The sequence below is a fragment of the Gammaproteobacteria bacterium genome (assembly GCA_016200485.1).
In the GTDB taxonomy this organism is placed as follows: Bacteria; Pseudomonadota; Gammaproteobacteria; order Tenderiales; family Tenderiaceae; genus JACQEP01.
This window is the reverse complement of the sequence record JACQEP010000006.1, coordinates 57672-114137: the sequence shown is the minus strand read 5'-3', so window position 1 is coordinate 114137 and position 56466 is coordinate 57672. Positions and strand designations below refer to the sequence as shown.

Genomic DNA, 56466 nt, shown 5'->3' with positions numbered 1-56466 from the left:
GTCCTTGCTACAGTCACTGACAACGGTATTGAAGTTAAGGGTGATCCAGCCCACCCCGCCAACCTCGGACGCCTCTGTTCCAAAGGCTCAGCATTGGGACAAACACTCAGTCTCGACGAACGTTTATTATCGCCGATGATCAATGGCGTAGTGAGCAGTTGGGATGATGCTCTGAACGTGGTTGCTGCTGGTTTTAGAAAAATCGTCAAGGAGCACGGGCCCGACGCAGTGGCGATGTATGTCTCCGGTCAGTTACTCACCGAGGATTACTACGTTGCCAACAAACTGATGAAGGGCTACATCGGTACCGCCAACATCGATACCAATTCACGACTCTGCATGTCGTCGTCGGTAGCGGGTCACAAGCGCGCCTTTGGTTCCGACACGGTGCCGTGCAGTTATGAGGATCTGGAGCGTGCAAAACTCATCGTGCTGGTAGGTTCCAATACGGCGTGGTGTCATCCGGTCCTCTTTCAGCGCATTGTCCAGGCGAAGAAACAAAACAGTGATTTGCAGATCATCGTCATCGATCCACGCAAGACAGCTACCTGCGATATCGCCGACCTACATCTACCGCTCAAACCAGGCAGTGATGCAATTCTCTTCAACGGCCTGCTCACATACCTCGATAAAGTCGGCGAGGTTAATGAACTTTATGTCAACAACTACACGGAAGGTCATCAAGCAGCGTTGGCAGTAGCGCAGTCCACAGCACCGACGATTGAAGTTGTAGCACAACAATGTGGCCTGCCAGTTGAAGATGTGGCGGAATTCTATCGTCTCTTCGCCCGCACTGAGCGAGCGATCACGGTTTACTCGCAAGGCATCAATCAATCGAGCAGTGGCACCGACAAAGTCAACGCTATCATTAACTGTCATCTGCTCACCGGACGTATTGGTCGCGTCGGCATGGGACCGTTTTCATTTACCGGTCAGCCCAATGCCATGGGTGGTCGCGAGGTGGGTGGTTTGGCCAACATGCTGGCTGCACATATGGAGATTGATAATCCCGCGCATCGTCAGATTGTGCAAGAATTTTGGCAATCGCCGGTCATCGTCGATCATCAGGGCTTGAAGGCGGTCGAAATGTTCAATGCGATCGATGAAGGGCGCATCAAGGCAGTATGGGTTATTGCCACCAATCCAGTAGTGAGCCTGCCCGATGCTGATCGTGTTCGTGCGGCATTACAGAAGTGCGAATTGGTAGTGGTTTCTGATGTGATGCGCCATACCGATACGACTGAACATGCCCATGTGTTGTTGCCGGCACTAGCATGGGGCGAGAAAGATGGCACCGTGACCAACAGCGAGCGGCGTATCTCACGACAGCGTTCATTTTTGTCCGCTCCCGGTGAGGCGAAGGCTGATTGGTGGATTATCAGTGAAGTGGCCAAACGCATGGGTTTTGGTGCGGCTTTTGATTATGCATCAGCGGCGCAGATATTCCGTGAATATGCAGCGCTCTCTGGGTATCACAATGACGGCAAACGCGATTTTGATATTGCGGAACTGGCTGACCTCAATGAGCGTGAATACACTGGCCTCAAGCCGATCCAATGGCCAATCAAAAATGGTAAAGGCACTGCGCGCATGTTTACCAATGGCAAGTTCTTTACACCTTCAGGCAAGGCGCGTTTTATCGCCGTCGAGCCACGACCGCCGCAGAACGGCACCAGCGAAGATTTCCCACTTATCCTGAATACCGGTCGGGTGCGCGATCACTGGCACACCATGACGCGCACCGGCAAGGCGCCACGACTAAGTGAACATACTGCCGAGCCTTATGTCGAGATGCATCCGCTCGACGGTAACGAGTCGGCCGTAAAGGACGGCGCTCTGGCCAAAGTTTTTAGCCGTTGGGGTGAGGTGATCGTTCGTGTGCGTCTCGATGATGCTCAGCAGCGCGGCAGTGTCTTTGTGCCAATGCACTGGAACGATCAGTTCGCCAGTCAGGCGCGTGTCGATGCGGTAGTCAATCCGGTCGTTGATCCGATTTCAGGACAGCCGGAGCTGAAGCAAACACCGGTGCGGGTACAACCCTATCAGGCAGCATGGCACGGTTTTCTATTGTCGCGGCGCAGGCTCGACATCAAGGGAGCCAGCTATTGGGCACGCGCCACGGGTGATGGCTTCTATCGTTATGAATTTGCCGGGGATCAGGCCACCGAGCACTGGCCAAGCTGGGCACGCAGTATCCTCTGCGCCTCCGATCATGATGTGAACTGGGTCGAATACCACGATGCAAAGCGTCACCAATATCGCGGTGTACGTATGGTCGGTAACCGCGTCGAAAGTTGTATTTTCATCGCACCGAGCTATGAACTGCCATCACGTAGCTGGCTCGCCGGACTCTTCGCCAAAGAGACGCTGGTCGAAGATGAGCGTAAAGGACTGCTATTGGGCAAACCACCCACTGGACAGGTCGATACTGGTCGCATCGTCTGCGCCTGCTTCTCCGTTGGCATCAACACCATTACCTCTGCTATTCGCGATCAGCGTCTCACCAGTGTCGAAGCGATCGGCAAGGCGCTCAAGGCGGGTACCAACTGTGGCTCCTGTGTGCCGGAGTTGAAAACCCTGTTGGCCAGTTAGTCACTGAGCTCCAAAAATCAATGTCTTGAGTGCGGCCATTCGCATTCTGCGGTAAACTTCTTCCCTTTGAGAGTTAAGCCATTACTCGCCCGCAAGGGCGGAACTCGTCCTGTCTGATTGGGTCAAACGGCACGGGGATCATAGGGATTTCATATGGAAAGTTCGTTGTCGCCACAGCTTCGTCAGCGTTTGTATCTGATAATGGCGGTGCTGGCTTTATTGCGCGTAATCGCGATGACATGGTTTCCGCTGACCGATGCCACTGAGGCCCGTTATGCCGAGATCGCCCGCAAGATGCTGGAGACCGGCAATTGGGTGACACCGCAATATGATTATGGTGTTCCCTTTTGGGCCAAGCCGCCTTTGTCAACCTGGTTGTCTGCCGGCAGTATGGCCATTTTTGGCGTCAATGAATTTGCCGCCCGCCTGCCGGCCTTGGTTCTAAGTATCGGTGTGATAGCGTTGATCTATGGCTGGATTAAACAGCATAGAGGCGCAGATCAAGCCTTGATAACAGCGATTATCTTAGCCACCTGTGCCATGTTTTTTGCGGGCAGTGGTACCGTCATGACGGATACGTCGTTGGCATTCGCCACTACCTTGTCGATGATCGCCTTTTGGCAGGCGTATCAAACGAAATCGCACGTTTGGGGTTACCTCTTTTTCATAGGTCAGGGCATTGGTCTGCTGGCCAAAGGGCCGCTGGTTTTGGTGTTGAGTTTGATGCCGATTGGTTTATGGTTGATCTGGAAGCGCGATCTGCTGCTGTTTTTCCGAGTGCTGCCATGGATTAGCGGTACCTTGTTGATGCTGGTGATCGCGGCTCCCTGGTACTGGCTGGCGGAAACGCGCACGCCGGGGTTTCTCAATTATTTTCTTGTCGGAGAACATTTCTATCGTTTTGTGGATAGCGGTTGGCAGGGGGACCTCTATGGCCACGCCCATGCCCAACCCCATGGCACGATCTTGATCTATTGGTTGCTTGGCGCAATGCCGTGGTCATTGGCGGCGCTCTATTGGTTAATTCGGCGCTATAAATCCGTGCTGCAGGAGTGGCGGCAGTCCGAGTGGCTGGTGTATCTGGGACTGTGGGCGGTTGCCGCGTTGGTCTTTTTTAGCTTGGCCAGTAATGTCATTCCACCCTATATTTTACCAATGTTGCCGGCATTTGCAGTGTTACTGGTAGAGTTGGCGTGGGGATATTATATGAGCCGAGGGTCAATTGCCTGGAAACGATGGGGGGTAGTTGGATTAATATTTCCGATGATTCTTGTCATCGCGAGTGTGGCGGCAGGGCAGAACCCTACATATTCTTATGTTGATACGCAAAAGCCGGTTGTCGAAGCCTATTTGCGCGATCGCCCGAATACTGACAGTCGCTTAATTTATGTTGGTGATCGTTATTACTCGGCGGAGTTTTATACGGGTGGCAAGGCCCAGCACTGGCCCTGGCCAAGCGACTGGAATGATTTGCGGCAGCAGACAATAAATGATGTGCTGGTGATTAATGCCGATGCATTTACGGGTGTCAGGATGCAGTTTCCGGCGGAGAGTTATCGTACTATTGTCATCAAGGATGTAGTAGTTGTCGAAAAGCTTCCGGCCAAGATATAGGGTGACGAAAAGAAAATGAGTATCAACGTGGAATCAACAACCAGCCCCTCTGCTGCGGTTAGACCTGAACAGCCGCTGATCACTTGTGTCATTCCAGGATATAACGAAAGCGCCAACCTCGCCATTCTGTTGCCGCAGGTAGTGGCGGCGCTATCGAAATTATCTCCCCGCTTTTCTGTATTAGTGGTGGATGATGGGAGCTCCGATGATACCGTAGCCACGGTGACGGCCTGCGCCAAACAATACCCCGTGCAATTGTTGTCACTGTCGCGAAATTTTGGCAAAGAATATGCGATTGCTGCCGGCCTGGATCATGCCGCAGGTGATGTCGTGTTTCTGATGGATGCCGATCTACAGCACCCAGTCGCACTGTTAAGCGAATTTTTTGCCCTCTGGCGTAATGGTTATGACATGGTGTACGGCATCATGAGTAATCGATCGCACGAGTCGTCGTTGAAGCGGTTCCTGACGCGAAGATTTTATGGTTTGTTGTCGCGAGCGGCTTCAATAGATATTCCGCTAGACGCCGGCGATTTCCGGTTATTTGACCGATGTGTCGTTGATGCCCTGACATCCTTGCCTGAACGCACCCGATATATGAAAGGTTTGTATGCCTGGGTTGGATTCAAGGCCGTTGGTGTCCCTTTTGTTCCGGCTGAGCGCATGCAAGGTCATTCCAGCTTCAATCTGCGGCGACTGAGTGGCCTGGCGCTGACCGGGATCACTTCATTTTCTGAACTGCCATTGCGGGTCGTGGGGTTGAGCGGGGCAGTGATTTCGTTGCTGGCGATTGGCTATGGTGTTGTTGAATTTATACGCGCGTTTTTCTTTGGTGTGGATGTCCCCGGTTGGGCGACACTTGTCGTCGGCATGGCGTTTCTTGGCGGTATTCAGTTGTTTTCGTTAGGGGTTGTTGGCGAATATATTGGTCGGATTTTCAACGAAGTAAAATCCAGGCCCAGATACATCGTCGCACGCCGTTATGGCTTTGACAGTAAGGAGCATAACGGTCCGTGATTGGCCAGTTGTTTCGTTTTGGTGCGGTCGGATTTGCAGCGTTGCTTGTCCATTGGTGTCTGGCCACATTTCTCATTTGGCGCGGTATGCAACCGTTGCTCGGTAATTTTCTCGGTTTTATTGTTGCCTTCGGCGTGAGTTATCTTGGGCATCGTCATCTTACCTTTGCAACGAGCGAGGCCCGTCATTCCAAAGCCTTGCCCCGTTTCGTTATCGTTGCAGTTACAGGTTTTTGTGTTAATCAGGCTATGTTCTATTTGTTGCTGCGCTATACCTCAATTCACTATGCTGTTTCCCTGTTATTGGTATTGGGTGCTGTCGCAGCAATGACATTTGTGCTAAGCAAAGCCTGGGCGTTTCGATGAGTCAAAAACAGCTGGTAGTCTGCGCCGATGATTATGGGCAGTCCCCTACCATCAGTGCTGCGATTCTGGAGTTGATCGCCGCAGGCCGGTTGACGGCGGTGAGCTGTATGGCCGAATCGCCCACGTGGCCGGAAGCCGCCGCCGCGCTTTTGCCTTATGCCAATCGAGTGGATATCGGATTGCATTTTAATTTGACCCATCCATTTTCAGATCGGATGATCCCATTGTCATCGCTGATGAGCGGTGCATGGCTGCGTCTGGTCGACCAGGCATGGGTGCGACGCATGTTGCATCATCAGTTAGGGGCTTATGAAAGCGCCATGGGTATGGCGCCAGTGTTTGTCGATGGACATCAACATGTCCATGTCTTTCCTGTGATTCGCAAAGTGCTCATTGAAGTGTTGAAAGACCGTTATGGCGAGAAATTGCCGTATCTGCGCAGTGTTTGCCAGCCGTGGCGTAACACAGACGCCAAATTTAAAATTCTGGTGTTGCGCGCCATGGGCTTGGGTTTTGAGCGTAAGGCGTCGAAGGCTGGTTTTAGGGTTTCTCAGGGTTTATTGGGGGCCTATTCGCTAGCGGCTGACGCTGATTATCCTGCGCTTATGCAGCGTTGGCTGGAACAGGTTGAGAGCGGGATGGTTCTGATGTGTCATCCTGGCCATCCAAGTGATGATCTGTCCGACCCAATACGTGCGGCCCGTGTTCAGGAGTGGCGCTATTTGCAAGGGCCGGAATTTGAAGCCAGCTGTCAACACGCGGGTGTTGTTATCTCCCGCTTTTAGTTGCCAAAACGGCATGGCTATATAATTATCGATCTTAACTAACACTTGTTGTTCCGTGTTTCTTAGAAGCGATTATCTAAAGAAGGAATAGTGACAAGTCAATGAATCATTACGACGTTTTTAACGGTGATGCCGACGGCATCTGTGCCCTGCAACAATTTCGGCTCGCCTTCCCTGCGGCCAGTACCCTGATTACTGGTGTTAAGCGAGATATCTCGCTGTTGAAACGGGTCAAGGCCGTCCCCGGAGACGAGGTTAACGTCTTCGATATTTCGCTCGACAAGAATCGTGAACCGCTGGAGGCATTGTTAGAGCAGGGGATAACGGTGCGTTATTTCGATCACCACTATGCTGGCGAAGCAGTGCCACGCCATCAAAGTTTGGATCTGAACCTCAATCTGACGGCGGATACTTGCACCAGCCTGATTGTCGATCGTTATCTCAATGGCCGTTTTCGTGCTTGGGCGGTGGTGGGGGCGTTTGGGGATAATTTTGATGATAGCGCCCGCAAGGCCTCAACGCCTTTGCAATTGAAGAACGATCAACTTGATTTGTTGCGCGAGTTGGGTATTTGCATCAATTACAACGGTTACGGTCCCGCAGTCGAGGATTTGTTTTATCCGCCGGCTGAATTGTTCAAACGTATTCAACCCTTTGCCGATCCCTTGACCTTTATCGCAGAGGATGAAGAGGTGTTGCGCACCTTGCGCGCAGGATCGCAAGCCGATATTGCCAAGGCACGAGCGATCAAACCCGAAGTCGTTAATGCCAAGCATGCGGTGTTCATTTTTCCGGCGGAACCCTGGGCGCGCCGCGTTTCTGGCGTCTATAGCAATGATCTTGCGACAGCTAATCCGGATCGCGCCCATGCCTTGTTAACGCAGCTTCCGGGAGGTGGGTTTGTGGTCAGCGTGCGTGCGCCGCTTAATAACAAAACTGGCGCTGACGAGTTATGTCGAGAGTTTGCTACGGGTGGCGGGCGTAAGGCAGCTGCCGGGATCAATAATCTTCCGGATGATCAGCTGCAGTTATTTATAGATCGGTTCACTGCACGTTATTGCTAATTTGTCGCTTGCTTCGGTAACCGGGCACCGCTATTGTGTTTATATCTGTCGGGGAGGTGTGTCATGGTCAAGCAATATGCTCATATTTTGTTTGCTACTGATTTGTCGCCGGATAATCTTGTCGTTGCCGAGCGGGCTAAAGAATTGGCACAGCGTTATGGCGCCAAGCTTAGCTTATTGCATGTCGTAGAACCGATGCCGATTTATTTTGGCGACGAATTTGCCCTGCCGGCAACGCAGGAAGTGGAGCAACAATTCATGGCGCGGGCAAAAAAGAAAATGGAGGGGGAGCTTGCCCCGCGGCTGGGTGTTGCGACTGGGGATTGTCACGTGCATCTGGGGGTGACACGAATGGAAATCCTGCATTTCATTGAAAAACACGGCGTCGACCTGCTGGTGATCGGACGTCACAGCCGTCACGGCCTCGGCCGTCTGCTGGGGTCTACCGCCAGCGCAGTCCTTAATACGGCGACTTGTGATGTTTTGGCAGTTAGATTGGGTTAGCCCCGGTTTGATGGATAAAAAATATCCATAAAAACAATAAGTTGTTGTTTGTTAGTGGCGCAGGTCACAAAAATAGGGGCTAGTGTCTTAATTTTATTAAATAAATTGTCAGGCATGCCGATGTTATTAATGGCAATGGGGATGTTAAGTCCCTATTTTTGATAGGAATATAAGGTTTTTGTAGTTATCTCCTTGAATGCTAAGCATTTATAGGGTACTGTAGCGAATGTTAATTAATAGGGGCTGGGTAACAAAAAATGGCTAAGTTTTCTCAGGTTGGCATATTGGGGATGTTGTTGGGGCTGGGATGCGCACTTTCTGCGTCGCAAGTGCTGGCAGTCGATTCACAGGCCCAAAAATTAGCAGTGGTGAATGTTAAACCCACGCCGATACTGGATCAGGATGAGTTGTTCCGTAAGATCCTCGAATCACAGAAATTATCACTCAAGTCGCGTTCCGCCGTAGTGTTTGATCTGCGTGACGGGGAGGTTTTGTTTGAGCGCGACGCCGAGCATGTCAGACCGATTGCCTCACTCACCAAGCTAATGACGGCCATGGTGACCCTGGACGCGAATCTGCCCATGGATGAAGTGATTGAGGTGGCAGACGAAGATCGCGATACGCTGCGCCATTCCCGTTCCAAGTTGCGGGTGGGTGCGAAGCTGACACGTGAAGACATGTTATTGATTGCGTTGGCGGCCAGTGAAAATCGCGCGGCCGCTGCGTTGGCAAGGTCTTATCCAGGCGGCACCAAGGCCTTCGTCAAGGCAATGAATTACAAGGCGGTGGAACTGGGTATGCTCAATACTCGTTATGTCGACCCCACTGGGTTGCATGATCAAAACGTATCCACGGCATCGGATTTGGTGAAGCTCGTAATGACTGCCAATGAATATCCACTGATTCGTGAGATGTCGACCAACGGTACCGATGCGGTGACTGATCTGCGTCGTGGTTCGCTGGTGAAGTTCCGCAACACCAATATCCTGGTCAGAGACAAGCAGTGGGATGTGAACGTCAGCAAGACGGGATACATTTCATCCGCCGGTTATTGTTTGATTATGCATACCAACATTGCAGATCGTCCATTGGCGGTGGTGCTGCTCAATGCGCCGCACAAGAATTCCAAATTTGGCGATGCCAACAGGATCAAGAAGTGGTTGCTAAAGACTGAAAGTAAGCTTCAGAAGCTGGATCATCTGGCAAGTTCGTGAAGTTGCTGGAAGGTTAAAAAGCGAAGGGGCCGAATGGCCCCTTCGCTTTTTATGTCAGCTGAATTTCTAATCAGCGTTCCAGGTATTGCAGTTTGTCCGCAACGCCGTTCCATTCCTCGGCATCCGCAGGGGCATCTTCCTTTTCAGTGATGACCGGCCAAGCCTTCGCCAGTTCGGCGTTGAGGGCGATAAACTGTTGCTGATTATCCGGTACATCGTCCTCGGCAAAAATGGCATTTGCAGGGCATTCTGGTTCACACAGGGTGCAGTCGATGCATTCATCGGGGTCAATGACCAGGAAATTTGGGCCTACGTGGAAACAATCCACCGGGCAGACTTCAACGCAGTCAGTGAATTTGCAGCGGATACAGTTTTCGGTAACAACGAAGGTCATTGGGCCTCCAGCTTATTGATGTTATTTGAGAGCGGGGATTATAGCTTTCAATGTTCCTGATTGCTAATTCGAATTGATTATACCCATATTCCAGCGGCCCTATTTGGCCAGTCCCTTGAGGCGATAGAGCGTGTCCAGCGCTTGGCGGGGGCTGAGGTTGTCCGGATCCAGCGCGGCCAGCATCTCTACGGCCGGGTGTGGCGCGGGCGGCGCGAACAGGCCAAGCTGGGGTTCGCTACCAGGCAGGGCCGCTGTTTGTTGCACGGTCTGGTTTTCCAGTTCCAGCAAGCGTTTTTTCGCGGCATCGATCACGACGCGCGGCACACCGGCCAGGGCGGCGACCTGCAGGCCGTAGCTCTGATTGGCCGGGCCTTCCTTGACGGCGTGGAGAAAGACGATGCCGTCACCGTGTTCCACCGCATCGAGATGGACATTGACCACGCCACGATGCTGTTCCGGCAGCGTCGTCAGCTCAAAGTAATGGGTTGCAAAGAGGGTGAAGGCGCGTACCTGGCTGGCAAGGTGTTCGGCGCAGGCCCAGGCCAGTGACAGGCCGTCGAAGGTGCTGGTGCCACGGCCGATCTCGTCCATCAACACTAGACTCTGATGGGTCGCGTTATGGAGGATGTTGGCCGTCTCCGTCATTTCGACCATGAAGGTCGAGCGGCCGCCGGCCAGGTCGTCGGAGGCGCCGATGCGGGTGAAGATGCGATCAATGGGGCCGATTACCGCGCGTCGTGCTGGAACGAAGCTGCCGATGTGGGCGAGCAGAGTGATGAGCGCGGTCTGGCGCATGTAGGTGGATTTGCCGCCCATATTGGGGCCGGTGATGATCAACATACGTCGCTCATTGTCGAGCGCCAGTGAGTTTGGCACGAAGGGGCCGTCGAGATTTTGCTCCACCACCGGATGGCGACCATCGTCGATTTGCAGTTGTGGCGTATCTATCAGCTCGGGCGGGCAGAAATTCAAGGTCTCGGCGCGTTCGGCAAGATTATGCAGGACATCAAGTTCAGCCATCGCGCTGGCAGTTTCCTGCAAGGCGCCTATGTGCGGCAAGAGCTGCTCCAGCAATTGATCGTAGAGCCCTTTTTCCCGTGCCAGGGCGCGCTCACGGGCGCTGAGCGCCTTGTCTTCAAAGGCCTTGAGTTCCGGCGTGATGTAACGTTCCGCGCCTTTCAGTGTCTGGCGGCGCATGTAATCGGCAGGCACTTTATCGCTTTGGGCGTTGGTGATCTCGATGTAGTAACCGTGGACGCGGTTATAACTGACTTTTAGATTCGGGATACCACTGCGGATACGTTCACGTTGCTCAAGATCAATCAGGAATTGACCTGCGTTTTCGCTCATATTGCGCAGGTCATCAAGCTCGCTGTCGTAATCCGGAGCGATGACACCACCGTCGCGAATCACCACCGGTGGATTTTCGATAATGGCGCGCTGCAGTAGCTGGTGTAATTCCGGGTATAAACCAAGACGGGCGCGGATGTCGTCAAGCAAAGGTGAATCGATAGCGGCAATGCTGCGCTGAAGCGATGGCAACAGCGCCAACGTATCGCGCAGTTGCGCCAGATCGCGCGGTCGTGCTGATTTGAGTGCGATGCGCGACAGGATGCGTTCAATGTCGGCTACACCACGCAAGACTTCATGCACGGTAATATAGCGTTGATCGGCAATCAGGCTTTCAATCGCATGCAGACGTTGGCGCAAAATCGTGCGATTACGCAGTGGTTGATTCAGCCAGCGGCGCAGTAAACGCCCGCCCATTGCTGTTGCGGTGCGGTCGATGACATCAATCAGCGTGTTGTCGCGGCCACCAAACAGATTACTTTCCAGCTCCAGATTACGGCGGCTGGCGGCATCAAGTACGACGCTGTCTTCTCGCCGTTCGACGCGTATTCCTTGGATGTGTGGCAATGCGGCACGTTGAGTCTCACGGGCGTAATGCAGCAGACAGCCGGCGGCGCCAATCGCAGCGTTTAAGCCGTCGCAACCAAAGCCAGATAGATCGCGGGTGCGCAGTTGCTCGCACAACAGGCGGGTCGCGGTAGCGATTTCAAAATGCCACGGTGCCTGGCGGCGCAGGGCATAACGTTGTTCCAGCGTCTGATTCAGGGCCAGCGATTCGTTGGCCAGCAGCTCGGCCGGTTTGAGGCGCTCCAGCTCGTCATCAACAGCCTCCGCCGTATCGACTTCCATAATGCTCAGACGGCCGCTGGTCAGATCCAGGGTGGCGATGCCGTAGCGCTGGTCTTGATGGTGAATGGCGGCGAGCAGGTTGTCGCGGCGTTCGTCGAGCAGGGCCTCGTCGGTGACGGTGCCGGGAGTGACGATGCGCATCACCTTGCGCTCTACCGGCCCCTTGGATTTGGCTGGGTCGCCGATCTGTTCGCAGATCGCGATGGACTGCCCCAGGCGCACCAGCTTGACCAGGTAACCCTCGGCGGAGTGGAAGGGTACCCCCGCCATCGGGATCGGCGCCCCGGCCGACTGGCCGCGGCTGGTCAGTGTAATGTCGAGCAGACGGGCGGCCGTGCGGGCGTCGTCGAAAAAGAGTTCGTAGAAATCGCCCATCCGGTAAAACAACAACAGGCTGGGGTGTTCGGATTTGATGCGCAGGTATTGCTGCATCATCGGCGTATGGTTGGCGATGTCTTGTCCGGCGACCGTCATGGCGAGGTTCTTTCACTGCTTGGCTATTGCACAAGCGTGCCATTCTAACCCAGTCGCGCGTGGGTTGCGGAGATCAAGTTCAAGGCAAGGGATCGGTAGGCGATTCACGAATCGCCCTTGCGTTCAGGCGCTCAGTTTGAGGCGCTTGCGTTCTTCGTAGGAGATAATTTCAGCCTGCGGTTGAGGTTTCTTGCGACTGCTGAGAACGATTTCTTCACGGATGGCAGCGTTTTCCTGATCCGTTGGGAAGATGGCGACGATTTCAAAGTCTCCCGGCCAGGGGTCGTAGGCGAGGATGGTGGCGATCTCTTCCAGACTGCTCATGACGTCGCGCATGATGATTTCCTGCTTACGATCGCCCTGAGCGGTGAATTCAACTACATTATCGAACATGACAACCTCGCCGCTTTCATTACGAGGTTTATCGGTTCTGAAGGCGGCAAACTTGAACCGGAAGTCCAGAGTCGAGCCCCGCCTTTGCTGACTTATCTGGCTGGAGTTAAAGAATAAAATTCAATAAAAAACAAGCAACTATATATCTTATTTAATGTATGTAAATTATTTTTACCCCTGCGGCATAACCCGGCCGGCATAGGGGCGCACGATCTTCAGCATATCCTTAAATACCTTTGGATTGGCAGCTACCACATGGCCGCTTTCCATGAAGGCATGGCCGCCCTCAAGATCGGAGACCAGACCGCCTGCTTCCTGGATCAGGACGATCCCGGCGGCCATGTCCCAGGGCTTGAGCCCCAGCTCCCAGAAACCGTCAAGACGCCCTGCGGCGACATAGGCCAGATCCAGCGCTGCAGAGCCCGCACGGCGGATACCGGCAGTCGGGATCACTATCTCCTTGAACATCTCCAGATAGACATCCAGATTACGCCGATCCTTGAACGGAAAGCCGGTGCCGATCAGGGCGCCGTCCAGGCTCTTGGCATCGCTCACCCGCAGGCGGTGGCCATTGAGCTGGGCACCCGCGCCACGACTGGCGGTAAAAAGTTCGTCCTTGAGCGGGTCATAGACCACACCATGTTCCAGCCGCTCGCGCACCCTGACGGCAATCGACACTGAATACTGCGGGAAACCGTGTAAATAATTGGTCGTGCCATCGAGCGGATCAATAATCCACTGGAAGTCGTCACCGTTATGGCTGCCACTTTCCTCGGCCAGGATCCCGTGATCCGGGTAGGCCTTGCGGATGATCTGAATAATCTCATGCTCAGCCAGGCGATCGACATCAGAGACGTAATCGTTGGCGCTTTTGGTAGTGATATTGAGGCTATCCATCTTGTTGATGGAGCGCTTGATGACCTCCCCGGCGCGACGCGCGGCACGGGTGGCGATATTTACGAGAGGATGGGTGGCCATGGCCTAAACCGTTTCAATTTTGTCAGAGCGATAGGGGCGCCAAGGATACCAGAATGTGAGGGGAAAGTGATGGATGGGTTACAATCCCGCCCCATGAAAAACAACATCCGTATTGTACTGGTCGATACCAGTCACCCCGGTAACATTGGCGCTACTGCCCGGGCGATGAAGAACATGTGCCTGAACCGGTTGTATCTGGTCAACCCGCAGCAATTTCCCTGTGCCGAGGCAACGTCGCGTGCCTCGGGGGCGGATGATGTGCTGGCCCAGGCGGTGGTGTGTGCCAGCCTGGATGAGGCATTGGCTGGTTGCCGTTACGTGGTCGCCACCACGGCCCGCAGCCGGCGTTTGCCCTGGCCGTCGGTAGCGCCGCGGGAGTTCGCCGTACGGGCGATCGCGGAAAGTGCCCAGGGTGAGGTGGCCGTGGTGTTCGGACGCGAGCACTCGGGGCTGACCAATACCGAATTGGCGCGGGCGCATTTGCTGGTACACATCCCCACCAATGACGATTATTCCTCGCTTAATCTGGCGGCGGCGGTACAGATCCTGGCCTATGAAATCATGTTGACCGATGGCGCCAAGCCCGTTGTCGTGGAAGAGGTACACGAGGTGGCGGGCGCCGAGGAGATGGAATCGTTTTATCGCCATCTTGAACAAATGTTGATCGATGTCCAGTTTCTCGATCCAGAACAACCCAAGCAGCTGATGCGCCGCTTGCGGCGTTTGTTTAATCGCGCACGTCCCGACCAGACTGAAGTAAACATTATGCGCGGTGTTTTGACGGCGGCGCAGACCATGGCAAAAAAACGGTAGGGGCGATTCACGAATCGCCTTTGCGCATCCCGCCATGTATGAACGTCTGGTTGCGGAAAGGCGAAGATACCTTTGCGCTGGGTTTTTGTTTATAGTGCTATTTTAATTTCTGCAAGACTAATTGCCCCATGTTTTCAAGGATTAGAGAAGATATTCAATGCGTGTTCGAGCGCGATCCCGCTGCGCGCAATGTATTCGAAGTGCTGACAACCTATCCTGGCGTTCATGCCGTGATAGCGCATCGCTTTAGTCACACCCTGTGGCACATGGGCCTGAAGTGGCTGGCGCGCTTCAATTCGACCTTCGCCCGTTGGTTGACCGGCGTCGAAATCCATCCCGCCGCGCGTATCGGTCGCCGTTTTTTTATCGATCACGGCATGGGTGTTGTGATCGGCGAGACGGCTGAGATTGGCGACGACTGCACGCTCTATCATGGCGTCACGCTTGGCGGTACCAGCTGGAATGCAGGCAAACGCCATCCCACCTTGCAGAATGATGTCGTGGTGGGGGCGGGGGCCAAGGTGCTGGGGCCGATCACGCTGGGCAGGGGCGCACGCGTGGGCTCCAATGCAGTGGTGGTCAAGGATGTGCCGGCGGGCGCGACTGTCGTCGGCGTGCCGGGGCGTATCGTTGCCAGTCCGGCGACCGAAAAAGACGCTCAACGGCAAGAGATCGCGCGCAAGATCGGGTTTGCCGCCTACGGCATGACCCAGGACACGTCTGACCCGGTGGTGCAGGCCATTAATTGCATGCTGGACCACATCCATGCCATGGATACCAAAATGGGGAGCATATGCCGGGCAATGGAACAGATGGGGGTCAAGGTCGAGGATGTGCCGATGCCCGATTTAGCGGCGCTGGAAATCAATGTTGGGGTTGACAAAAGTCGCGCGCAGGGCCAAAAACCCGATGGGGAGAAGGCGGGTCATTCTTGACCACCTGTAAAGGATAATATATCCTTATAAAACTTGCGGCATCGAGTACGGTGGCCGTGACCTAGGGAAAGTTTATTTGTTCAAATAAAATATGGGGGATTCGCCATGAGATTAACCACTAAAGGCCGTTACGCCGTTACCGCAATGCTGGATCTGGCATTGCATGCGATCGATTCACCTGTACCGCTAGCTGAAATTTCGCAGCGCCAAGGGATTTCGCTGTCCTATTTGGAGCAATTGTTTTCGCGCTTGCGTCGTCAGGGTTTGGTTGATAGCGCCCGTGGTCCAGGGGGTGGTTATCGCTTGGCTCGTCCTGCCAGTCTGATCAGCGTCGTTGACGTGATCAATGCCATCGACGAAAACGTCAATGTCACTCGTTGCGGTGGTAAAGGCGATTGCCAAGATGGTCAACCATGCCTGACTCACGAATTGTGGTGTGACCTGAGTACGCAGATTCATGAATTCCTTGCCGGTATCGATTTGGGTCAGCTGATCGATCGTCGTGGCGTGCAAGAAGTTGCAATTCGCCAAGATAAGCGAATTGAAGTTGCACCCAAGCGCGAACGGAATCTCGCTCCCGCCTGATGTTAGTCAGGCCCTTGCCGGTGGATGTATGAACCTGGGGGCTTATCTCGACCATAACGCGACTACCCCGCTGGATATGGGGGTAGTCGACGTGATGTTGCCCTATCTGCGGCAGCATCATGGCAATCCTTCCAGTCTTCATAGCCAAGGCCGCCTGGCGCGTCACGCAATCGAAACAGCACGCGAACAAGTGGCCTCCTGGCTTGGTGTACAGCCTGCGCAGGTCATTTTTACCAGCGGTGGCACTGAGGCTAATAATCTTGCCCTTTCCCAGATAATCAATAACGGCGCTCCTCAATCGTTGGCGGTAAGCGCCATCGAACATGCTTCAGTGTTGGAAATGGCCGAGCGGCTGCGTGCCTGGGGCGCGCATCTTGAAATTATTCCGGTTGATGCCCAAGGGCGGGTGACGGCAAGCGGCTTCGAGAGTATCCTAACGGCGGCGTGTCCGCGGCTCGTGTCGGTGATGTATGCTAACAATGAAACCGGGGTCATTCAGGACATCGCAACATTCGCTGCCAAAGCGCGTGAGCACGGTGTGATTTTTCATACCGATGCTGTGCAGGCGGCAGGTAAAGTGGCGTTAGATTTTGATGCACTGGGTGTGCAGTTGCTGACGGTATCGGCGCACAAGATTTACGGGCCGAAAGGGGTCGGTGCGCTGATTGTCGATCGCGGACTTGAAGTGCAGGCTTGGCAAGTCGGTGGCGGCCAGGAAGCGGGGCGGCGCAGTGGTACTGAGAGTGTCGCGGCGATCGTAGGTTTTGGCGCAGCGGCGGAACTGGCAGCGCGCGATTGGCGCACCCGTCATGACAAGGATTTAGAGTTGCGCCGTTATTTTGAACAACGTTTGGCGGCGCATACAGAAATTAAAGTGTTTGGCGCAGATGCAGAGCGCTTGCCGAACACGGTGTTTTTTGCGGTCCCCGGCATAGACGGCGAAACACTATTAATGGAGTTTGATCGAGCCGGGATTGCAGTTTCCAGCGGCTCTGCATGCGATAGCCGTAAAATTGGACCTAGCCATGTGTTATTGGCGATGGGCGTTAGCGCGGAAGTGGCGCGTTGTTCGGTGCGTGTGAGTCTTGGTAGGGACAACACTCGGACTGATATTGATGCTCTGATGGCAGTGCTTGAACAGCAGTTGCAGCGTTTGCGAACGATGTCGGCATTGAGTTGGGCATGAGAAGGATTTTTGATAATGACTGGCATCAATTTGCCTATTTATCTCGATTACGCGGCGACCACACCGGCCGATCCGCGCGTTGCGGAGAAGATGTCGCGTTGTCTCACTCGGGATGGCCTGTTTGGTAATCCCGCCTCGCGCTCACATGTCTTTGGCTGGCGCGCGGAAGAAGCGGTAGAAGAAGCCCGTCAACAGGTGGCAGCCCTGATCAACGCCGATCCTAAAGAAATCGTTTGGACTTCAGGCGCGACCGAATCCGATAATCTGGCACTCAAAGGCGCAGCGCATTTTTACCGTCAAAAAGGCCAACACATCGTCACCAGCAAGACCGAGCATAAGGCGGTGCTGGATACCTGCCGGCAGCTGGAGCGCGAAGGGTTTGAAGTCACATATCTTGATCCGGAGCCGAATGGTTTGCTTGACTTGGCGAAGCTGGAACAGGCTTTGCGCCAGGATACGATCCTGGTGTCAATCATGCATGTGAATAACGAGATCGGCGTGATTCAGGATCTCGACGCGATCGGCAGGCTAACGCGGGCGCGGGGTATTGTTTTCCATGTCGATGCCGCGCAGAGCGCGGGCAGGGTCGAAATTGACATGCAAAAATTGCCGGTCGATTTGATGTCGTTCTCGGCGCATAAAATATACGGCCCCAAAGGCATCGGCGTGCTGTATGTGCGACGTAAACCGCGAGTCCGCATCGAGGCGCAAATGCACGGTGGTGGACATGAGCGCGGCATGCGTTCCGGGACGTTGCCGGTGCATCAAATCGTTGGTATGGGCGAGGCGTTTCGCATTGCCAAGAAGGAAATGGCCGCCGAGGCAGCGCGTATTCAGTCATTGCGCGACCGGCTGTGGGATGGTCTCAAAGTGATGGACGAGGTTTATCTCAATGGCGCTGAAAATCAGCGTGTAGCGGGTAACCTCAACGTCAGTTTCAATTTTGTCGAAGGCGAGTCCTTGATCATGGCGCTTAAGGATCTCGCCGTATCGTCTGGTTCAGCCTGTACCTCGGCCAGTCTTGAGCCTTCCTATGTGTTGCGCGCCATCGGCCGCAGTGATGAGCTGGCCCACAGTTCGATCCGTTTCAGTATTGGCCGCTTTACCACACTGGAAGATATCGATTACACCGTAGCTTTGGTGACGGAAAAGGTCAAAAAGTTGCGGGAAATGTCGCCATTGTGGGAAATGTACCAGGATGGCATCGATCTTAGCAGCGTCAAGTGGGCAGCCCATTAGGCCGAAAATATTAGTATAAGGGTGTCTTTTACCTACTGATTTAGTCAGGTATAATTGTTTTATGGCATATAGCGATAAAGTCATGGATCACTACGAAAATCCGCGCAACGTCGGTTCCTTCGACAAGGCGGATCAGACTGTGGGTACCGGTATGGTCGGTGCGCCCGCCTGTGGTGATGTCATGAAACTGCAAATCAAGGTCAATGAACAGGGTGTGATCGAAGATGCGCGCTTCAAGACCTATGGCTGCGGCTCGGCGATCGCCTCCAGTTCGTTGCTGACCGAGTGGGTTAAGGGCAAAACCCTGGAAGAAGCGTCCAAGATCAAGAATTCCGAGATTGCGCAGGAATTGGCTTTGCCGCCAGTGAAGATACATTGCTCAGTTCTGGCTGAGGATGCCATCAAGGCAGCGATTGCCGATTACCAGGCCAAGCAGTCAGTGCCCGGCAGCGTGTCGAAAAAAACGTGAGGAAGTCGTTATGGCGGTCACAATTACAGATAGCGCGGCGACGCGAGTAAGAAATTTCTTGACCAAGCGCGGTAAGGGCGTTGGGTTGCGTCTGGGTGTACGTAGCAGTGGCTGCTCTGGCTTGGCATACGTCATTGAGTTTGTGGATGAAGTGAAGGCCGAGGATCAGGTATTTGAAGATCATGGCGTAAAAATCATTATCGATGGCAAAAGTCTGGTGTATCTCGACGGCACCGAGCTGGATTTCGTCAAGGAAGGCTTGAACGAAGGTTTCAAGTTCAATAATCCCAATGTGCAAGACAGTTGCGGCTGTGGTGAAAGTTTCACCGTCTAATCAATTGTGGATTTCCGTCAGAACTACTTTCAACTGTTCGATTTAAACGAGAGTTTTGAAATCGATCTCGACGTGCTGGCTGAGCATTATCGCCAACTACAACGTGTCTTGCATCCTGATCGTTTTGCCAGCGCACCCGATCAGGAACGCCGCCTTTCCTTGCAGCAGGCCGCGCATGTTAATGCGGCCTTTCAGACGCTCAAAGATCCGTTGCAGCGCGCGCAGTATCTGCTGCAATTGCGCGGGCTTGATCTGAGTCAGGGGCGTGGCACCATCAATGATCTGGAGTTTCTCGAAGCGCAAATCGAATTGCGCGAGGCGCTGGCGGAGATTCGCGCTGCTGCCGATCCGCATGGCAGCCTTGTGCGTTTTAATGCTGAAATCAGCGGTCGGGTTTCTGAGTGTCTTGCCGCGTTGGGCGAGGCATTCGCCGCGACAGATGCGGCCGCGCTGGAGCGAGCTGGTCACTGGGCGCAACGGTTGCAATTTTACCGGCGTCTGCAGCAAGAGGCCGAGATGCTCGCTGATGAACTGATGTAGTTTATAATACCGCTTTAGCTATCCGCTTGAATTTAAACCGCGTTGCCTCCAGATTAGGTGGCACGTAAAAACATAGAAGATCATCATGGCATTACTGCAAATCAGCGAGCCGGGACAATCAGCGGCGCCGCACCAGCATCGTCTCGCCGCCGGCATAGATTTGGGCACTACCAATTCCCTGGTGGCGACGGTGCGCAGTGGTGTGGCCGAAACCTTGCCTGATCATGCGGGTCATCACTTGTTGCCGTCGGTGGTGAGATATCTGGCGCCGGGGCAACTGGACGTCGGGTTAAGTGCGCAGGCAGCATCGGCAGAAGATCCAGGCAATACGATTATGTCGGTGAAGCGTCTCATGGGACGTGGTCTCGGCGACGTGCAAAAGCAAGGCGTCCATTTACCGTATGAGTTTGTAACCACGGATTCAGCCGTGCCACGATTGCGGACGATAGGCGGTGATGTCAGTCCGATCGAAGTGTCGGCGGAGATTTTGAAAGTGCTCAAGGCGCGCGCCGAAGAAAGTCTGGGTGGTGAGCTAGTCGGTGTGGTGATTACCGTGCCGGCCTATTTTGATGATGCCCAGCGGCAAGCGACCAAGGATGCAGCGCGATTGGCGGGATTGAATGTGTTGCGCCTGCTCAATGAACCCACGGCCGCTGCAGTGGCCTATGGTCTGGATCAAGGCTCTGAAGGCATCCATGTCATTTATGATTTGGGTGGTGGTACGTTTGACGTTTCGATCCTGCGTTTTAGTCGCGGTGTGTTCGAAGTATTAGCCACGGCAGGTGATTCGGCGTTGGGTGGCGATGACATGGATCGCGCGACTGCCGACTGGATGCTGGCGCAGGCGGGTGTTAGCGATGACGCTGCTCATCATCGTTTGAGTGCAGTCCTGCCACGAGCGCGTGCCGCGAAAGAGGCGCTGACGAATGCGGATGAAGTTGATGTTGAAGTCGATCGACCAGAAGGTGGTGTTTGGCTCGGTCGATTGTCGCGAATTCAGTTTGAGCAATTGATCGAACCATTGCTGCGCCGGACATTGGCACCTTGCCGCCGTGCTTTGCGCGATGCGGGTATCGAATTGTCCGAAATAAAAGATGTCGTAATGGTCGGCGGATCAACGCGCGTGCCACGGGTCCGGCAAATGGTCGGCGAGTTTTTTGGCATTACACCACGCGTCGATATCGATCCTGATAAAGTGGTGGCAATTGGTGCCGCGATTCAGGCCGATATCCTGGCCGGGAATAAACCGGAAGGTGAAATGTTGTTGCTCGATGTGATCCCGTTATCACTGGGATTGGAGACTATGGGTGGTCTGGTGGAGAAAGTAATTCCACGTAATACCACGATCCCTGTGGCGCGGGCGCAGGAATTTACCACCTTTAAAGATGGCCAGACCGCGATGAGCCTGCATGTAGTGCAGGGCGAGCGTGAATTGATCAGCGATTGCCGTTCGCTGGCGCGGTTTGAGTTGCACGGGATTCCGGCGATGGTGGCTGGCGCGGCACGAATTCGCGTCACCTTCCAGGTCGATGCCGATGGCTTGCTCAGTGTGATCGCAGAAGAAACGACCAGCGGTGTGCGCAGCAGCATCCAGGTCAAGCCTTCTTATGGGTTGACTGAAGGCGAGATTATGCAGATGTTGCGTGATTCGATTGATCATGCAGCGGATGATATGCAACTGCGTATGTTGCGCGAGCAACAAGTGGATGCAGAGCGGACGCTCGAAGCAGTCAGGGCTGCATTGCAAGTCGATGGCGATACACTGCTTTCAGCGGCAGAACGGCAACAGATTGATGCGGCGATAAGGCAGCTTGAGCAGGTGTGTCAGGATAGTGATATTCGCGCCATCAAGCAAGATATGGAACAGTTGGATAAGGTCACCACAGAGTTTGCCGCACGGCGGATGGATGCCAGCGTGCGCAAGGTCTTGACCGGGCATAAGCTAAGCGAGTTTTAAAAATGACCAAGATAGTTTTTTTACCGCACGAAGAATTGTGTCCGCAGGGCCATGTAGTGGAAGTGCCGCCGGGCACCACCATCCTTGATGCGGCCCTCGAAAATGGCATCGAGCTGGAACATGCCTGTGAGAAATCCTGCGCCTGTACCACCTGCCATGTCATTGTTCGCGAAGGGTTTCGTTCGCTGCGGCCCGCAGAAGACGATGAGGAAGACCTGCTCGATAAGGCCTGGGGGCTGGAGCCCGAGTCGCGGCTAGGCTGTCAGGCTGAGGTTGGGGCAGCGGATCTGGTTGTTGAGATTCCAAAATATACGATCAACATGGTGTCCGAGAGTCGTAAATAAGGGAGATAAGTCATGGGACTGAAATGGACCGATACCCTCGAAATCGCGATTGCCCTCGACGAGGCGCATCCGGAAACGGATCCCCTCTACGTCCGGTTTGTCGATTTGCGGGACTGGGTGCTGGGCCTTGAAGAGTTTGATGATGCCCCTGAGCATTGTGGTGAAAAAATTCTGGAAGCGATTCAGATGGCCTGGATCGGGGAAAGAGATTGATTTTAGGACTCTTTTTGCCCAGTAATAAATACGGATCAGATTGTCTCGCGGCCTGTAACCTGTTAAAATAAAAGCCCTTTTTTGATGTAGCCCGAACTGGCCGGAAACCGGCGGGTTCGGGCTATGTGGCATTTAACAGTTGGAGAGTTTGCAATGGCGATTGAACGTACCCTATCTATCATCAAACCCGATGCCGTGGCTAAGAATGTCATTGGTGAAATCTATAGCCGTTTCGAGAAGGCGGGACTGCGGATTGTGGCCGCGAAGATGATGCACTTGTCACAGCAGCAAGCGGAAGGTTTCTATGCGGTGCACAAAGAGCGCCCGTTTTTCAAGGATCTGGTTAAGTTCATGACCACGGGTCCGGTGATGGTGCAAGCGTTGGAAGGTGAAGGCGCAATTGCATTGAATCGCCAGCTGATGGGCGCTACCGATCCGAAGAAGGCTGAGAAGGGTACGATCCGCGCCGATTTCGCTGACTCCATTGACGCCAATGCTGTACATGGTTCTGATAGCGCCGAAAACGCGAAGATTGAAATTGCCTACTTCTTCAAAGCCGAAGAGCTTTGCCCGAGAGCACGGTAATTTACTTTGGAGCAAGCTAAAGTCAATCTGCTCGGTCTTGACCGAAAGGAAATGGAGGCCTTCTTCACCGCGATGGGGGAGAAGGCCTTTCGTGCGCCTCAATTGTTGAAATGGATTCATCAGTTGGGCGTCAGCGATTTCGAGCAGATGACCAATCTCAGCAAGGTGTTACGTGATCGTCTGGCTGAAACGGCCGAGATCCGGGCGCCGGAGCTGGTGCTGGATCAGGGCTCAGCCGACGGTACGCACAAATGGGTCTTGCGTCTCGATAGCGGCAATTGCATCGAAACGGTTTATATCCCCGATGGCGATCGCGGCACGCTTTGCGTTTCGTCACAGGTGGGTTGTGCGCTGGAATGTTCATTCTGTTCCACCGCCCAGCAAGGATTCAATCGTAACCTGACCACGGCTGAAATTATCGGCCAGTTACGTGTGGCCTATAACTATTTTGGCACCCAGCATCGCGATCAACGCATGATCACGAATGTGGTGTTGATGGGGATGGGTGAACCGCTGCTCAATTTTGAAAATGTTGTGTGGGCGATGAATGTCATGACCGATGACGACGCCTATGGTTTGTCGAAGCGGCGGGTGACACTCAGTACTTCAGGCGTGGTGCCGGCGATGGATCGTTTGGCCGAAGTGAGTGATGTCAGTCTGGCAGTATCGTTGCATGCGCCCAATGATGAATTGCGCAATGAGTTGGTGCCCATTAATCGCAAATATCCTATTGCCGAACTGATAGCGGCTTGTAAACGTTATGCCCACGCGGGGACCAGCAAGCGCAAGATCACTTTTGAATATGTGATGCTCGATGGGGTCAATGATACGCCGGCGCATGCTCGTGAATTGGTGCGTGTGTTGCGGGGCGTGCCGTCCAAGGTGAATTTGATTCCATTTAATCCGTTTCCACAGTCGAAATATCGCCGCTCATCACCCGCCGCGATTGAACAATTCTGGCGGATTTTGATGGACGCTGGATTGACGACAGTGACCCGCCGTACGCGTGGTGACGATATCGATGCCGCCTGCGGGCAGTTGGTGGGTAAGGTGATGGATCGTACCAAGCGCAAGTTAAGAAACGAATCGATAGTTCAACAGGGATTGTGATGATGAAGACATGGCGATGGCTGATGCCTGCCTTGTTGGCGGCAGTGATAGCGGGGTGTGTGGGCGGTCGTGGCGCAGGTGATGCTAAAGACCCAGAACGCGCCGCCGGCATTTACGCCGACTTGGGTCTGGGCTATCTGCAGCAGGAAAAGTTTGACCTGGCGCTGGACAAGCTCCAGCGGGCCTTGGAATTGCAATCCGATCACCCCGCGGCGAATCACTATATCGCCGAAGTCTATAACCGGATGGGTGAAACAGAGAAGGCGGATCGTTATTATAAAAAAGCGGTCGAGCTTAATGAACAAAATCCAATGGTGCTGAATAACTATGGTGCGTTCCTCTGTAATCAGCGCAAATTCGAGGCCGCGGAAAGTTATTTTTTGCGTTCCGCCAAAACTCCGCGCTATCGCACACCAGAATTGGTGTATGAGAATATTGGGTTGTGCGCTCGCCGGGTAAACAATAATGTGAAGGCTGAAGAATATTTCCGCAAGGCACTGCAAACGCGTGCTGACTTGCCAAAATCTTTGCTGCAAATGGCGGCGCTGAGTTATGAAGCTAAACAGAATTTGCAGGCGCGCGCTTTTTTGCAACGCTTTAATTCCCTGAATACACATACGCCCTATAGTTTGGCATTAGGAATTAAAATCGAGCAGGCATTGGGTGATACGCGTGCGGTTGCAGGTTACCGGGATACTTTACAGAAACAATATCCACAATTGACTGAAGAACAAGCATTACTCTCATCGGAGGAAAAATGAACGAGCAGTTACGGGCCGAGGGGACGGATATCAAAGAAGGTATGTCGGCAATGGAGTGGGGACGTCAATTACGCAAGATGCGCGAAGCCCAGGGCGCGAGCATTGTGGATGTCGCGATGGAGCTGCGGCTGGATCCAAAGTTGATTGAGGCAATTGAAGCGCAGAATGAGCAGGCATTGCCATCCATACCTTATGTGAAGGGGTATCTGCGTGCCTATGCACGCTTTCTCGGGATGGAGCCGGATGCGATTCTGGAGGCTTATTCTACAGGTCGAATTGATCATTCGCAGAATAACATCAGACGTGTGGTTACCATCAAGGACACTCCGGCGACCTCATCGTCGCGCCAAAAAACACCACGTGTCGTGACCTGGGGTGTAGGGAGTCTGCTGGTGATTTCGTTTGGGCTTTGGTGGTACGAACTGGCTGGTAATGGTGAGACGGTGGCATTGCCCGATGTGCCAGCGGTTCCGGCGACCGAGCCTGGTACAGTGGCGTTGGCGCTGCCTGCACCCGCGTTCGTATCGCAACCACCAGGTGCTGAGGTTGCAGCGGCTCCGGCGGCAGATGCCACACAAACACCGCCGGTGGTAGGTGCTGAAAACGCTGCTGTGGCAACCGTTGCCGGCGCTGCTGCGCCAGCGGTGAAGCCTGAGGAGCCAAAACTTTTTCCAGAGAAGGCTAGTATTTCGCTACGATTCAAATCTGATGCCTGGGTGGATATCACCGATAGTCACAATGTCAAATTGATCGCAGGAACTGCCAAGGCGGGGCAAAAGCGTACCGTGGAAGGTAATCCGCCATTTCAGGTGATCCTGGGTAACTCTTCGGCGGTGAGCGTTGAATATAACGGTGTGCCGTTTGATCACAAGCAATATGACAGCAAAGGAATTGCCCGTTTTGCATTGGGCAATGATGCTGACGAATAAGTATTAGGAAAGCCACGATGCAAGACATTAGCCCGATTCAACGCCGTAAATCACGCCAGATTTTTGTTGGCAAAGTACCGGTGGGTGGTGATGCTCCGATTTCAGTGCAGAGCATGACCAACACCGAAACTTGCGATGTGGCCGCGACGGTGGCGCAGATTCAGGCGCTTGAGCGCGCCGGTGCGGATATCGTCCGGGTGTCGGTGCCGAGTATGGACGCAGCGGAGGCCTTTGGTAAAATCAAGCAGCAGGTCAATGTGCCGCTGGTGGCGGATATCCATTTCGATTACCGCATCGCATTGCGTGTCGCTGAACTGGGCGTCGATTGCCTGCGCATCAATCCGGGCAATATTGGCAGTGATGATCGTGTGCGGGCAGTTGTCAGCGCGGCGCGCGATCACGGTATTCCCATCCGGATTGGTGTCAATGCCGGCTCCCTGGAAAAAGATTTACAAAAGAAATATGGTGAGCCGACGCCAGAGGCATTAGTGGAATCGGCATTGCGCCATATCGATATTCTCGATCGCCTCGATTTCCAGGATTTCAAAGTCAGTCTCAAGGCCTCCGAGATATTTATGACGGTGGCGGCATACCGGATTCTGGCAAAACAAATCGAACAGCCGTTGCATCTTGGGATTACCGAAGCCGGTGGCTTACGTTCCGGTACCGTGAAGTCGGCGATAGGTTTGGGAATGATGCTGGTGGAGGGTATTGGCGACACAGTGCGTGTGTCGTTGGCCGCCGATCCTGTCGAAGAAGTAAAAGTGGGCTTCGATATTTTGAGAAGCCTGCGTTTGCGCAGCAAAGGCATCAATCTGGTGGCATGTCCTTCATGCTCCCGGCAGAGATTCAATGTCATCTCGGTGGTCAATGAGCTGGAACAGCGTCTGGAGGATATCGTTGAGCCCTTGGATGTGGCCGTCATTGGCTGCGTGGTCAATGGTCCGGGTGAGGCGCGTGAAGCGCATGTCGGGTTGACTGGCGGTGAACCGAATCTGCTGTATATCGATGGTAAGCCGGATCATAAAGTTGAGAACGAACAACTGGTTGATGAACTGGAACGGGTTGTTCGCGCAAAGATTGCAGAACAAAAGGAACAGCAGGCGGTTGCAAAGGGAGCGTGTGGCGGCTGTGCAGGCGCGTGCCGCTGACACTATCTGATTTAATCCAGACTGCCCAATAGTTATGTCGAAAAACATCCAGGCTGTGCGTGGCATGAATGATATTTTGCCACAGCAAACCTCTTATTGGCGTTTGCTGGAGGCGCGTGCGCGTCATATTTTTGATGCCTATGGCTTTGAAGAAATTCGCCTGCCGATTGTGGAAAAAACCGAGCTGTTCAAACGCGCCGTTGGAGAAGTGACGGATATCGTCGAAAAAGAAATGTATACCTTCGAGGACCGCAATGGTGACAGCCTGAGCCTGCGGCCAGAGGGGACCGCGGGTTGTGTGCGCGGTGGGATAGAAAATGGTTTGTTACACAATCAGGTACAGCGCCTTTGGTATATGGGGCCGATGTTTCGTCATGAGCGTCCTCAAAAAGGCCGTTATCGCCAGTTTCATCAGATCGGTGTTGAATGTTTTGGCGTCGAAGGGCCGGATATTGATGCTGAATTGATCATGATGACGGCGCGCCTGTGGCGCGAGTTAGGGATTCAGGGGCTGGAATTGCAAATCAATACCCTGGGTTCGGTGGAGGCGCGAGCGGCATATCGTGAAATACTGGTCAATTATTTCAGCGCGCACCAGGATCAACTGGATGAAGATAGCCGCAAGCGGCTGCATACCAACCCGTTGCGGATTCTGGATAGCAAGCATCCTGAGATGCAAGCGCTGATCAATGGTGCACCGGCATTGACGGATCATCTCGATGCCGATTCCAAGCAGCACTTCGAGCAACTGTGCGCTATTCTTGATGCCGTCGGAATTGCTTATGAGGTGAATCCACGGCTAGTGCGTGGACTGGATTATTACAATAAAACGGTTTTTGAATGGACGACCCGGCGCCTCGGTGCGCAAGGCACGGTGTGTGCGGGCGGCCGATTTGATGGTTTGGTGGAACAGTTGGGTGGTCGCGCAACACCAGCGTTAGGTTTCGCTATGGGCGTGGAGCGCCTGGTTGAGTTGCTCGCTGCAGATATGACGACCAAACCCGATTTCGGTCCTCATGTCTATGTGGTGGCAGGCCAGGAGGCCAGTATCGCTGCGTTCACGTTGGCCGAATCTCTGCGCGATCAAATGCCGAAACTGCGGTTGCTGGTGAATAGTGGCGGTAGTTTTAAGTCGCAGTTCAAGCGTGCGGATAAGAGTGGTGCACGACTGGCCTTGATTCTGGGCGAAGAAGAATTGTCGGCTAACAGGGTTACCATTAAAAATTTACGGCAGGAACAGCCGCAACAATCCGTGTTGCAGACCGAGCTGGCAGGTGTTTTAACGAAATTACTGGATTTGAATTAGGGCGCGTACGTAATACGCATTAGAGGAGATCAGAGGCCGTGGAAGTTTACGAAACAGAACGCGAACAAATTGATGCCATCAAGAAATGGTGGAAAACCAATGGTAAGGCCGTGATGGCCGGATTGATTCTGGGTGCGGTGAGTCTGATTGGATGGCAGCAATGGCAGGCCTATAACAAAAGTCAGCGCGAAGGTGCTTCGATGGAATATGAAGTGCTGATTGGTGAGTTGCAGCAGGGTAATAATCAGGCGGTCACCGATCGCGGCAAGCGCATCATGGACGAATATGGCAAGACTTCATATGCGATGATGACGGCGCTGATTCTCGCCAAGAAAAGTGTTGAGAGTGGTGATATGCCAGCGGCACGCACTTATTTGCAGACGGTAGTGAATGATGCGGATCAGCCCGAAATTAAACAGATTGCCCAGTTGCGCCTGGCGCGCATCATGCTGGCACAGGGTGAGGGTGATGCGGCATTGAAGCTGATAAATGAAATATCAAGCACAGGTTTTGAAGCGCTGCATGGTGAGATCAAAGGCGACATATTGGTGTCGCTGGGCAAGAAGGATGAGGCGCGAGCGGCATATCAGGCGGCAATCAAGGCGCTGGAACCCGGGCAGGATAAGTCGGTTTTGGAGATGAAGCTGGATGATCTGGGCGGTGCTGCGGAGGCGCACGTTTAATGAAGCGCCTGTTATTGGCGGCCCTGATGATCGCGCTGGGGGCCTGTAGTTCTTCGGGCCCGGTGCATCCGCCGACAGAGCTGAAATCACTCAAATCGGAGTTGGCGATCAGCCAAGGCTGGTCTGTTTATACGCCACGAGGGGATCTGGATCTGGTGTATTCCGCGCTAGAGCCCGCCGTCGATGCCGATGTCATTTTCACCGTGAATAGTGATGGTGTGCTGGATGCGCTTGATCGTGGCACAGGCAAGCGTGTATGGCGACAGAAGCTGAAGACTGTGGTTTCTGGTGGTGTGGGTGAAAATCATGATCTGCTTTTTGTGGGCACTGCCGATGCCGAAGTCATTGCCCTTGATAAGCGTGACGGCGCCATCAAATGGCGGGTTAGTGTGGCCACAGAAGTTTTAACGCCACCGGTTGCCAATGCCAGTCATGTCATTGTGCGTTGTGGCGATGGCAAAGTTATTGCACTGAGTACTGAAAATGGCCAGCAATTATGGCGTTTGGACCGTTCCGTACCGGCGCTGACTTTACGCGGCATTGGGAAACCGGTGATCGCAGGGGAGACAGTGTTGCTGGGATTGGATGACGGCCATTTGCTGGCGCTGCGCCTGTACGATGGTTCTGTGTCTTGGGATGTGACCTTGAACATTCCCAAGGGGCGTACCGATTTGTAGCGCTTGGTGGATGTCGATGCGACACCAGTAGTTGTGGAAGATACGGTTTTTGCCGCTGCATACCAGGGTAAGGTTGTGGCGATGGCGCTGGATTCCGGGCGTACATTGTGGTCACGGGATTTCGGATCATCAGCGGGCCTAGTGGTAGATCAGAACAATGTCTATGTCGTGGATGATCAGGATCAGATGTGGGCCCTGGATCGTCGTAACGGCGGCACGTTCTGGAAACAGGATCAACTCAAGTATCGTGGTCTGAGTGCGCCAGCCTTGGTGGATGATGCAATTCTGGTAACAGATTTCGAAGGCTATTTACACTGGATCGCTCGTGAAGATGGTCGTATGTTGGCGCGCTATCAGACCAATGAGCGAGGATTGCGTGCTGGCACCCAAGCACAAGCGGGCAAAATCTATGTGCGCTCGCCCTTGGGCGTATTCTATGTACTCAAATTGCGACACACTGAACCAATGTCGAACGCTGGATTGTTTTGGTTCTCTGAATTTTGATCTGGCGGCTAGATAGGTAATCAATCATGAAACCCGTAATCGCCCTTGTCGGGCGGCCCAATGTCGGCAAATCGACGCTATTTAATCGCTTGACCAAGACGCGGGCGGCGATCGTTGCCGATCAGCCCGGGTTAACCCGTGACCGTAATTATGGTGTTGGCCGACTTGGCGATAAGCCCTATATTGTCGTCGATACCGGCGGCTTGAGCGGTGAAAGTGAAGACCTGGATCAAAAGATGGCCGGGCAGGTGTTTCAAGCGATCAATGAATCAGCAGCGGTGTTGTTTGTGGTGGATGGCCGTGATGGTTTGACGGCTGGCGACAGAACTATCTCCAAGCAACTGCGTGCCTGCAACAAACCCATTTATGTCGTCGTCAACAAGAGCGATACCGTCGATGCCGAGATGGCGCAGGCCGAATTCCAGGAACTTGGGTTCGCCAATGTGTTTGCGATTACCGCCACGCATGGTCGTGGCGTGAATACAATGATCGATGAGGTGCTGGCGTCATTTCCTGACACTGATGAAACCGATGCTGCTGATATGGCGGGCACCAAGGTAGCCATTATCGGTCGCCCGAACGTCGGCAAATCCACGCTGGTCAATCGGCTGCTGGGCGAAGAACGCGTGCTTGCGTTTGACCAGCCCGGCACCACGCGCGACAGTATTTTCATCCCATTCGAGCACGAAGGTAAGCGTTATACCCTGATTGACACCGCAGGTGTGCGACGGAAGAGCCGTGTTTCCGAAATGATTGAAAAATTCAGTATCATCAAAACCATGCAAGCCATCGAAGAAGCGAATGTCGTGGTGCTGGTGCTGGATGCGCACGAGGGGTTGTCCGATCAGGACGCGACCTTGTCAGGGTATGTGCTCGATAGCGGTCGTGCATTAGTCATCGCCGCCAATAAATGGGATGGCCTGAGCCACGATGTGAAGGAGCGCTTCAAGTCAGAACTGGAGCGGCGCCTGCCGTTTCTCGATTTTGCCGAGACGCACTTTATCTCCGCCCTGCACGGCAGTGGGGTGGGACATTTGCTGGAATCGGTGGACATCGCTTATGAGGCAGCCACTAAAGATTTGCCCACACCACAACTTACCCGTGTGCTGGAAGATGCCATCACCCAGCATCAACCACCATTGGTGAAAGGTCGCCGTATCAAGTTGCGCTATGCCCATCAAGGCGGAAAAAATCCGCCGACGATTATCATTCATGGTAATCAGACGGAAGACGTCCCGGATGCCTATCGTCGTTACTTGATGAATATCTACCGTAAGGTGTTCAAACTTTACGGTACACCGTTACGGATTGAGTTTAAGGGCGGCACCAATCCTTTTGCAGGTCGTAAGAACGTGCTCACTGATCGGCAAAAAGCCAAGAAAAGGCGTCTCAAGAAATTTATTAAGAAAAAGAATAAATAGTAGTGTTAGAGGGTTGCTGTGTGCAAGCCGGAGATCCTTTACGAAATCCTTCTCTGCCCTCAGGGAGAGGGCAGAGAAGGGGCAAAGTAGGGGCTGGTTTAAACCCGCCCTTATATGAATGTTCTCCTCATGTTCTCGGAGGGAGGAGGAACAATAAAGCATCTTTCAGTGGCATTTCTTAATGCATTGGCGCCTTCTCCGGCGCCATAAATTTATCATGCGGCATTTGTTTCCAGAGCGCATGCACGCGCTTTTCAGCGTTGTTGTATTCTTCGGCGCTGAGTTTTTGCATTAATACCTTCATATAATATTTCGAACCCCTGTCGCCGTATGAGGCAGCGAGCCAGAACCAGACAAAGCCTTCCTGAAGATTCTTCTCAACGCCATCGCCTTGTGAATACATGTGGCCGAGGTAATATTGCGCCTTCGGGTGTCCTTGCATGGCCGCACGTAACAACCATTCATGTGCCGCAGGAAAGTTTTGCGCGACACCATCGCCACGCGCGTAAAGCAAGCCGAGTTGGTATTGGGCCTCGGAGTTGTTTTGTAGGGCGGCATCTTCCAGTGGCGGCAACGCTTCAAGGTAATTTTTGTCGATCATGAAATCCAGGGCCTTTTGATAAGCTTCCGAGCCTGGCAAGTCCATGATTGGGGGATCATATTTGGATTCTTTCTGAGAATCGCAACCTGCTATTGGTAACAACGCCAATATTAAACACAGTGATTTTAGTTTCATAAATGCTTAGTAGGCCCAGTATTGGTTGAACGGTGTTGTGTTGCCCTGTGTATCGAATGAAAAGACGATGAAGGGATCTTTTTGATGGCCCATCTCCATGCCCGGCGCGCCCTTCGGCATCTGTGGTACGGCAAGTCCGCGCACATGTGGTTTTTGTTTCAGTAATCGTTTGATGTCGTCGGCGGGGACGTGGCCTTCAATTAAATAGCCGCTGATCATTGCCGTGTGGCAAGAGGCGACCTGAGAGGGAAGTTGATATTTTGTTTTCACGGCATCGACGTCATTGGTTTCAATGTCAGTGACCTTGAAACCGTGCTTTTTCAAGTGCGCAATCCAATCTTTGCAGCAACCACACGCTGGACTGCGATGGACTGTAATATCGAGCGGTCCATCGTAGTTCTCTTGCGCCTTGTCCCAGACGCTCGCGGCAGAGGCATGGCCGGTCAGTAGCAAAAGAGGAATCAGAGTGATGCCCAGAAACTTAAATAGCATAGTGGGTCCGTCATACTTTAAAAAAGTCAGAGTAAGTGTATTTTCGCATTTTTTATCTGCATTTTGGGAGGGATAATGCCCCGCTATTATCTAAATCGCGCCGGAGTGCTAAGCTAAGTCCATGACTGAGAACGACCTTACCCCGATCTCACGCTATATCTGGGAGACCAAATATCGCTTGGTGGATGGCGATATGCCCAGGGACCAGGATATCCAGGCCACATGGCAGCGGGTAGCCTCTGCGCTGGCGCGGCTGGAAAGTGGGCAACAAAGCCAGTATCAGGAGCGCTTTCGCCACTTGCTCGACGGGTTTCGCTTTCTGCCCGGGGGGCGGATTTTGGCTGGGGCAGGCTCCGGCCATCAGGTGACCTTGTTCAATTGTTTTGTGATGGGTGAAATCGACGATTCCATCGACGGGATTTTCGATGCCCTCAAGCAGGGTGCCATCACCATGCAGCAAGGTGGTGGTGTGGGCTACGATTTCTCCAGTCTCCGGCCGCAAGGTGTGCAGGCGCATCGTGTCGGTACCATCGCCTCGGGCCCGGTCTCATTCATGCGGATTTGGGACAGCATGTGCGCCACTATCCTTTCCACCGGCGCGCGCCGCGGGGCGATGATGGCGACATTGCGCTGCGATCATCCGGATATCGAAACCTTCATCACCGCTAAACACGATCCCCGTGAATTGCGGCATTTTAATTTGTCGGTATTGGTCAGCGATGACTTCATGGCTGCAGTGGAGCGTGATGCAGACTGGCCATTGATGTTTCCACTATTGGCGGATGACAAGGCAGAGGCTAATACTGAGATAGTGAAGCGTACTTGGCCCGGGCGGAAAGGTGAAGTGTCTTGTCGTGTCTATCGCCGTGTGCCGGCGCGAGTACTGTGGGACAAACTGATGCATGCCACCTATGATTATGCCGAGCCCGGCGTGTTATTTATCGATCGCATCAATCGTCTTAATACGCTCAGTTACCGCGAACGGATTGCGGCGACCAATCCTTGCGTCACTGTCGACACGTGGGTTCAGACTGTAGATGGGCCGCGTCAGGTACGTGAATTGATAGGCAAACCTTTTCATGCCCTGGTGGATGGTCAAGCATATGCATCGGCTCCACAAGGATTTTTCCAAACAGGGGATCGTCAAATATATGAGTTGAAAACACAAGAAGGGCATTTTTTGCATTTGACGTCGAATCACCCGGTTCGCCGAATTGGATACTTGACGCGCTGGACGATGGAGACTTCGTGGGTTCGGGTTGAGGAGCTTAAGCCAGGAGACAAGGTTTTACTACATGACCATCGTAATCATGGTCAATGGGCAGGTGCTTATGGTGAAGATGAAGGATATCTTCTCGGATTGCTACTGGGGGATGGCACTTTTTCTGAAGATGCAGCTGAGTTGCGAGTTTGGCCGGGAAAGATCGCAATAGGGGATGATTCAAAGCAGTCAGGTGTGCTTGCAGTCATGGGCCTAGTAGAAAATATTGTTTTTCGTATGCCGCATCGAAGTGATTTTATTGGGTGGCGTATTAGCACTAGTGGGTATCATTTTTTGAAATTAGCCCATTTAACGAAAATTGCCAAGGAGCTTGGAGTTGTACCTCGTAATAAACGAATAACGCCGGCTATAGAGCGGTGTTCTAGTGATTTTTATCGGGGGTTATTGCGAGGATTATTCGATACTGATGGCTCTATTCAAGGCACGCAACAAAAAGGCGTCAGTGTCCGGTTGGCTCAAAGTGATAGTCAGATGTTGGAGTCAGTTCAACGTATGTTGCTTAGGCTGGGAATTGTCAGCATCATTTATCGTGAGCGTCGACCATCCATGGATCGACTCATGCCTGATGGAAGGGGTGGTTCACGGCTATATCCGTGCAAGGCTAACCATGAAATCGTAATTGCCGGTGATAATTTGTTCCGTTTTCGCGATCTGATTGGTTTTGGAGATATCCAGAAGCATAGTCGGCTTGAATCATCATTGGCCGGATATAAGCGTAAGCCAAATCGGCCGAGATTTTATGCTGAAGTTATTTCTATTAATCCTGTTGGCATGGAATCAGTTTACGATGTGCAGATTCCAGGAATTAATGCTTTTGATGCTAATGGATTTTATGTCCACAATTGCGGCGAAATTCCGTTGCCACCCTATGGCGCCTGTGATCTGGGTGCGATCAATTTAACGCGTTTTGTAGATGCGCCATTTACTGCACAGGTCCGCATTGATCTGGATGCTGTTGCTGAGTGTGCCGCTCAGGCCGTGCGGTTCCTGGATAATGTCATTGATGTCTCGCAGTTTCCGCTGCCGGAACAGCGGGCTCAGGCGCAAGGCAGCCGCCGCATTGGCTTGGGCATTACCGGATTGGCCGATACGCTGATCATGCTCGGCTTGCATTATGACAGTGACAAGGCGCGTGCAATCGCAGGCAGTGTGATGAAAACCATTTGTCACAGCGCCTATCGTGCCTCGATTGCATTAGCAGGTGAAAAAGGACCGTTTCCATTTTTTGAGCGGGAAGCGTATTTACAAGGTGAATTTGTACGCACTTTGCCATTGGATTTGCGCGAGGCCATCGCCCGTCAGGGAATACGCAACAGTCATTTAACGGCGATTGCGCCGACGGGCACAATCAGTCTGCTGGCCAATAATGTCTCGTCGGGATTGGAGCCAGTGCATGCCTTTCATTATCAGCGCCGCATTTTGGTGGATAATGGGTGTTATCAGACATTCAGCATCGAAGACGATGCCCATCGTCGTTGGCGGGCGCTGTATCCCCAACAAGCATTACCCGATTATTTTGTCACCGCTGCGCAGCTGGCACCGCAGGCGCATCTGGCGATGCAGGCCGCTTTGCAGCCGTATGTCGATAATGCCATTTCAAAGACAATTACCGTACCTGAAACCTATGAGTTTTCCGCGTTCCGCGATTTATACCTTCAGGCCTTCAAGCTGGGTTTGAAGGGCTGTACCACCTTCCGTAGTAATCCGGTGACGGGTTCAGTGTTGCTGGAGGAGGGCAGTGGTGATCAAAGTAGTCATTGTTGCAATATGGAGCGAGAGGCAGACTAATTTTATTACCAACCATTCAAGGCACAAGTATCTCTGTCGATATTAATATCGTATAAGAAATACACAATTTGTGGCAAAAGAGCGTAATTACCCTGTGAAAATCATTAAATTTGGTTGCTAAACAATGACTGATCAATTGGCTATTCTGGTGGTAGATGATGACTCAGATTTGGTGGCAATGCATGCGGCGTATTTGCGGCATCAAGGATATGAAGTGTTAACGGCGACCAATGGGCAGGAAGGGCTGGCATTGGTAGCCAGAGAGCCTTCACGAATCGGTGTGATTGTGTCGGATGTCATGATGCCGGTAATGGGGGGCTATGATTTCTGCCGTGCTTTAAAAGAAGACGTTGATACCGGTGTTATCCCTCTGTTGTTTGTGTCACAGCTGACCGATTTGAATGAAAAGATAAAAGGCTATGGTGTAGGTGCGGACGATTACATCGGTAAGCCAGTAGCACCAGAAGAGCTTGGGCTCAAGGTGCATATGCTGCTGGAATTGCGTAATAAAAATATTGCATTGCGTCAAGAGATAAGCGAGTCGCGTCAAGTCGCAATGCAGGCGATGAGTTATTCCAGTGATTTAGGACAGGTTCTTGAATTTTACAAGAACACGCTTGTCGCAAAAGATTTTGAGCAGATATCGCAGCAACTTTTCGAGTTCACCTCTGGGCATGGGCTGCGTACGACGTTGCAAATTATTTCACGTGACGGGTTGATTAATTTCGGTGATCAAGGGGCGGTGTCGCCTCTTGAATCAAGTGTGATTGAGCTCTCTCGTGTGAAGGGAAGGTTTTTTGATTTTGGTGCGCGCACAATTATTAATTACCAGGATTTTTCCATTCTGATCAAAAATATGCCGCTTGAGGATCAAGTCCGTTACGGCATTTTGAAAGATACGATCGGGACGTTGTGTAATGCCATTGAGTCGCGGGTCAGGTTTCTGCTTTATGAGAATGCGGCAGAACAGAAGAAACGCATTGTTTCGGCGGTGGTCAATTTGATGGAAGATATTGATAAATCCTTTGCCGGCATCCAGCAGGCCAATCTTGAGGTAGTGAACCAGATGATGGATGAATTGGATGAAGCAATGATGGATTTGGGGCTTACTAATCAGCAAGAAGATTTGATTCGTACGATGGCAGGCAGGAGCCGTGATCGTATGAACGATGTCTTTAAGCGCAGTGCCGAAATGTACATTAAGTTTGATCATGTGCGTGAACAGTTGGATGAAATTTTAACTGGTGAGGGTTAGGCCGTAGGGGCACGGTGCGCCGTGCCCCTACTTCTCTTTGTCGGTAGATGTCGTTGCTTCAGAAATCCCCATGTCTCGCAAAAACAGGCTCGGATCAACCCGCGCATCGTTAAGGCTCACGCCCCAATGCAAATGTGGGCCGGTGGCACGGCCGGTCATGCCGACAGTGCCGATTTGCTCGCCACGTTTGACGGTTTGCCCGTCATGCACCGTGATGGTTGCCATGTGACCAAACATGGTCACCAAGCCCTGGCCGTGATCGATGAATATGCTGTTACCGTTAAAGAAATAATCCCCCGTACGAATAACTTTACCATCGGCAGGGGCGACTATGGGTGTGCCTTCCGGGGCCGAAATATCAAGGCCGCTATGGGGATTGCGCGCCTCGCCATTAAAGATGCGACGCATTCCAAAAGAACTGCTGAGTTTCCCTTGTGCGGGTAGCGAGAAGTTCAGGTTATCGGCAAGCAACTGTTCATTCCATAAAGCCAGCGCCTGACTGATCTCGATTTTTTCTTTATCGATGCGCACCATGTCCTCTTCGCTCGGAGTAACCTTGCGTTGATCCTTGATAGTCAGTCGTTGAGTGACATATTTTTTGTCGACGATGTCAAAATCTTTATGCAACGGCTGGGTGTCACCATTCTTAATTTCCAGCGTTTGTTTGCCGGGTTTTGCCGATAGCGGAATGCCGACCATCGCCAGCCATTCCTTTTCGCCGCGAACCACCATCACCCGACTATTGTTGTAATGCGCGACAGGGGCGAGTGAATGTGTGTCGCCTACAGGGATCAGTACAACCCCACCCGGAACATTGGCTTGTTGCGGCAAGTCCATTGCAAAGACCACGCTGCTAATTAGCGAAAAAACAAGAAAAATTACGGATGACTTCATGAATCGGTTCCAATTTTGTCGATAGTGCAAAGTAAGTGTCCCGTGCTGAGGCGGGTGCGGATTTTATCACCTTCTTTAACGTCATCGGCACGGCGGATAATCGCTTGATCCGGTAGGTGTTCGACGATGGCATAGCCGCGATGCAAGGTCGCCAGGGGGCTTACACTCTCCAGTGCCCGCGATAATCCCGCCAGTTGTTGTTTGCGTGAATTCAGTTTTCCGCGCCAGGCGCTATGCAGGCGAGTTTGCAGTTGATCGTTCAGCGTGCGCAGTTGATTCAGGCGATTAAGTGGAACATGTTGCTGTAATTTGGCGTTCAAAGTCTGTAACTGACTGGCGCGATGCCGCAACTGTAGATGTAGTGATTTCTGTAATCGTTGTTCGAGTTCATCAAGACATTGTGCCTGAGTCCGCAATTGTTGACCCGGATGGCATTGCTGTAATCGCTTGCTGAGCCAGGTCAGGCTTTGCCGTTGTTCGATCAAATGACGGCGCAGCAACTGACTCAACCGCATATCTTGCGCCAGCAGTGACTTCAGCCACGCTTGTTGATCGGGGACGACCAGTTCTGCAGCGGCCGAAGGCGTCGGCGCGCGTCGATCGGCGACAAAATCGGCAATGGTGAAATCAATCTCATGGCCAACACCGCTGACCAAGGGAATATCACAAGCATAAATTGCACGTGCTACCACTTCTTCATTAAATGCCCATAAATCTTCCAGCGAACCACCACCGCGACTCAGAATCAGTACATCACAATCTTTACGCTGTGACGCAAGACGAATCGCAGCCGCGATTTCAGCACCAGCGCCCGCACCTTGCACTGGCACTGGATAAATCAGCACCGGTACCGCCGGGAAACGGCGACCAAGCACACTCAAAATATCGCGGATTGCAGCACCGGTCGGTGAGGTGATGACGCCAATTCGGCGCGGGAGCGTGGGGATAGGTTTTTTATGGGCGGTGTCAAATAAGCCTTCGGCGCTAAGCTTTTGCTTGAGTTGTTCAAAGGTGCGTTGCAAAGCGCCGTGGCCCGCTTCTTCCATGTGCTCGACGATAAGTTGAAATTCACCGCGCGCCTCATACAGCGACACCCGTGCCCGAACCAGGATCTGGCGGCCGTTCTCGGGGGTAAATCCCAGATGCATGTTGCGCATCCGGAACATGGCGCAACGTACCTGGGCGGCTTCGTCTTTGAGTGAGAAGTAGAAGTGACCGGAGGAAGGGCGGGCCAGGTTGGAGATTTCTCCCTCGATCCAGAGCAGAGGGAAGCTGCCTTCCAGCACGGCCTTGGCCTCACGCACCAGGCGCGAGATGGTGAAGATGTCGCGTTCGGGGATGGCGCCGGAAAATACGGGGGAAGATTCGAATTCAGACATGCGGTTATGTTACTGGGGGCTGACAGTGGCGTCTATGAGGAGATTGCATCAAAAATTCGGCGTGGTGCACATGCGTTTTATATGATATAACTATATGATTATAATGTAATTATTTTCTATTTGTTTGCTGTCGGGGAGAGTATGGGATGGCCCATCCTTTGCCAAAGTTTTGTGCGCCCCGTATAATCGATCAATTTTTAACCGCGGGATACACTATATATATGCGGATCGTGGAAGAAGCCCTCACCTTTGATGACGTTTTGCTGGTACCGGCCCATTCGACGGTGCTGCCGAAGCAGGTCAGTCTGGCCACCAGGCTCACCCGTGAGATCAAGCTGAACCTGCCCCTGGTCTCGGCGGCGATGGATACCGTGACCGAGTCGCGGCTGGCGATTGCGCTGGCCCAGGAAGGCGGCATCGGTATCGTCCACAAAAACATGACGGCCGACGAACAGGCCGAAGAAGTCCGTGCGGTCAAAAAATACGAAAGCGGCGTGATCAAAGACCCGATCACCGTTGCTCCCAATACCAGCATCCGCGATCTGCTCAAACTCACTCGTTCTGCCAATATCTCCGGCGTGCCGGTGGTGGATGGCGAAGAATTGGTTGGCATTGTCACCAATCGCGATTTGCGTTTTGAAACCCGTTTTGATGCCCCCGTTACCGCGGTGATGACACCAAAAGAACGTCTAATCACTGTTAAAGAAGGGGCTTCACGCGAACAAGTGATGGCATTGCTACATCAACATCGCATCGAAAAACTGCTGGTGGTGAATGACAGTTTCCACCTGCGCGGCTTGATCACGGTTAAAGACATTCAGAAAGCCAAAGACAAACCGAATGCCTGTAAAGACAGTTACGGCCGTTTGCGTGTGGGTGCAGCGGTGGGTACAGGTGCCGGTACCGATGAGCGCGTTGCCGCGTTAGTTGCTGCTGGAGTGGATGTCGTTGTGGTCGATACCGCGCATGGTCATTCGCAAGGTGTGATTGATCGTGTGCGTTGGGTCAAAAAACATTTTCCTGAAGTGCAAGTCATTGGCGGCAATATTGCTACCGCCGAGGCCGCGCTGGCGCTGGTCGATGCCGGTGCCGATGCTGTTAAAGTTGGAATTGGTCCCGGTTCGATTTGCACCACACGTATTGTCAGTGGTGTCGGTGTACCACAAATCTGTGCCGTATCGAATGTTGCCAAGGCGCTTGCCAAGCAAGGCGTACCATTGATTGCCGATGGCGGTATTCGTTATTCGGGTGACGTCGCCAAGGCCATCGCGGCCGGTGCCTACAGCGTGATGATCGGCGGCATGTTCGCCGGTACTGAAGAAGCGCCGGGCGAGGTTGAATTGTTCCAGGGGCGTACTTACAAGGCTTATCGTGGCATGGGCTCTTTGGGCGCCATGCAGCAGGGCTCCAGTGATCGTTACTTCCAGGAAAGCACCGATGAAGTTGAAAAACTGGTGCCGGAAGGTATCGAAGGTCGCGTGCCGTACAAAGGCAGCATCCTGGCGATCGTTCATCAATTGATGGGCGGCGTTCGCGCCAGCATGGGTTACACCGGTTGTCACAATATCGACGAAATGCGCACCAAGCCGCAGTTCGTGCGCGTGACCAATGCCGGCATGCGTGAGAGTCATGTCCATGACGTGACGATCACCCGCGAAGCACCGAATTATCGCATTGATTAATGTATGACGGGTGCGGTTACCCGCCAAGAATTAAATGTAGGGTGGGTTAGCCGCGCGGCGGCGTAACCCACCAAGCCGTCGCCGTAGGCGACTCAATAAGACATCCCTTACGACACATGAACATCCATTCCGACCGCATCCTTATCCTCGATTTTGGTTCCCAGTACACGCAATTGATTGCGCGCCGTATACGCGAAGCCGGCGTCTATTCCGAGTTGCATCCGTGGGACATGAACGAACAGGCGATTCGTGATTTTGCACCCAAGGGCATTATTCTTTCCGGTGGTCCTGAGTCAGTCACGGAAAACGTTGGCCCGCGGGCACCGGATGTTGTGTTCAAACTCGGCGTGCCGGTGTTGGGCATTTGTTATGGCATGCAGACCATGGCCGCGCAATTGGGCGGTAAGGTCGAAAGCGCTGCCCATCATGAATATGGCTATGCGCAAGTGCGCGCCCGTGGTCATACTCAATTGCTTAAAGACATCGAAGATCACACCACTCCCGAAGGCTACGGCATATTGGATGTGTGGATGAGCCATGGCGATCGCGTGGTCGATCTGCCAGCAGGTTTTAAATTAATGGCCTCTACCGATGCTGCGCCGATTGCCGGCATGGCCGATGAAGCACGTCATTTCTATGGCGTACAGTTCCATCCGGAAGTCACGCATACGCGTCAGGGTAAGCGTATCCTTGAACGCTTTATTCATGAGATTTGCGGCTGTGGTGCTGACTGGACGCCCGGCAACATTATTGAAGATGCGATCAAACATGTGCAGGCGCAAGTCGGCAAGGATGAAGTGATTCTGGGTTTGTCCGGTGGCGTTGATTCTTCTGTGGTTGCTGCATTGTTGCATCGTGCGATTGGCGATCAATTGACCTGTGTTTTCGTCGATACCGGATTGCTACGGCATAAAGAAGGTGATCAGGTAATGACGACCTTCGCCCAGCACATGGGCGTGCGCGTGATCCGCGTCAATGCCGAGCAGCGGTATTTCGATCGTCTCAAAGGCGTGGCCGATCCTGAAGCCAAGCGCAAGATCATCGGCAATCTGTTTGTCGAAATTTTCGATGAAGAATCTACTAAACTCCAAAATGCCAAGTGGCTGGCGCAGGGCACCATTTATCCTGATGTCATCGAATCCGCGGGTTCCAAGACTGGCAAAGCGCATGTGATCAAGTCGCATCACAACGTCGGCGGCCTGCCAGAGCACATGAATCTGAAATTGCTCGAACCGCTGCGCGAATTATTTAAAGATGAAGTGCGCAAGATCGGTGTCGAGCTCGGCCTGCCTTATGACATGGTCTATCGCCATCCGTTCCCGGGGCCTGGTCTAGGTGTACGTATCCTTGGTGAAGTGAAAAAAGATTACGCCGATACCTTGCGGCTTGCGGATTACATCTTTATTGAAGAGCTGCGCAAACATGATTTATACGACAAGGTCAGCCAAGCCTTTGCCGTCTTCCTGCCAGTAAAATCAGTCGGCGTCACCGGTGACGGTCGTCGTTATGAATATGTCGTCGCGCTGCGCGCTGTTGAAACTATCGACTTCATGACGGCGCGCTGGGCGCATTTGCCGTATGATTTTCTGGATCACGTTTCGCGTCGTATCGTTAACGAGATCAAAGGCGTCTCGCGTGTGGTCTACGATGTCACCGGCAAGCCGCCGGGCACGATTGAGTGGGAATAGTGCAGGATGGTTATATCCTCTCCTCATGACGGGGAAGGAGTCAGGTGCTATTTCATTGACGTGAAAATGCATCAGAGGCATGATGATTACGTTAGGTATAACTACATAGGAGCCAAATCGATGGATAGGCAATTTGACGTTGTGATCGAGCGCGATAGTGATGGTTTTTATGTTGCATCGGTGCCCACGCTTCCAGGCTGCCATACTCAGGCAAAGTCGCTGGATGAGCTTATGGAGCGTATCAAGGAAGCCATTGAGCTCTATCTGGAATTGGAAGGCGATGAATCGGCGAGCCTTGATTTTGTTGGTGTTCAACGCATCACGGTTGCGGCATGACAAAACTCCCCAGTCTAACTGGTAAACAGCTTGTGATGGCACTCTCAAAAAGTGGGTTTGAGGTTGTTCGTGTGAAGGGTAGTCATCACTTTCTTCGTCACCCGAGTGGACGAGCAACAGTTGTACCCGTGCATGCAGGTGAAACAATAGGGCCTGGTTTGCTCATTAAGATTCTTCGTGATTGTGAATTAAGCAGGGAAGATCTTCAGCGGATACTTTAGATCTTCCGCAACGTGTTTTCCTTATCCCATGATACTCGAATCCCGCAACCCACAACTCGAAAACGATCTTTTCTGGATGCGCCAAGCATTGCAATTGGCACGGCGTGCTGCACTCGAAGGTGAAGTGCCGGTTGGCGCCGTCGTGGTACAAGATAATGTCTTGATCGCCGAGGGTTGGAATCAGCCTATTCTTCGCCACGATCCCACAGCCCACGCCGAAATCGTCGCCCTGCGCGCGGCTGCAGAAATCCTCAACAACTACCGTCTGCCCAATACCACGCTCTATGTTACGCTTGAGCCTTGTGTCATGTGCGCCGGTGCCCTGGTTCATGCCCGAGTCAGGCGCGTGGTCTACGGCGCCTCAGATCCAAAGACAGGCGCCGCAGGCAGTGTTTTCGATATCCTTGGCAACAAACGCCATAACCACAGGATCGAAATTCAGGGCGGGGTAATGGCAGAGGAGTGTGGCGCTCTGCTCACGGAATTTTTCCGCGCGCGGCGCTAAAAGCGCTTGGGCAAATGGCCCGAAACAGGTAGCATATCGCCCTCCGGAGAGGTACCAAAGTGGCCGAACGGGCTTGACTCGAAATCAAGTGTTCCCTTTAGTGGGAACCGAGGGTTCGAATCCCTCCCTCTCCGCCAAATATACTTTTATCGTTGTTGTATCTCCAGATGCTAACTTTTGATTTGTGCTCAAGGATTCGAACCCTCGGTTAGAACAGTGGTTCGACAAGCGAGCGCATAAGCGCGAGTGCAGAACGCTGGAGCGAAGCGACAGCGGCCCGCAGGGCGAGGGGCTGTGCCCCGTAATCCCTGATCGTGGTTATGCCAGGGGCTGATTATTGATTAACCGTTTGCGGATTAACGACGAACTTCCAGTCGGAATATTGAGTTTTCCCCTCAAAACTGGCGTGCCGTTTATCAAAGCCATGGGTTTTGAGCGGGGAGGTATTGGAGAGGCTGTAAACACCGATAATCCCGCCATTGGGCAGTTGCACAACTCCCCATGTACTGTTACCGGTCATAGGATCGTGGTACATCTTCCTGAGATGACGTGTAGGGTTGTAGCGCCTGTTGTCAGTGAGTAAGTCTTCCAGCTTGCGCGGAAAATCTTTGGCGCCAGGAGAGGTGTTGTAATACTGCTTGATGGCGCGGGTAAATTGATCACCGATAAATAACAATTCTTTTTCTTTCTCTCGTTGTTGCACAGTATGCCAGACTGTACCAACTGCAGCCAGCCCAACGCCCATGATCGCAATCGCAAACAGAATACCGAGGTATGTGAATCCACCCAATCGCTTCAAGCCCGCGTGTCGGCCTCCTAGTGGCATGCGCTTGAATAAAGTCTTACGGTGAGGCTTCGCAGTCAAACGATCACCACTCCGAATAGAGTGTACCGTCTCGTGCAGTACCTTCGGCACCACTACTGACATTGAACACCTCATCCATTGTCGAGTCTTCGGGCGCGGCGGTTAACCACGAGTCTATGGTTTCGGTAATGGGATCAGGTGGGATGGCGCGAAGATATTTTTTCTCAACAAGCTCGTCCAGGGTTTGCGGATACTTTCCAGTATCGCTGTAAAATTTATCGATGGCATCTCGCATCTGGGCAAGATCTTGCTTGAGTGTCACTTCCTTCGCATTATCCAGGCTATTGAAATAGCGTGGTAACGCGATACTTAATAATGTGGCGATAATAGTCATGACTACCAACAGTTCAATCAGCGTAAAACCGGAGTCGTTTTTTCTAATGGATAAAGAAAGTCTAGACATTAATGATCACCAGTCACGATACGCAATGCCGTTGAGGCCGGTGCCAAGCGACGTCGAATAAATGTCGAACACATCCTTGCCCATTGTGGGATCGTCTGGCGGGCTGTCCGAGCTGCGTAGCCCCCACGTCTCTGAAGCTGTCGAATCAGCATCGTTGTTCATCGGGTCACGCGGCAGGCGGCGCAAGAAGTGTATTTCCCTGCCATTGGGGTCCTTGATATTTTTTATCCCCATAACCAAGTCGTCTAACGTCTCGGGATAACCGCTGCTATCGGCAGATTTAGCAATTTGGCCGGAATCGGCGGCATCTTTATAGTGATCGATAGCAGTTCTGATTTCTCGGAGTGCGGTCCGCAGTTCTTGCTCCTTGCTACGTTGAACAGTTAATTGCGCCACCGGAGTGGCAAGTGTGGCCAGCAAGGCGACAATTGCCAGGGTGACCATCAGCTCGATTAAAGAAAATCCGGCTGAGCGATTTGGTTTAACAAACTGAGGCATATAACCGATCAAAATGAGTGACCTGCTAAGTTACGGATTTGGCATTATCGGCATGGTGCTTTGCGAAACGGGACCGCCACTCGGAGGAAGCGATAACGGTTTTGATCCGATCGAGGAACCTGTTCCTGAATAAAACTCAATGACCGAGGCATCAGGCCGCTCTATATTGCGGATGATATGAGGAGTCACCAAGAGTACGATTTCAGTCTTAGTTTTACTATCGTTATGATTTGAAAATAAACGACCTAATATAGGAATATCACCAAGTAGTGGAATCTTATTGGCCGATTTCCGATCTTGGTCTTGAATCAAGCCAGCCAGAATCTGAGTTTCGCCATCTTTAAGCCTTAGCGCAGTAGCGGCAGTGCGAGTGCCAAGCCGATAGGTCTGTGTGCCAGAGCTTGTGGTGATGGTGTCCAGAATATTGCTTACCTCAAGCCCCACTTTGATGCCGACTTCATTTTCAAGAAATACATTAGGTTCAACATCAAGTTTTAATCCGACATCGAGATAGTTAACAGAATCGGACACCCCCACATTGGCAGTAGTTGTGGTAGTAATAACGGGAACCCGTTCCCCGATGTGAATACGAGCTTTCTCACGATTTTTTACCCGGATACGCGGACTGGCAAGAATATTGGCGTTAGTATCCGTTTTACGTAGGTTGAGAACTAAAGCTGGGTCAGGAATGGCTACCTGGAGCAGATCCCGTGAGAAATTATCAATTTCAGTCATGGCGAGTGTTCCGCTGCCGCCTGATTTCCCTTTTACGCTGAGTGACACCTGATCAGGATAGCGCATACCCAGTTCGGAGAGCTTGTTGGTGCTAACCTCAAGCACCTCTATTTCCAGCATTACCTCAGGTTCAGCCAGATCCGAGGTTGCGATCAAACGCTCAGCAATCGCAATCGCCTCAGGGGTGTCGCGCATCACCAGCAAATTAAGTTTTTCATCAACATAGATATCCGCAGTTTTCGTCATCGCCCGTATCATATTCACCATTTGCTTGGGGTCGGCATTGGCAAGAAAGAAGCTTTTAATGACCAGATCCTGGTAATCCTTTAGCTTTTGTGGCGAGGTCGGATAGATCAATACAGTATTGTCATTAAGAATTTCCTGTTCCAGTTGGTTAGTTGTTAGCAGTAAATGCAGGGCGTCCTCGATGGCCGAATTTTTGAAGAAAATAGTCACCTTTGTATCGAGCCGGATTTCCTTGTCCAGCACAAAGTTAATGCCAGTAATGCGTGACATTAATTCAAAAATGGATTTAAGGCTGGCGTCTCTGAATTCAAGAGATATAGGTTGCTTATAAGTTGCACCAAGCTTCTTGTCTAATGTGGATTTGTTTAAATTCTCATTAATTTTCTGTTGCAGGGCAGTGGCATCTTTATTGTTGGGATTTTCCAGCAAGACGGGCTTGATACGTTCACGTGCCCCATCAATATCGCCATTCAGAAAAAGATTTTGTGCCTGGGTGATAAGTAGCTGATGAGACCTGCTTGCCGTGACTGCGGTCAATCCGACTTTGGCGCGAGAGTTATCAGCATCAATCTGAAGTGCTTGTTTATAATAAGCCTCGGCATCATCCAGTCGGTTTTCTGTGCGGGCAGCAGAGGCGAGTTCTATCAAACGGTTAGTTAACACCTCCCGGTCGCGATAGAGCGACAAACGATCACTGGCGGTTTGTTGCTCCTGTGGCTTATCCGATTCGGACATGCGAGTTGAGACATCGGAGACGGACTTGCCAATATCCTGCGGCGGCGGGTTTGAGGCGCAGGCGCTCAGCAGTATTGCTGGCATCAAGATTGAAATAAAAGAAGTAATGCGCGAGATCACTGAAGTTCCCCCAAAAATAGCGTCTGCTGTTGTGATAAAGGCAGATAGGTAAAAGTAATGGAGTTCTGGTCAATGGAATCGACGCGATAGGTGTCCCCCAGAACATCACCCTGAGCGATCGCATAGTTCTGGTCACGCCAAGTGATAAAAATAGTGGTCGCAGACTTGTTGGTAAGTTTGCCTATATAAGTTAATGGCAACGGTGGCGCCGTGGGTGCCGGAGGTGGCCCCATCGAGGCGGTAATTGGGGGCAATGGTTTTGCCCAGGTATGCGTTTTAAAGGCATCGGCAATTTGAGAAGAGGGCTTCTTCTCCTGCAAAGCACTCAACTTAGTCTGCATGGATAAAGTCACGGAATCGGCAATCTTCGGTTCAGTCAAAGGAGCGTCTGGCGGGCTAACTGGAGTAACCACCTCTGCAAGATTGTCATCACCATGCAGCATGTCCATCGCAATACCTGCACCAGTGACGATGGCGGCAAGAACGATCAAGCGGTACCTCAATGTTAGCGCCATGGTTACCGTCCTCCAGGAAGAAGAAATGCCAGCCGGATTTGAGCTTCCACATTCGGGCTTTCGATGGAGTCACGTTTAAAACTGACGCCATCAATCGCCATAATCGGAATTTCCTTGGTGGCTCGCGCAATAAATCGCCGTAGCTGAACGTAGGAGCCTGTCGCAGGCAAGGTCACTTCATAACGATAAAGCTTGTCAGCCTGATTTGTAATGTTCTTATAGGCACCTCGTGGCAGGATAACGTTCTCGGCAGCTGCGATTTGATAGAGTTTTTCCAACCAGTCCAAACTGTCTTGTTTGCGGTCAAAATAGCGATAATAAAGCGCAAGTTCGGCGCTTGTCGTGGGCGCAGAACCTTGCCGCAGACGCGTATTATTATTTAAGCCCGATTCGGCCTGGTGGGTGAGCTGCTTGATTTCGTCCAGGCGATCCATCTGCGAGAATCCGTAGCCGAAAAAGGCCGAGGCCGTGTATATCAACAGACCAATCCCCACCAGGCCAGTCTTGCCCAGGTCATTTAATAATTGAGAATCACGAGATAACATACTCAAGCTCATTTTTTCTGTGCCCATGTCGTGGCCACCGAAAAGCGTACCGGGCGCTCAGGGTGAGCAGTCACAATGGTGTGATCGGTAAGATATGCGTCGGTGAATAATTCGGTATTTTTCAGTCGTCGTGCATAATGCAGTACATCATTCAGCGTGGCAGCTTCCGCAGTGATTAATACCGAGCCCTTGTCCGAGTCAGGCTCAACTGATAATAGCGCCATCGATTTTGTCTGTGCGGATTCGATTGCGGAAAAAATGTCATTCCAGGGCATGGAAAGCTGAGCCACCATCTCATTGGCGCGACCCAGTTCATGTGCCAGCTGTTTTTCTTGTGCTGGATCGAGGTGCTTGGTATTGGCTAACGAATCCTTGCGATAAGAAGCAGACTCAAGTCGCGCTTCCCATGAAGTCACCTCGCGTGAAAGATGAACCAAATAGATAGACACTGAAAGGGCAAAAATAGCGCCGATGGCCAGCGTCAGCATGCCCACCTGCGTCGGCTGCATGGCGTCAGTGGCGTAATTGATCCGTAAGGCACGTAATGTCATAACAGACACAGCATCATGTTGCCAGCCATGGCTAGCCGGTGGGAATCGGAATGATTAATGCTTGCAGGTGCCAGTGTTTTGATCTGCCATTGGTTATTGGTGATAGAGGATGACGGTAAGCCATCGGCATCATGCAAGAAGATATCGTTAGTGGATGGCGCGCCATCCAGACCAAGACGGCTACGCTCAAAAATGGCGCCTAGATTCGTCAAGCGCTCACTGTCTATCGCCACCGTGCGCAGCGCCTGAATATTGCCCTTTGAAATCGCCGCTAGACACAGCCGCTGATTTTCATACGTCGCAAACCAGCAGTCTGCTTTAAGGTGGTTGCGCCAATGGTTAAATGCAGCGATCAGTAGCGGTTCAATGGAAACAAGGCGCAAATTATTGTTGGTAGCGAGCGCATTTATCTCACGTATTAACTCACTGCGAATGCCGCAGACAATCACTTGCTGTTGGTTACCAGAGCGGGTCCAGCGAATATCCAATGCGCTGCTTGTATTGCCATAGACTACGGAAAACTGGTGGCGCACATAGGCATCAATTTCATCGCGCTGAGTGAGTTCCACTGGCAACGAAAGCGCAAGATAACGCACAAAGTGGTTGGAAAGAATCACATGCAGACAGGTTTGTCGCTGACGGGCATCGGCCAGTAGTTCGACGAGTGCAGCAATCGCGCCCGCCCATGGCCGCTGATCCGTGCTCAAGGAAGAGCAAACAATGGTTTCCGGGGTAACAGCACGCTGCCGTAACGAGCGCCGCCGGCAAAACGTGATCCGGTCAGGGCTTAACGCAACACGCAATTCGCTAGTTGACCAACGTAACACGGTTGATCTCCTGCAAAGTGGATTCGCCTCGGGCAACAAGAGCGAGGGCATTTTCCCGCAAGTAACGCGTTCCGGCTTCGCGGGCGGCCTCCTTGATGCGGCGAATCGAATCGCGGCCGATGATACGTTCGCGAATATCATCATTCAGCAATAAAATTTCACCCACCGCTTTGCGGCCCTTATAACCTGTGCCCAGACAATGACCACAGCCACGCCCTAGCTTGAATTTAAAATTCGCCCGCTCAGCCGGGTTGATGCCTGAATGTAGCAACAGGGCATCGTCAGGGGCGTCATCCACCGCGCAGTGCGGGCAAATCATGCGCACCAAACGCTGCGCCATGATGCCATTCAATGCTGAAACCAGGCTGTAAGGATCAATGCCCATGTGCATAAAGCGCCCGATCACATCGAACACATTGTTGGCATGCACCGTCGTTAATACCAAATGGCCCGTCAGCGCCGCTTGCACCGCAATTTGAGCTGTTTCCGGGTCACGAATCTCACCCACCATGATCTTGTCCGGGTCATGGCGCAGAATCGAGCGCAAACCGCGGGCAAAGGTCAGCCCTTTTTTCTCATTGACTGGAATCTGCAACACACCCTTGAGCTGGTATTCGACCGGATCTTCAATCGTCACGATCTTATCCTGCCCATGATTGATCTCACTAATCGCACCGTAGAGCGTTGTCGTCTTGCCGCTGCCGGTAGGGCCGGTGACCAGCACCATGCCATACGGCGCCGCCGCCATATGACGGAAGGCGCTAATCGAATGATCATCGAAACCGAGATGGTCGAGACGGAAACCAGACAACTGACCCGCGATATTGCGCCGGTCAAGAATACGAATCACCGCATCTTCGCCAAAAATGGAAGGCATGATCGAAACGCGAAAATCAATTTCCTGGCCGCGCACCGTCACCTTAAAACGTCCATCCTGCGGCACACGCCGTTCGGTGATGTCCAGCTCTGACATCACCTTAATGCGAGAAATCACCTGTTCGGCAAAATCTGTCCCCGGTACCGAGCTCACGGTGTTTAAGACGCCATCCAAACGATATTTCACCGTCAACCCATGGTGAGTAGTTTCAAGATGAATATCGCTGACACCCAGCCGTAAACCATCATACAGCGTAGAGTGCACCAGTTTGACCACCGGACTGGTGTCGCCCGAGATCGATTTCAATGACAAATCATCTTCATCATTCGCAATGACGATGGCATCATCAGCGTGGTCCGATAATACCGTATCCATCGCCTTCAGGGTTTCTTCATGGCGCGCCAGAAACGCCGCAATATCGGCATGATGCGCCAAATGCCGCGTCATCCGCGCCGGAAAACTATCCTCAACCCATTGTTGCAGCGCATGATCAAAGGGGTCGGCAAAAACAATTAACTCAGCATTATTGGCATCACGAAAGGCTAGGCACTCACGCCGCAAGGCTTCAGGGAAGGCGATGATATCAAAGGCGGCGGTCAGCGCATGCAACGCATCCATCGACAGGGTAGGGTAGTGAAAACTCCGTCCCAATGTCGAAGTAAACGCCTCCGGCGACAGGCTAGACCGTTCTTCCAACAGCGTGATCATGCGCCGATCATTGCCCCGCGCCTGCTCGCGGACTTGATGAATCAAGTGCTCGGAAATTTCTGCCCGGCTGATGGGCGTAATGGCAGTAGTCGCGGTCATTGGATGCTCGAAGCTAATTCAAAAATAGGCAAATACATCAAAATCACAATGATCCCAATCACCAAACCGATCACCGTCATCAACACCGGCTCAAACATTCGGGTAAACCAGTCCACCCAGCGCCCCATCTCATCGTCGTAAAAGAGCGCGATGCGTTCCATCATCTCACCCATATTGCCGGTGCGTTCCCCCACGCGCAGCATGCGCGCCGCAATCGGCGTCGTCAGCTCATGCGCTTCAAGCGCCCGGGAGATGGCCGTTCCTTGTTCGATCTTGAGCAAGGCATGTTCCAATTTCACGCGCAACTCCGGCGGCAGCAGGCCCGCAACCATCGTCACCGCCGGCACAATCGGAATCCCGCTGCTCAACAGCATCCCCAGTGCGCGATAAAACCGCGCCAACTGATAAACCCGCAATCGCTCACCGATGTTCGGCAATCGCCAGGCAATATCAATCAAACGTTTGCGCACGCTCGCCTGACTCAGCCCATAACCAACCGCACCCAATCCCAATGCCAGCACCGTCAGGAGCATCACACCATGTTCCGTCAGCAGCAGCCCCCAATCCACCAGCAATTGCGACATCCACGGTAGATCCTGGCCAGAGTCGGCATAAATGGCGCTGAACTTTGGCACCACATAGCCGAGCAAAAACACAATCACCAAGCCACCCACCATCAGCAACAGCACGGGATAAATAGACGCGTTGACGATTTTTTTCTTAATCGTGTCCAGCTGCGCGTAATAAGCAATGTAACGCTCAAGCGCCTCCGTTAAATTGCCCGTCTTCTCGCTGGCCCGCACAGAAGCCACATATAAAGGCGGAAACACCGACGGCAAACGCTCCAGCGCCACCGAAAGTGTCAGCCCCTCCTGCAAATAAGCCAGCACCGTACCAATCACCTGCTGAACTTCAGAGCGCTGTTCTTTCTCGTTCAATGCCTCCATCGCCTCGATCAAGCTCAAGCCCGCGCGCAGCAAGGCCAGCAACTCCTGACTGAACAGCGGCAACGAAAAACTCGCTTTACGATGCCACAACGGCCCCCATTGAAAGCGCGCAGAAGAAACTCTCAGCACCGTATAACCATCGGCCTCCGCCCGCGTTCGCGCTTCAGCTTGGCTGGCAGCTTCCAGATTGATCACGGCAATCTTGCCGTCAGCCAGCAAGCCTTTTATTTCAAACTGCATTGTTTAAAGCCCATCTCAACAATCAAATTTCTGCCAGTTTGTTGCATATCACCGTCCCCTCAAAGGATAAATATCTACACAACTCCCTCTCCCTCAGGAAGAGGGTTGGGGTGAGGGGTGTTTAAACATCGGTATACTTGTTCCAGTACAACATCTAGCTTATTCAAAATTTCATGATCCCAGAATCGCAGAACTCGATAGCCCATTTTTTCAAGATCACGAGTGCGACTCGCATCTTTGGCTACTGTTAGAATATGTTGCCCACCATCCATCGGCTTCTATGATCAACTTGGCTTCAAAACATACAAAGTCCACAATGTACGGCTCAATCACTACCTGGCGCCTAAATTTGAATCCCGCCAAGTTACGTGAACGCAAGTGCTGCCATAACATTCGCTCAGCATCAGTGGCCTGACGGCGCATAGCTTGAGCGAGCTGTTTCATAATTTCGATCCCCTCATCCTAACCTTCTCCCGAAGGGAGAAGGGACTAAAATCGCTTTTTCGACAAGCCATTAATAACTACCAATTCACAACATCAGCATTGTCGCCATCGCCACCCGGCAAGCCATCTTTGCCATACGAATACAAATCAAACTCCCCATGATCGCCCGGCTGTTTATAGAGGTAAGCTTTTCCCCACGGATCAGGTGGCGCAGCCTTTTTCAAATACGGCCCCGCCCAGCGCGGATCGTTATCCGGCTTGGTAAATAAAGCCGTCAGGCTTTGTTCGGTAGTCGGGTAATGGCCAGTATCAAGCCGATATTGATCCAGTGCTTTTTCCAGCGCATCAATCTGCGCCCGCGCTGCCTTGGTTTCTGATTTTCCCACTTGAGCAAAATATTTCGGTGCTACATATCCAGCAAGCAAACCGATAATCACCATTACCACCAGCAGCTCCAACAGAGTAAAGCCGGAGGTTTTGCGAACTTCAAACGTCATCTTGATATCCCGGGACAAATTAAATTTTAGTTAATAATCTTCTATAATGGCTTGTTGAAAAACACCCTGAGAGAGTAGGGACTCAAATCACTTTCCAGCAGGCTGCTAATCATTATTGTTGTAACCCTTTTACTGCTTGGGAGGCGCAGCGGGCGATGGAAACCAAAGCGAGAATTTTGTTCTATAGCTGCGTATTCCCTGAATGTACGATCAAATATTTTATGCACGACGGATTGGCTGGCTGAACGAAAAAAGCCGGGCATTGCTCGCTGCCAAACTAATTAAAGAACCACTCCCCTCGAAATTGTTTTTTAGCCGCTATCGCAGCCGCTTTTTTATTGTGTGTATTGTAGCATGGTGCTTAACGCAAAAAACAAAAGAAACTTAACTAGAACCTATCTCAAAATTGAAATGCTGCTCAAAATTAATTGGGTGCCTTTTTCGCAAATGCCGCTAATTTCCCCCTCTCCCTCAGGGAGAGGGCTGGGGTGAGGGGGAGCCCCTCATCCTAACCTTCTCTGAGGGAGAAGGAATCAAAAGCTTTTTTAACTGACCCTGGCTGAGGTTGATGCGTCCCACTAAAAACGAAGAGCCATTTTCAATGGCCTGATCCTTCCTGCGTCAGCAAACGTGTGGCTGTTCGCTTCTTGTTAAACCGGGGCTGCTTTCATTCGCCGTCAGGGGCTTGATCAGCCTAGCTAGTTTTGAGAAAACGGGGGGGTAGGAATGTTATTGCTTAAAAGGTATCATGCACTATGAACGATACCCTATTAAGTATCATTTTCTTGACAAATTAGCCGATATCTAATACGATATCACTAATTAAATCTGATTACTTATAAGATATTACTCATGGAGTATTCCATTCAGCCCCTGCTGGCCGTTCTCAAAGTAGCCCGTGAGCAAAAAGGCCTAAGCCAACGGGCATTTAGCGCTGAGATCGGTGTGCCGCAGGGGCGCTTGTCCAGAATTGAAAATGGAGCGGTGGACGTGCGTCTTTCCAGTTTGCTCGATATTGCACGAGCGTTGGATCTTGACCTCATGCTCGTGCCGCGCCAGCTGGTGCCTGCCGTCGGCGTACTGGTGAACCAGACGCTCGCGCAGGGTGCCGCTGGGAGCAGCGGCATGCTGGCTGGAGAAGAAAAAGAAAGTTCTCCGGCGTTGCCCGCATATCGTTTGGACGAAGAGGATAAGGCCGACGATGTCTGAGATCATTGCCCTTGAGGTTTTGCTGCACGGCAATGTGATCGGCACGCTTACCCGATTACCCGGTGACCGCATTTTGTTTGCATTCGATCCCGGCTATATCGAAGATCCGGAGCGTCCGACACTCAGCCTCTCCTTCAAAGATCAGATGGGCGGCCTGATCACTGACATCCGCCCTACTCAAACACGGCTGCCACCCTTTTTCGCAAATCTGCTGCCCGAGGGCGCGATGCGTGACTACTTGGCACGCCGCGCCGGGGTAAATGAAAAGAGAGAATTTTTCCTGCTATGGGCGCTGGGTCACGATCTGCCCGGCGGGCTGACTATTCGGCCGCTGCAGGGGCAGAGCGTGTCGCCTGCCGCAGGCGGGGATGATCGCAAAGACCAGTTCGATGACGCCACGCAAGCAGCGCTCCGTTTTTCACTGGCTGGCGTGCAGCTCAAGTTCTCCGCAGTCATGGGGGCAGCCGGAGGGCTTACCATTCCGGCGCAGGGAGTGGGTGGCGACTGGATCGTCAAACTTCCTTCCCTAAAGTTCGAGGGCGTGCCGGAAAACGAATTTGCGATGATGACATTGGCGCACCGGATCGGCATCAACGTGCCCGAGGTCAAGCTTGTTGAACTCAGAGATATCGCTGGCCTGCCCGAAGGCATAGGCCGGATAAAGGGTTCCGCGCTCGCCGTTAAGCGGTTTGATCGCACCGCGGAGGGCATGATTCACATGGAGGATTTTGCGCAGATCTTTAGCGTGTATCCTGAAAGAAAATACGAACGTGCGAGCTATCGCAATATCGCCGAAGTGATATGGGCGGAGATCGGGAATGAGGGTATCGCCGAGTTTATCCGGCGCTTGATCTTCAGTGTCCTGATCGGCAATGCGGACATGCATCTCAAAAACTGGAGCCTGATCTACCCCGGCAAACGCCATGCGGCACTGTCGCCCGCTTACGATTTTGTCTCGACTATTGCCTGGATCAATGACGACAGCATGGCCTTGAGTCTTGTGAGAACAAAGAAAATGTCAGAGCTTTCCCGCGACACGCTCGCCTTACTGGCCGCCAAGGCGCGTCTGCCCGAACGACTGGTACTAAATGTGGCCAAGGAGACGGTCGAGCGATTCATGGAATCCTGGCCACGAGAACGTGGACACCTGCCGCTAAGTACATTCATGATCGAAGCGATCGACACACATCTGGCCAAAATCGCGCTTGTCAGAGAATTGTAAAGACTTGAAAGTTCGTTGGGCTGAATGAAATGAAGCCCAACATTGTGACTAATTTTGATATAGCTGGCGATGTGGCGGGAGGTTTGGTTTGAAATGTTGGTATCGGTATGTGTATTGATTGATGCCGATCACAGTGAATGTTTTGCAGATGAAGTGCATGAAGAGAACTTGATCATTCTCAGCAGCTATCGTCACTAAAACAGACGCGCAACCCCGCCCGCCCCAAATTATTTTTTGGCCTCTATTGCAGCCGTATCCTAATTGTGTTTATTATGCCATGACCTTTCAACATGGCACCAAAATAAGCCGAAAAGGCGAAGATTAAATACATGTTTATAAGTTGGCAGAGCCGCTTAACTATTGAGTGTCATGGTCTGTCATCAAAGTGAGGAATCAAGCAAAGGCGTCATTAGGCTTGGTTTTGAAAAAGAAAAACAATGAGAGATCGGATTAGGGCGGATGAGGGTCTGCCACATATCTCCATAAATGATTAATCAATAACTTAGATGTTGTCGCCGTGAGGCGGCAGCTCATAGCGCGTGCTTGTGCGCTGTAAAATTTTTTGTCTGAAAATCGGTGGCCTTGTTAGA

Annotated in this window: 57 protein-coding genes, 1 tRNA gene and 1 pseudogene (1 of these 59 cut by a window edge); 39 read left to right on the top strand and 20 right to left on the bottom strand. The window is 52.4% G+C overall.

The annotated features are described in order from the left end of the window. The 8 genes from HY272_03425 to pbpG all read left to right on the top strand — a co-directional run. On the top strand, positions 1–2592 hold the 3' portion of the coding sequence (locus HY272_03425; protein MBI3771732.1) for a molybdopterin-dependent oxidoreductase. Its footprint begins 57 nt before the window's first position; 2592 of the gene's 2649 nt are visible here — the last part of the coding sequence; the start codon falls outside the window, past its left edge; its stop codon occupies positions 2590–2592. A 153-nt stretch (positions 2593–2745) separates the two neighbouring features. Continuing rightward, a complete protein-coding gene (locus HY272_03420; GenBank protein MBI3771731.1) occupies positions 2746–4206 on the top strand; it encodes a glycosyltransferase family 39 protein in 1461 nt (486 codons plus the stop codon). A gap of 15 nt (positions 4207–4221) precedes the next feature. Next, complete coding sequence (locus tag HY272_03415) at positions 4222–5223, top strand: glycosyltransferase family 2 protein (GenBank protein ID MBI3771730.1); 1002 nt, start codon at positions 4222–4224, stop codon at positions 5221–5223. Then, on the top strand, positions 5220–5588 hold the full coding sequence (locus tag HY272_03410) for a GtrA family protein (protein ID MBI3771729.1): 369 nt from the start codon (positions 5220–5222) through the stop codon (positions 5586–5588). Before HY272_03415 ends, HY272_03410 begins: the two co-directional genes overlap by 4 nt. After that, entirely contained in the window at positions 5585–6373 is a 789-nt protein-coding gene (locus HY272_03405; protein MBI3771728.1) for a ChbG/HpnK family deacetylase, read from the top strand. Before HY272_03410 ends, HY272_03405 begins: the two co-directional genes overlap by 4 nt. A gap of 101 nt (positions 6374–6474) precedes the next feature. Next, positions 6475–7437 (top strand): acetyltransferase, encoded by a 963-nt coding sequence (locus HY272_03400; protein MBI3771727.1) that lies wholly within the window; start codon positions 6475–6477, stop codon positions 7435–7437. Between the two features lie 63 nt (positions 7438–7500). Further along, entirely contained in the window at positions 7501–7941 is a 441-nt protein-coding gene (locus tag HY272_03395) for a universal stress protein (protein ID MBI3771726.1), read from the top strand. A gap of 257 nt (positions 7942–8198) precedes the next feature. After that, entirely contained in the window at positions 8199–9155 is a 957-nt protein-coding gene (pbpG, locus tag HY272_03390; protein ID MBI3771725.1) for a D-alanyl-D-alanine endopeptidase, read from the top strand. Between the two features lie 70 nt (positions 9156–9225). Here the strand turns inward: pbpG and HY272_03385 are convergent, their stop codons facing one another. The 4 genes from HY272_03385 to suhB all read right to left on the bottom strand — a co-directional run bounded on the left by HY272_03385 (position 9226) and on the right by suhB (position 13593). Continuing rightward, positions 9226–9549 (bottom strand): ferredoxin family protein, encoded by a 324-nt coding sequence (locus HY272_03385; GenBank protein MBI3771724.1) that lies wholly within the window; start codon positions 9547–9549, stop codon positions 9226–9228. 99 nt (positions 9550–9648) lie between these two features. Next, positions 9649–12222 (bottom strand): DNA mismatch repair protein MutS, encoded by a 2574-nt coding sequence (gene mutS, locus HY272_03380; GenBank protein MBI3771723.1) that lies wholly within the window; start codon positions 12220–12222, stop codon positions 9649–9651. A gap of 123 nt (positions 12223–12345) precedes the next feature. Further along, positions 12346–12615: a hypothetical protein gene (locus HY272_03375; protein ID MBI3771722.1), complete on the bottom strand. Its 270-nt coding sequence runs from the start codon at positions 12613–12615 to the stop codon at positions 12346–12348. Between the two features lie 171 nt (positions 12616–12786). Beyond that, complete coding sequence (gene suhB, locus HY272_03370; protein ID MBI3771721.1) at positions 12787–13593, bottom strand: inositol-1-monophosphatase; 807 nt, start codon at positions 13591–13593, stop codon at positions 12787–12789. A gap of 93 nt (positions 13594–13686) precedes the next feature. Here suhB and trmJ point away from each other — a divergent pair, with 93 nt between their 5' ends. The 21 genes from trmJ to der all read left to right on the top strand — a co-directional run bounded on the left by trmJ (position 13687) and on the right by der (position 31335). Next, positions 13687–14406 carry a tRNA (cytosine(32)/uridine(32)-2'-O)-methyltransferase TrmJ gene (gene trmJ, locus HY272_03365; GenBank protein MBI3771720.1) on the top strand — a complete coding sequence of 240 codons (720 nt, stop codon included), beginning with the start codon at positions 13687–13689 and terminating at the stop codon, positions 14404–14406. A gap of 128 nt (positions 14407–14534) precedes the next feature. Beyond that, on the top strand, positions 14535–15341 hold the full coding sequence (cysE, locus tag HY272_03360; protein ID MBI3771719.1) for a serine O-acetyltransferase: 807 nt from the start codon (positions 14535–14537) through the stop codon (positions 15339–15341). Positions 15342–15446: 105 nt separating this feature from the next. Beyond that, entirely contained in the window at positions 15447–15926 is a 480-nt protein-coding gene (locus HY272_03355) for a Fe-S cluster assembly transcription factor (protein ID MBI3771718.1), read from the top strand. Between the two features lie 28 nt (positions 15927–15954). Beyond that, positions 15955–17112, top strand: coding sequence for a cysteine desulfurase (locus tag HY272_03350; protein MBI3771717.1), 1158 nt, complete (start codon positions 15955–15957; stop codon positions 17110–17112). A gap of 15 nt (positions 17113–17127) precedes the next feature. After that, a complete protein-coding gene (locus HY272_03345) occupies positions 17128–18351 on the top strand; it encodes an IscS subfamily cysteine desulfurase (protein MBI3771716.1) in 1224 nt (407 codons plus the stop codon). Positions 18352–18412: 61 nt separating this feature from the next. Then, positions 18413–18820 (top strand): Fe-S cluster assembly scaffold IscU, encoded by a 408-nt coding sequence (gene iscU / locus HY272_03340; protein MBI3771715.1) that lies wholly within the window; start codon positions 18413–18415, stop codon positions 18818–18820. Positions 18821–18830: 10 nt separating this feature from the next. Next, a complete protein-coding gene (gene iscA, locus HY272_03335) occupies positions 18831–19154 on the top strand; it encodes an iron-sulfur cluster assembly protein IscA (protein MBI3771714.1) in 324 nt (107 codons plus the stop codon). 6 nt (positions 19155–19160) lie between these two features. Continuing rightward, on the top strand, positions 19161–19694 hold the full coding sequence (hscB, locus tag HY272_03330; GenBank protein MBI3771713.1) for a Fe-S protein assembly co-chaperone HscB: 534 nt from the start codon (positions 19161–19163) through the stop codon (positions 19692–19694). Positions 19695–19779: 85 nt separating this feature from the next. Next, on the top strand, positions 19780–21651 hold the full coding sequence (hscA, locus tag HY272_03325; GenBank protein MBI3771712.1) for a Fe-S protein assembly chaperone HscA: 1872 nt from the start codon (positions 19780–19782) through the stop codon (positions 21649–21651). 2 nt (positions 21652–21653) lie between these two features. Then, entirely contained in the window at positions 21654–21995 is a 342-nt protein-coding gene (gene fdx, locus HY272_03320; GenBank protein MBI3771711.1) for an ISC system 2Fe-2S type ferredoxin, read from the top strand. Positions 21996–22007: 12 nt separating this feature from the next. Further along, the gene (gene iscX, locus HY272_03315) at positions 22008–22208 is read left to right on the top strand and encodes a Fe-S cluster assembly protein IscX (protein MBI3771710.1); all 201 of its coding nucleotides are present in this window, start codon (positions 22008–22010) and stop codon (positions 22206–22208) included. A 153-nt stretch (positions 22209–22361) separates the two neighbouring features. After that, on the top strand, positions 22362–22793 hold the full coding sequence (ndk, locus tag HY272_03310) for a nucleoside-diphosphate kinase (GenBank protein ID MBI3771709.1): 432 nt from the start codon (positions 22362–22364) through the stop codon (positions 22791–22793). 51 nt (positions 22794–22844) lie between these two features. Then, positions 22845–23903, top strand: coding sequence for a 23S rRNA (adenine(2503)-C(2))-methyltransferase RlmN (rlmN, locus tag HY272_03305; protein MBI3771708.1), 1059 nt, complete (start codon positions 22845–22847; stop codon positions 23901–23903). A 2-nt stretch (positions 23904–23905) separates the two neighbouring features. Further along, complete coding sequence (pilW, locus tag HY272_03300; protein MBI3771707.1) at positions 23906–24664, top strand: type IV pilus biogenesis/stability protein PilW; 759 nt, start codon at positions 23906–23908, stop codon at positions 24662–24664. Then, positions 24661–25593, top strand: coding sequence for a DUF4115 domain-containing protein (locus HY272_03295; GenBank protein MBI3771706.1), 933 nt, complete (start codon positions 24661–24663; stop codon positions 25591–25593). Before pilW ends, HY272_03295 begins: the two co-directional genes overlap by 4 nt. Positions 25594–25610: 17 nt before the next feature. Further along, the gene (gene ispG / locus HY272_03290) at positions 25611–26744 is read left to right on the top strand and encodes a flavodoxin-dependent (E)-4-hydroxy-3-methylbut-2-enyl-diphosphate synthase (GenBank protein MBI3771705.1); all 1134 of its coding nucleotides are present in this window, start codon (positions 25611–25613) and stop codon (positions 26742–26744) included. 34 nt (positions 26745–26778) lie between these two features. Next, positions 26779–28050 carry a histidine--tRNA ligase gene (gene hisS, locus HY272_03285; GenBank protein MBI3771704.1) on the top strand — a complete coding sequence of 424 codons (1272 nt, stop codon included), beginning with the start codon at positions 26779–26781 and terminating at the stop codon, positions 28048–28050. A gap of 38 nt (positions 28051–28088) precedes the next feature. Next, a complete protein-coding gene (locus tag HY272_03280; GenBank protein MBI3771703.1) occupies positions 28089–28733 on the top strand; it encodes a tetratricopeptide repeat protein in 645 nt (214 codons plus the stop codon). Then, the gene (locus HY272_03275; protein MBI3771702.1) at positions 28733–29410 is read left to right on the top strand and encodes a PQQ-binding-like beta-propeller repeat protein; all 678 of its coding nucleotides are present in this window, start codon (positions 28733–28735) and stop codon (positions 29408–29410) included. Before HY272_03280 ends, HY272_03275 begins: the two co-directional genes overlap by 1 nt. 3 nt (positions 29411–29413) lie before the next feature. Further along, the gene (locus HY272_03270; GenBank protein ID MBI3771701.1) at positions 29414–29914 is read left to right on the top strand and encodes a PQQ-binding-like beta-propeller repeat protein; all 501 of its coding nucleotides are present in this window, start codon (positions 29414–29416) and stop codon (positions 29912–29914) included. 26 nt (positions 29915–29940) lie between these two features. Further along, positions 29941–31335 (top strand): ribosome biogenesis GTPase Der, encoded by a 1395-nt coding sequence (gene der / locus HY272_03265; protein MBI3771700.1) that lies wholly within the window; start codon positions 29941–29943, stop codon positions 31333–31335. A 178-nt stretch (positions 31336–31513) separates the two neighbouring features. Here der and HY272_03260 read toward each other — a convergent pair whose 3' ends face one another. Both HY272_03260 and HY272_03255 read right to left on the bottom strand, forming a co-directional pair. Beyond that, on the bottom strand, positions 31514–31981 hold the full coding sequence (locus HY272_03260; GenBank protein MBI3771699.1) for a sel1 repeat family protein: 468 nt from the start codon (positions 31979–31981) through the stop codon (positions 31514–31516). 96 nt (positions 31982–32077) lie between these two features. Continuing rightward, positions 32078–32563 carry a DUF411 domain-containing protein gene (locus tag HY272_03255; GenBank protein ID MBI3771698.1) on the bottom strand — a complete coding sequence of 162 codons (486 nt, stop codon included), beginning with the start codon at positions 32561–32563 and terminating at the stop codon, positions 32078–32080. 121 nt (positions 32564–32684) lie between these two features. Here HY272_03255 and HY272_03250 point away from each other — a divergent pair, with 121 nt between their 5' ends. Then, positions 32685–35633 carry a ribonucleoside reductase gene (locus HY272_03250; protein MBI3771697.1) on the top strand — a complete coding sequence of 983 codons (2949 nt, stop codon included), beginning with the start codon at positions 32685–32687 and terminating at the stop codon, positions 35631–35633. A gap of 124 nt (positions 35634–35757) precedes the next feature. After that, positions 35758–36888, top strand: coding sequence for a response regulator (locus tag HY272_03245; GenBank protein MBI3771696.1), 1131 nt, complete (start codon positions 35758–35760; stop codon positions 36886–36888). Positions 36889–36915: 27 nt separating this feature from the next. Here HY272_03245 and HY272_03240 read toward each other — a convergent pair whose 3' ends face one another. Both HY272_03240 and HY272_03235 read right to left on the bottom strand, forming a co-directional pair. Next, on the bottom strand, positions 36916–37782 hold the full coding sequence (locus HY272_03240; GenBank protein ID MBI3771695.1) for a peptidoglycan DD-metalloendopeptidase family protein: 867 nt from the start codon (positions 37780–37782) through the stop codon (positions 36916–36918). Beyond that, positions 37779–39161: an exodeoxyribonuclease VII large subunit gene (locus HY272_03235; GenBank protein MBI3771694.1), complete on the bottom strand. Its 1383-nt coding sequence runs from the start codon at positions 39159–39161 to the stop codon at positions 37779–37781. Before HY272_03235 ends, HY272_03240 begins: the two co-directional genes overlap by 4 nt. Before the next feature lie 221 nt (positions 39162–39382). On the opposite strand from HY272_03235, the gene guaB reads away from it, so the two are divergent. The 6 genes from guaB to HY272_03205 all read left to right on the top strand — a co-directional run bounded on the left by guaB (position 39383) and on the right by HY272_03205 (position 43730). Next, positions 39383–40843 (top strand): IMP dehydrogenase, encoded by a 1461-nt coding sequence (guaB, locus tag HY272_03230; protein ID MBI3771693.1) that lies wholly within the window; start codon positions 39383–39385, stop codon positions 40841–40843. Positions 40844–40959: 116 nt separating this feature from the next. Further along, positions 40960–42531, top strand: coding sequence for a glutamine-hydrolyzing GMP synthase (gene guaA / locus HY272_03225; protein ID MBI3771692.1), 1572 nt, complete (start codon positions 40960–40962; stop codon positions 42529–42531). Between the two features lie 120 nt (positions 42532–42651). After that, complete coding sequence (locus HY272_03220) at positions 42652–42867, top strand: type II toxin-antitoxin system HicB family antitoxin (protein ID MBI3771691.1); 216 nt, start codon at positions 42652–42654, stop codon at positions 42865–42867. Then, on the top strand, positions 42864–43088 hold the full coding sequence (locus tag HY272_03215) for a type II toxin-antitoxin system HicA family toxin (protein MBI3771690.1): 225 nt from the start codon (positions 42864–42866) through the stop codon (positions 43086–43088). Before HY272_03220 ends, HY272_03215 begins: the two co-directional genes overlap by 4 nt. Positions 43089–43116: 28 nt before the next feature. Then, a complete protein-coding gene (tadA, locus tag HY272_03210; protein ID MBI3771689.1) occupies positions 43117–43593 on the top strand; it encodes a tRNA adenosine(34) deaminase TadA in 477 nt (158 codons plus the stop codon). Between the two features lie 45 nt (positions 43594–43638). Continuing rightward, positions 43639–43730 (top strand) — tRNA-Ser (locus HY272_03205). 197 nt (positions 43731–43927) lie between these two features. Here the strand turns inward: HY272_03205 and HY272_03200 are convergent. From HY272_03200 to gspG, 12 genes and pseudogenes are all read right to left on the bottom strand, one after another. Further along, positions 43928–44419, bottom strand: a complete 492-nt coding sequence (locus tag HY272_03200; GenBank protein ID MBI3771688.1) for a type II secretion system protein — start codon at positions 44417–44419, stop codon at positions 43928–43930. A gap of 43 nt (positions 44420–44462) precedes the next feature. Then, the gene (locus HY272_03195; GenBank protein MBI3771687.1) at positions 44463–44861 is read right to left on the bottom strand and encodes a prepilin-type N-terminal cleavage/methylation domain-containing protein; all 399 of its coding nucleotides are present in this window, start codon (positions 44859–44861) and stop codon (positions 44463–44465) included. 6 nt (positions 44862–44867) lie between these two features. After that, positions 44868–45359 carry a type II secretion system protein gene (locus HY272_03190; GenBank protein MBI3771686.1) on the bottom strand — a complete coding sequence of 164 codons (492 nt, stop codon included), beginning with the start codon at positions 45357–45359 and terminating at the stop codon, positions 44868–44870. A gap of 30 nt (positions 45360–45389) precedes the next feature. Next, the gene (locus HY272_03185; GenBank protein MBI3771685.1) at positions 45390–47195 is read right to left on the bottom strand and encodes a secretin and TonB N-terminal domain-containing protein; all 1806 of its coding nucleotides are present in this window, start codon (positions 47193–47195) and stop codon (positions 45390–45392) included. Beyond that, positions 47192–47710 (bottom strand): hypothetical protein, encoded by a 519-nt coding sequence (locus HY272_03180; GenBank protein MBI3771684.1) that lies wholly within the window; start codon positions 47708–47710, stop codon positions 47192–47194. Before HY272_03180 ends, HY272_03185 begins: the two co-directional genes overlap by 4 nt. A 2-nt stretch (positions 47711–47712) precedes the next feature. After that, a complete protein-coding gene (locus tag HY272_03175) occupies positions 47713–48255 on the bottom strand; it encodes a hypothetical protein (GenBank protein ID MBI3771683.1) in 543 nt (180 codons plus the stop codon). 8 nt (positions 48256–48263) lie between these two features. After that, complete coding sequence (locus tag HY272_03170) at positions 48264–48806, bottom strand: hypothetical protein (protein ID MBI3771682.1); 543 nt, start codon at positions 48804–48806, stop codon at positions 48264–48266. Next, positions 48803–49633, bottom strand: a complete 831-nt coding sequence (locus HY272_03165; protein MBI3771681.1) for a hypothetical protein — start codon at positions 49631–49633, stop codon at positions 48803–48805. The genes HY272_03170 and HY272_03165 overlap by 4 nt, the downstream gene beginning before the upstream one ends. After that, positions 49614–51317, bottom strand: a complete 1704-nt coding sequence (locus HY272_03160) for a type II/IV secretion system protein (GenBank protein MBI3771680.1) — start codon at positions 51315–51317, stop codon at positions 49614–49616. The genes HY272_03165 and HY272_03160 overlap by 20 nt, the downstream gene beginning before the upstream one ends. Beyond that, on the bottom strand, positions 51314–52504 hold the full coding sequence (locus tag HY272_03155) for a type II secretion system F family protein (protein ID MBI3771679.1): 1191 nt from the start codon (positions 52502–52504) through the stop codon (positions 51314–51316). Before HY272_03155 ends, HY272_03160 begins: the two co-directional genes overlap by 4 nt. A 74-nt stretch (positions 52505–52578) precedes the next feature. Beyond that, a pseudogene (locus tag HY272_03150) lies at positions 52579–52948 on the bottom strand (endonuclease domain-containing protein). Between the two features lie 77 nt (positions 52949–53025). After that, positions 53026–53445: a type II secretion system major pseudopilin GspG gene (gspG, locus tag HY272_03145; protein MBI3771678.1), complete on the bottom strand. Its 420-nt coding sequence runs from the start codon at positions 53443–53445 to the stop codon at positions 53026–53028. Positions 53446–54297: 852 nt separating this feature from the next. Between gspG and HY272_03140 the strand changes: the two genes are divergently transcribed. Further along, positions 54298–54654 (top strand): helix-turn-helix transcriptional regulator, encoded by a 357-nt coding sequence (locus tag HY272_03140; protein ID MBI3771677.1) that lies wholly within the window; start codon positions 54298–54300, stop codon positions 54652–54654. After that, positions 54647–55876, top strand: coding sequence for a HipA domain-containing protein (locus HY272_03135; GenBank protein ID MBI3771676.1), 1230 nt, complete (start codon positions 54647–54649; stop codon positions 55874–55876). The genes HY272_03140 and HY272_03135 overlap by 8 nt, the downstream gene beginning before the upstream one ends. Positions 55877–56466: the final 590 nt, after the last annotated feature.

What these genes read in the sequence shown, in the direction of transcription:
- HY272_03420 (MBI3771731.1), top strand. Translation starts at nt 2,746, where the DNA reads ATGGAAAGTTCGTTGTCGCCACAGCTTCGTCAGCGTTTGTATCTGATA.
- HY272_03415 (MBI3771730.1), top strand. Translation starts at nt 4,222, where the DNA reads ATGAGTATCAACGTGGAATCAACAACCAGCCCCTCTGCTGCGGTTAGA.
- HY272_03405 (MBI3771728.1), top strand. Translation starts at nt 5,585, where the DNA reads ATGAGTCAAAAACAGCTGGTAGTCTGCGCCGATGATTATGGGCAGTCC.
- HY272_03400 (MBI3771727.1), top strand. Translation starts at nt 6,475, where the DNA reads ATGAATCATTACGACGTTTTTAACGGTGATGCCGACGGCATCTGTGCC.
- HY272_03395 (MBI3771726.1), top strand. Translation starts at nt 7,501, where the DNA reads ATGGTCAAGCAATATGCTCATATTTTGTTTGCTACTGATTTGTCGCCG.
- pbpG (MBI3771725.1), top strand. Translation starts at nt 8,199, where the DNA reads ATGGCTAAGTTTTCTCAGGTTGGCATATTGGGGATGTTGTTGGGGCTG.
- HY272_03385 (MBI3771724.1), bottom strand. Translation starts at nt 9,549, where the DNA reads ATGACCTTCGTTGTTACCGAAAACTGTATCCGCTGCAAATTCACTGAC.
- mutS (MBI3771723.1), bottom strand. Translation starts at nt 12,222, where the DNA reads ATGACGGTCGCCGGACAAGACATCGCCAACCATACGCCGATGATGCAG.
- HY272_03375 (MBI3771722.1), bottom strand. Translation starts at nt 12,615, where the DNA reads ATGTTCGATAATGTAGTTGAATTCACCGCTCAGGGCGATCGTAAGCAG.
- suhB (MBI3771721.1), bottom strand. Translation starts at nt 13,593, where the DNA reads ATGGCCACCCATCCTCTCGTAAATATCGCCACCCGTGCCGCGCGTCGC.
- trmJ (MBI3771720.1), top strand. Translation starts at nt 13,687, where the DNA reads ATGAAAAACAACATCCGTATTGTACTGGTCGATACCAGTCACCCCGGT.
- cysE (MBI3771719.1), top strand. Translation starts at nt 14,535, where the DNA reads ATGTTTTCAAGGATTAGAGAAGATATTCAATGCGTGTTCGAGCGCGAT.
- HY272_03355 (MBI3771718.1), top strand. Translation starts at nt 15,447, where the DNA reads ATGAGATTAACCACTAAAGGCCGTTACGCCGTTACCGCAATGCTGGAT.
- HY272_03350 (MBI3771717.1), top strand. Translation starts at nt 15,955, where the DNA reads ATGAACCTGGGGGCTTATCTCGACCATAACGCGACTACCCCGCTGGAT.
- HY272_03345 (MBI3771716.1), top strand. Translation starts at nt 17,128, where the DNA reads ATGACTGGCATCAATTTGCCTATTTATCTCGATTACGCGGCGACCACA.
- iscU (MBI3771715.1), top strand. Translation starts at nt 18,413, where the DNA reads ATGGCATATAGCGATAAAGTCATGGATCACTACGAAAATCCGCGCAAC.
- iscA (MBI3771714.1), top strand. Translation starts at nt 18,831, where the DNA reads ATGGCGGTCACAATTACAGATAGCGCGGCGACGCGAGTAAGAAATTTC.
- hscA (MBI3771712.1), top strand. Translation starts at nt 19,780, where the DNA reads ATGGCATTACTGCAAATCAGCGAGCCGGGACAATCAGCGGCGCCGCAC.
- fdx (MBI3771711.1), top strand. Translation starts at nt 21,654, where the DNA reads ATGACCAAGATAGTTTTTTTACCGCACGAAGAATTGTGTCCGCAGGGC.
- iscX (MBI3771710.1), top strand. Translation starts at nt 22,008, where the DNA reads ATGGGACTGAAATGGACCGATACCCTCGAAATCGCGATTGCCCTCGAC.
- ndk (MBI3771709.1), top strand. Translation starts at nt 22,362, where the DNA reads ATGGCGATTGAACGTACCCTATCTATCATCAAACCCGATGCCGTGGCT.
- rlmN (MBI3771708.1), top strand. Translation starts at nt 22,845, where the DNA reads ATGGAGGCCTTCTTCACCGCGATGGGGGAGAAGGCCTTTCGTGCGCCT.
- pilW (MBI3771707.1), top strand. Translation starts at nt 23,906, where the DNA reads ATGAAGACATGGCGATGGCTGATGCCTGCCTTGTTGGCGGCAGTGATA.
- HY272_03295 (MBI3771706.1), top strand. Translation starts at nt 24,661, where the DNA reads ATGAACGAGCAGTTACGGGCCGAGGGGACGGATATCAAAGAAGGTATG.
- ispG (MBI3771705.1), top strand. Translation starts at nt 25,611, where the DNA reads ATGCAAGACATTAGCCCGATTCAACGCCGTAAATCACGCCAGATTTTT.
- hisS (MBI3771704.1), top strand. Translation starts at nt 26,779, where the DNA reads ATGTCGAAAAACATCCAGGCTGTGCGTGGCATGAATGATATTTTGCCA.
- HY272_03275 (MBI3771702.1), top strand. Translation starts at nt 28,733, where the DNA reads ATGAAGCGCCTGTTATTGGCGGCCCTGATGATCGCGCTGGGGGCCTGT.
- der (MBI3771700.1), top strand. Translation starts at nt 29,941, where the DNA reads ATGAAACCCGTAATCGCCCTTGTCGGGCGGCCCAATGTCGGCAAATCG.
- HY272_03260 (MBI3771699.1), bottom strand. Translation starts at nt 31,981, where the DNA reads ATGGACTTGCCAGGCTCGGAAGCTTATCAAAAGGCCCTGGATTTCATG.
- HY272_03255 (MBI3771698.1), bottom strand. Translation starts at nt 32,563, where the DNA reads ATGCTATTTAAGTTTCTGGGCATCACTCTGATTCCTCTTTTGCTACTG.
- HY272_03250 (MBI3771697.1), top strand. Translation starts at nt 32,685, where the DNA reads ATGACTGAGAACGACCTTACCCCGATCTCACGCTATATCTGGGAGACC.
- HY272_03245 (MBI3771696.1), top strand. Translation starts at nt 35,758, where the DNA reads ATGACTGATCAATTGGCTATTCTGGTGGTAGATGATGACTCAGATTTG.
- HY272_03240 (MBI3771695.1), bottom strand. Translation starts at nt 37,782, where the DNA reads ATGAAGTCATCCGTAATTTTTCTTGTTTTTTCGCTAATTAGCAGCGTG.
- HY272_03235 (MBI3771694.1), bottom strand. Translation starts at nt 39,161, where the DNA reads ATGTCTGAATTCGAATCTTCCCCCGTATTTTCCGGCGCCATCCCCGAA.
- guaB (MBI3771693.1), top strand. Translation starts at nt 39,383, where the DNA reads ATGCGGATCGTGGAAGAAGCCCTCACCTTTGATGACGTTTTGCTGGTA.
- guaA (MBI3771692.1), top strand. Translation starts at nt 40,960, where the DNA reads ATGAACATCCATTCCGACCGCATCCTTATCCTCGATTTTGGTTCCCAG.
- HY272_03220 (MBI3771691.1), top strand. Translation starts at nt 42,652, where the DNA reads ATGGATAGGCAATTTGACGTTGTGATCGAGCGCGATAGTGATGGTTTT.
- HY272_03215 (MBI3771690.1), top strand. Translation starts at nt 42,864, where the DNA reads ATGACAAAACTCCCCAGTCTAACTGGTAAACAGCTTGTGATGGCACTC.
- tadA (MBI3771689.1), top strand. Translation starts at nt 43,117, where the DNA reads ATGATACTCGAATCCCGCAACCCACAACTCGAAAACGATCTTTTCTGG.
- HY272_03200 (MBI3771688.1), bottom strand. Translation starts at nt 44,419, where the DNA reads ATGCCACTAGGAGGCCGACACGCGGGCTTGAAGCGATTGGGTGGATTC.
- HY272_03195 (MBI3771687.1), bottom strand. Translation starts at nt 44,861, where the DNA reads ATGTCTAGACTTTCTTTATCCATTAGAAAAAACGACTCCGGTTTTACG.
- HY272_03190 (MBI3771686.1), bottom strand. Translation starts at nt 45,359, where the DNA reads ATGCCTCAGTTTGTTAAACCAAATCGCTCAGCCGGATTTTCTTTAATC.
- HY272_03180 (MBI3771684.1), bottom strand. Translation starts at nt 47,710, where the DNA reads ATGGCGCTAACATTGAGGTACCGCTTGATCGTTCTTGCCGCCATCGTC.
- HY272_03175 (MBI3771683.1), bottom strand. Translation starts at nt 48,255, where the DNA reads ATGTTATCTCGTGATTCTCAATTATTAAATGACCTGGGCAAGACTGGC.
- HY272_03170 (MBI3771682.1), bottom strand. Translation starts at nt 48,806, where the DNA reads ATGACATTACGTGCCTTACGGATCAATTACGCCACTGACGCCATGCAG.
- HY272_03160 (MBI3771680.1), bottom strand. Translation starts at nt 51,317, where the DNA reads ATGACCGCGACTACTGCCATTACGCCCATCAGCCGGGCAGAAATTTCC.
- HY272_03155 (MBI3771679.1), bottom strand. Translation starts at nt 52,504, where the DNA reads ATGCAGTTTGAAATAAAAGGCTTGCTGGCTGACGGCAAGATTGCCGTG.
- gspG (MBI3771678.1), bottom strand. Translation starts at nt 53,445, where the DNA reads ATGACGTTTGAAGTTCGCAAAACCTCCGGCTTTACTCTGTTGGAGCTG.
- HY272_03140 (MBI3771677.1), top strand. Translation starts at nt 54,298, where the DNA reads ATGGAGTATTCCATTCAGCCCCTGCTGGCCGTTCTCAAAGTAGCCCGT.
- HY272_03135 (MBI3771676.1), top strand. Translation starts at nt 54,647, where the DNA reads ATGTCTGAGATCATTGCCCTTGAGGTTTTGCTGCACGGCAATGTGATC.